Raw genomic sequence first — 55,929 nt, 5'->3', positions numbered from 1 at the left:
GTTCAGGCGGCCATAGACGGTGACCGTACTCTGGGCAAACGCTGCCGGGCAGGCCAGCCCGAGCAGGACAAGGAGGCTGGCGTGCCGCAGTCTTGCCGCAATGTCGCGCACGGGAGTTTCCATGGCGGGGGCTAGGCGCGCACGAGCCTGGCCTGCCATGGCTGGCAGCACAGCGTTGCCAGCAAGGCCACCGGCAGCAGCACGCACCAGAAGCTGACGGCGGTGAAGGCCAGCGCGCCCAGCACGGCGCCGGCGGCAAAGCCGGCGAGGGCGGGGACCATCTTGCGCAGGCGGGCCAGGATGGCTTTCTTCTGCTCTGGCGTCGCCGCGGCCAGGTCCACCATGTCGATCACGATCTGCGTGGTGTTGCCGGTCATGATGGTGGTCGGGCCCAGGTCGGCGAGCGCGGTGCGCGACAGTGCGTTCTGTATGCCCATCGCGGTCACGGCAAGCAGCCCCGCCACCGTGCCCAGCGCCGCATCCGCGCCGGCGTGGGGGGCCTCCAGCCCGGCGCCCATGAACAGCAGCAGGAAGGCGCATTCGAGCGCAATCAGCACGGTGACCACCGGCTGCTGACGGCCCTGCAGCCAGCGTTCCAGCAAGCGCGTGGCGCCGACCGCGACCACGAAGGTGGGCAGCGCGAGCAGCTTGGTCATCAGCCCGTTCGAATGGCCTGTCAGTTCCACGCCGATCATGATGAAATTGCCGGTCACGTGCGCGGTGAACAGCCCGAACAGGGCGGTAAAGCCCACCACGTCGACATAGCCCGCCACGAACGAAAGCAGGCAGCCACGCGTGCCTGCGGCGAGGTCCCCGAACCGGGGTGTTGCGCCGGCGCTCATCCTATTTCTCCTGCCCGGCCGCGGGCTGGTTCTCGGCCAGCGTCTTGGGCGGGGTGCCCGTGATCTTGGGCACGCACTCCGAACTGAACCATGCCACCGTGACCGGCTCGCCGGCGATCATGCGCTTGATGGGTGGCACGACCTGTTCGCCGATCAGCATGCCGAGCAGGCCGATCAGGGCCACCACCGGCGGCGCGGGCGAGCGGACCTGCAGCAGCGCGTAGATGATGCCGACGAGGATGCCGACGGCGAGGGAGACGAGATAGAGCTTCATCGATGGCTCCAGGGTAGTAGGAAGAAAAGCAGCGGCCTTACCGCGGCACGGGCCTGCCGTGGCGGATGTCTTCCCAGGCCACCAGCAGGAAGCCGCCGGCCAGGCCGATATGCTCGAAGAAGGCGTTGGCCATCATCAACTGCTCGCTGGGCGGCGCATCCCAGAAGCGGTTCGCGAGGAAGCTCGCCATCAGCGTGAAGCCGGCCAGTGCGAGGGCACCGAGCCAGCGCAAACGGCCGCTGAGGATCAGCACCGACGCGCCCAGCTCCAGCGCGATGGTGGCGGCGGCCAGCGGTGCCGCCGGCGCCAGGCCGAAGTGCTGCATCTCGGCGATGGCGCCGGCGAAGTCGGCCAGCTTGACCAGGCCGCCCTGCAGGTAGGCCGCGCACAGCGCCAGCAGCGCGAGCCAGCGTACCCAGGGCGGGGCAAGTCGCGCGCGCGCGCCGGCGGGGCGCTGCCCGGGCATGGAGGTGGTCTTGGTCATGGCTGGCCTCCGCGATCCGGCAACACGTCAGGTCCCTGCATCAGAATGCCCAGCACGAGCAACCCAGCGCGCCCCAGAACGCGCTTTCGTCCGTGGCTGGCACGCCGGAAGTCCAGGCCCTGGCGTGCGCGTGGCCGTGCACGCCACAGGTGCTGGCGCAGGCGCAGGCGGTGTTCAGCGCCTGCTGGCGTGCCGCCGGGCGGGGCTGGTAGCGGCTGCCGTGGCGCGCCGGCGACCAGTCCGGCATCGCGGGCGGCAGCGCCGGCGCGAGCTTGCCGAAGTCGCCGTCGCCGTACACCACCTTGCCGCCGAGCAGCGTCAGCACCGAGGTAATGTCCTGGATCTCGTCGCCGGGCACGGCGAAGTAGTCCGCGGACAGGACCGCCAGGTCGGCAAGCTGGCCCGCCTTGATCTCGCCCTTCTTGCCTTGCTCGGACGAAAACCAGGTGTTGGCCTCGGTCCACAGCCGCAGCGCGGTGTCGCGGTCGAGCAGGTTGGCCTGCGGGTACAGGGACATGCCGCCCACGGTCTTGCCGGTGGTCAGCCAGTACAGGGAGACCCACGGGTTGTACGAGGCCACGCGCGTGGCGTCGGTGCCGGCGCCCACCTTGACGCCGCGCTCGAGCATGCGCTTGATCGGCGGCGTGGCTTCGGCCGCGCGCGCGCCATAGCGCTCCACGAAATACTCGCCCTGGTAGGCCATGCGGTGCTGCACGGCAATGCCGCCGCCGAGCGCGGCGATGCGGTCGATATTGCGGTCGGTGATGGTCTCGGCATGATCGAAGAACCAGTGCAGGCCATCGAAGGGCACGTCCCGGGCGACCTTTTCGTAGACGTCGAGCGCGCGCGAGATGGTTTCGTCATAGGTGGCATGCAAGCGCCACGGCCAGCGGTTCTCGGCCAGCAGGCGGATCACCGGTTCGAGATCAGCTTCCATCGAGGGCGGCATGTCGGGCCGCTCGACGCGGAAGTCCTCGAAATCGGCCGCCGTGTAGACCAGCATCTCGCCGGCGCCGTTGTGGCGGTACAGGTCGTCGCCCTGGCCCGGCCTGACCTGCCTGGACCAGGTGCTGAAATCGCTCAGTTCTTCCTTGGGCTTCTGCGTGAACAGGTTGTAGGCCAGGCGCACCGTCAGCTGCCCGTCCTTGTGCAGTTCCTCGATGATGCTGTAGTCCTCGGGGTAGTTCTGGTAGCCGCCACCGGCATCGATCACGCCGGTCACGCCAAGCCGGTTGACCTCGCGCATGAAGTGGCGCGTGGAGTTTTTCTGGTACTCGGGCGGCAGCTTCGGGCCCTTGGCCAGCGTGGCGTAGAGGATCGTCGCGTTGGGCTTGGCCAGCAGCAGTCCGGTCGGGTTGCCGGCGCTGTCGTGGACGATCTCGCCGCCCGGCGGGTTGGGGGTGTCCCTGGTGTAGCCCACGGTGCGCAGCGCGGCGCCGTTGAGGATGGCGCGGTCGTACAGGTGCAGGATGAAGACCGGCGTGTCCGGCGCGGCCGCGTTGAGTTCTTCGATGGTGGGCAGGCGCTTCTCGGCGAACTGGTGCTCGGTGAAGCCGCCCACCACGCGCACCCATTGCGGCGCGGGCGTGCGCGCGACCTGCTCCTTGAGCATGCGCATGGCGTCGGCCAGCGAGCGCACGCCGTCCCAGCGCAGCTCCATGTTGTAGTTCAGGCCGCCGCGGATGATGTGCATGTGGCTGTCGATCAGCCCGGGGATGGCGCGGCGGCCCTGCAGGTCGACCACCTGCGTGGCGGGCCCGGCCAGCTGCATGATCTCCTGCTTGCTGCCGACCGCGGCGAACCTGCCGTCGCGGATGGCGACGGCTTCGGCCTGCGGGTTGGCGCGGTCGAGCGTGGCGAACTTGCCGTTGATGAGGATCAGTTCCGGGGTGGCCGGTGCGTTCATGGCAAAACTCCTGCGGGATGGCGCCGCGCGTGGCAGCGCAACGACGGCGCAACGACGGCGGTGCAAAGGCAACCTGGCGCGGGTGCGGCGAGGCCCGCTGGCCGTTGTGGCCGCGCGGGCGCTCTCACGCTGGCTTCTACTTCGCGGGCACGGGGGCCAGTACTTCGTGCTTGCCGGCCGCGCGTTGCGCTGCCTTGTGGACCATCGTGTAGGCGTAGTCGACGCCCATGCCGTAGGCGCCCGAGTGTTCCTTCACCAGYKYCATKACRGCGTCATASGTGTCGCGGYGSGCCCAGTCGCGCTGCCATTCGAGCAGCACCTGCTGCCAKGTCAYSGGYACCACGCCGGCCTGGRYCATGCGCTGCATGGCGTAGTCGTGCGCTTCCTTGGAAGTCCCGCCCGAGGCATCGGCCACCATGTAGATTTCATAGTCGCCCTCGGCCATCGCGCACAGGGCAAAGGTGTTGTTGCAGACTTCCGTCCAGAGGCCGGCCACGACCACCTTCTTGCGTGCGTTGGCCTTGAGCGCATCGCGCACCTTCTGGTCGTCCCAGGAGTTCATCGAGGTGCGCTCGAGCAGCTTCTGCCCGGGGAAGACATCGAGCAGTTCCGGATAGGTATAGCCGGAGAACGATGCCGACTCGACCGTGGTGATGGTGGTGGGGATATTGAAGATCTTGGCGGCCTTGGCGAGGCCGACCACGTTGTTCTTCAAGGCCTGGCGGTCCATGGACTGCACGCCGAAGGCCATCTGGGGCTGATGGTCGATGATGATCAGCTGGCTGTTCTGCGGGGTCAGGACTTCAAGCTTCGGATTGGTCATGGCGATTTCCGGTTAGGCTGCATGGCTGGGCGGGTTCTGGCAGGCACGGACGACGACATCGAGGTCAATCACGGGGGCGATATCGGCGTGCGGCATAAATATGCTTGACATGACGGCAAGCATTTCATTCTCCACAGGGCGGCGTGGCGAATCTGGCGGCAACGATGCCTCAACGAATCTAGTGCAAGTCGCGCGAATTTTCAAAAAAGAAAAAAGGAAGGTGAAAATATTCGATGCCCTGCCGAAGCCATTGCGAGGAATTGCCATGTATGCAAGGGCAAGGAAATAACGAGACCGATATTATCGGATTGCGCCGGTCTCGTCTTGTAGGATAGGACGGAAAATTAGCGAAAAGTACGCCCGCTCCATGTTGATGAATCAAGCACTGCGCCGCCGCGCCAGGACGGCAAACGGCCGCTGGCCTTCGCTCTGCGGATGCCGAGCGCCATCGCCGCCGGCGCTCGTGCCGGCAGCCCGTGCAATCCGATTGCGGCCTTGCGGGTGCCGCGAATGATCATGAATGAACTATAAGTCGTTCCGGTTGCGCCATTTTGCCGGGGGAACACCGACAACCCCGCTGAATACCCGCGTGAAATGGCTTTGATCGGAAAATCCATAGCGCACCGCGATTTCCGCGATGGATATTCCCTGGCGCAGCAGTATCTTGGCTTGATCGATGCGATATTCCAATAGCCAGCGATAGGGCGTAATTCCCGTATTCTGCTTGAATGCCTTGATGAAATAACTGCGCGACAGATTGCAATGCGCGGCCACCATCTCGATCGATACGTCTTCGCCCATGTGGGCGACCAGATATTCCTTGGCCAGCGCTTCCTGGCGGCGCGACAGCGCCGCTGTCTTCAGCAGATGCACCGAGGCGCTGCCGTAGTGGGCGATCAGATGCGCAAGCACGGCACCCGTCAACTGATCCAGGAAGAGCTGCGAGGCCTGTCCTGGCGCCTCCAGCGATGGCAGGAACGCGCGCGCGAGCGACTCGATCACGGCATCGTGCTCGCCCGCGGGGTTGCGCAGGGACAGCGATGCGCGCGCGCCGTGTTCGCGTGCAAAGGCCTGCAGTTCGTCGCAGCTGAACTGGATCCTCACATTGTCGAAAGACGCGCGATGGTGGCATCGCCAGCCTTGCCGCAGATCCGTGATGGCCAGCGCGCCAGCGGCATGGCCGCCGGCAAATACCTGCCTGCCGTCGCGCCACAGCGTATGCGCGGCGAACGGGCGCAGTTGCACGATGGCGGAAAACGCATCCTGAGACGCAATGGCGGGAGCCGGCGGCAGGCCGCCGGGCAGGTCGCAGCGCATGCGCATGATGCTCGCATGCGCCGTGCCGAGCCGGTCGATGACCGGCACCGCAGACGATGGCGGCGGTGAGGCTGGCCGTGCTGCGCTTTGCGTCATATGTCTGGAATGTCTTCGGCGAGCGAACTCGGGCGGGCGACGGTGACGAGGCCCGGAAGACGCCAGTGTGCTATTGCAGTGCGGCAAGCGCAATGGGGTGCGGAGGATTGCCTGGCGCCGTGCCGCCGCCGGCACGCGCCGGATTCCCGCGCTAGCCGGCCACGGGACTGAGCAGCCGGTCGAACTCGTTGCGCACGATGCGGTAGGACTCGCCGGAGAAACCCTCCAGGCCGGCACGGTCGATCACCGTGATCTGGCCGCGGCTGTGACGGATCATGCGTAGCGCCTCGAGTCGTCCCACGGCTTCGGTCACACCTTCGCGGCGCACGCCGAGCATGTCCGCGATGGTCTGCTGGGTAAAGTTGAGCGCGTTGCAGGGCGAGCGGTCCAGGGCCAGCAGGAGCCAGCGGCACAATTGCGTGGTCAGCGAGTGATGCCGGATGCAGACGGCGGTTTGCGCTACCTGCGTCAGCAGCACCTGCATATACAGCAGCGCCTTGCCCTGCAGTGCCGGCAGTTGCGGGTAGATCTCGCGCAGGTCGGCCGCGCCTATGCGCAGCGCACCGCCGCCGCGGCGTACCTCGATGCGGTTGGGCATGGTTTCGGCGCCGGTGAGGGCCGGCAGGCCGACCAGGCCTTCGCGGCCAACCGAGGCCAGTTCCACGCTGGCGCCGCTTTCCTGCAGCGACATCATCGAGATGACGGCCGTGCACGGAAAATACAGGTGCAGGATGCGCTGTCCGGAATCGCTGAGCAACTGCCCTTCGCTCAGTCTTACCCTGTCGAGGCGCGGCACCAGCAGCCGCCGCTCGGGCGCAGGCAGCGCCGCCAGCAAATGATTGCCGGCCAGGTCCAGTTCTCTATCGATTTCCGTTTCGGTCATGCATTTCTCCCCAAGGCGAATGGTCTGCGTGCCGTGTGTCCGGCTATCCCGGTTCTGTGCGCGATGCAGGCAGGGCTCGATCCCTTGATGTATTAAGGACGGAAAGTGCGCTTCCCGACAGTGGCCGGAGGTTTGAGATCGCCCCGGGATTCGGGCGGATAGGGCGGGTTCATGTCTTCGACCGGATTCATCCTTTCGGCGGGGGGCGGATCAGGCGCACGGCGTGCGCCAAAGCGGTGCGTCGGCTGGCATGCCTTCGCGCAGGCGGGACGACGAAAAAAAGCTGTAAGGTCGGCCAATGACGGGCGACGAATGGGCTCATTCCCCCCAAGTTGGAGACAGCCATGCACCCGAATCTCACCAAGTCGCTCTTCGCCGCTGCCGTACTTGCCGCCGCCGCATTCGCCGCGGGCAGCGCCCAGGCAGCCGGAAACCCGGGTGTCTCCGGGGGGTCCGGGGCCGCCGGCACGCCCCAGGTTCAGGCGCAGCGCCAGGCCGGCGCGCGCGACATGTTCAGCGATGGCGCGCGTAGTGGCAGGCTCGATGCGTTCACCGATGGCGCCCGCATCGCCGGCCTGGACCGCAGCGGTCCGTCCGCCGATCCGGCGCGCCGCATCGACCCGTTCAGCGATGGCGCGCGCATGGCCGATCCCTATACCGATGGCGCCCGTATCGCCGGCCTGGACCGCAGCGGGGTTTCCGCCGAGCCGGGCCGCGCTATCGATGCCTTTGCCGACGGCGCCCGCACGCGCGGTGCGGATCCTTTCTCCGAGCGCGTGCAGAGGCTGGCCGGGATGGACACGCGTGGCGTGTCGGCGCCGCCGGCCCGCGCGCTCGACCCGTACCTGGACGGCGCCCGCGCCTGAGGCAGGGGGGATACAGCGGATACAGCGGATACAGCAGCCACGGTGAATGCGCGCGCGCGGCGCTTATTCGTCCAGCCAGGAACCGCGCAGATCGCTCTTTTGCAGCAGTTGCAGCAGCGTCTCGGCAGGGCGGCTCAGGCGCCCAGCGCGCAGCGAGATGAACTCCACCTCCGGCAGCGCGGGCAGGGCCTCGCTGTTGACCAGCGGTACCAGGCCGCGGCCGGAGAGGTATTGCGCGCGGACGGTGATGCCGAGGCCGCCGCGCGCCGCGGCGATGCACCCCGAGTGACTGCTGCTGGTGCAGACGATCTGCCAGCGCATGCCCGCCTTGGCCAGCGTGTCGAGCACGATGGCGCGGGTGACACTGGGCTCGGGCACGAGGATCAGCGGCAGGGGCTGTCTCAGGTCGGCCACCGTGCCCGGTCGCGCCAGCCACTCCAGCTTGCCGCGGAACAGCGGGGTGCCGCGGCGGTCGCCTTCGCGGCGCTTGCCGATCATCAGGTCCAGCGCCCCGGCATCCATCAGCTCGTAGAGCTTGCCGGTCATGCCGATGGTGATTTCGAGTTCCACGTCCGGATGCGAATTGCGAAACGCAGCCAGCACATTGGGCATGGGGCCGAGCACCAGGTCGTCGGAAGTGCCCAGCCGCACGCGCCCCTGCAGGCGCGGCGCGTTGAACTGGGATTCGGCGCGTGCGATGGCCTCCAGGATCAGCCGGGCGTGTGCGAGCAGCGCCTCGCCGTCGGCGGTCATGGTCAGGGTATGGGTGTCGCGCACAAAGAGCCGGCGCCCCACGTGCTGCTCCAGGCGTCGGATATGGTCGCTGACGCTGGACTGCGACAGGCCGAGCTGGCGCCCCGCGTCGGTGAAGCTGTGCGCGGCCGCCACGGTGGCGAAGGTCTTGACCCAGACAGGATTGAGCATGCGCGCATTGTCATCGGATTCTCCGATCACAGTCAATATGTCCAGCGGGGTTCCCGATTGGCACCATAGTCATTAACATCGACAGCATTCGTGGCACCGCCGCTTTGCACGGGTCCCTGCCGGGTGATCCGTCCGGATGCCACGCCGGCCCAGGCCGGTTCTTGCCGTGAGATGTACCAGAATGAACAATCAATCCTCGCAGAAATCGCATACGGCCATGCTGTGGATCGTCGCCGCGGGCTTTTTCATGCAGACGCTCGATACCACCATCGTCAACACCGCGCTGCCCGCGATGGCGCGCAGCCTCAACGAATCGCCCCTCGACATGAGGCCGGTGGTGGTGGCCTACACGCTGACCATGGCCATGCTGACGCCGGCCTCGGGCTGGCTGGCGGACCGCTTCGGCACGCGCCGCGTGTATTTCGCGGCGATCCTGATCTTCGTGCTGGGCTCGCTGTTCTGTGCCGGCGCGCAAAGCCTGGACCAGCTGGTGATCGCCCGCGTGGTCCAGGGCATCGGCGGCTCGATGCTGCTGCCGATCGGACGCCTGGCGGTATTGCGCAGCGTGTCCGGCGAGCAGTACATCGCGGCGCTGGCCTTCGTCTCGGTCGCGGGGCAGGTGGGGCCGATCTTCGGCCCGGTGCTGGGCGGCTGGATCGTGCAGACCGTGGCATGGCACTGGATCTTCCTGATCAACGTACCGGTGGGCGCGATCGGCCTGCTGGCCGTGCTGCGCTATCTGCCCGACAACGCGCTTGAGCGCCCGCCCGCGTTCGACTTCATCGGCTGCGGCTTGCTGTCGTTGTGCATGGTGGCGTTCTCGCTGGCGCTGGACGCGCCGCACGAAGCCAGCCACGCCGCCTGGAGCGGCAGCCTGTTCGCGCTCAGCCTGCTGTCGGCGCTGCTCTATATCCCATATGCCCGGCGCAGGCGCGATCCGCTGTTCCGGCTCGCGCTGTTCCGCGAGCCCAATTTCAGCGTGGGCCTGGCGGGCAACCTGGTATGCCGCATCGGCTCGGGGGCGGTGCCGTTCCTGATGCCGCTGCTGCTGCAACTGCAGCTCGGCTACTCGCCGCTGCATTCGGGCATGATGCTGTTGCCGGCCGCGCTGGCCGGCGTGGTGGCCAAGCGCGCGATCGTCCCGCTGGTCAAGCGCTACGGTTACGACAACTTCCTGCTCATCAACACCATCCTGGTGGGCGGCTCGATTGCCTCGTTCGCAGCGATCTCGCCAGGCTGGCCGCTGGTCTTTTCGATCGCGCAGCTGGCCCTGTTCGGCGCCACCAACTCCATGCAGTTCGCCGCCATGAACAGCGTCACGCTCAAGGGCTTGAGCGTGGAAGACGCGGGCAGCGGCAACAGTCTGTTCTCGATGGTGCAGATGCTGGCCATCGGCCTTGGCGTGACCATCGGCGGCGGTCTCGTGAGCCTGTTCTCCGCGCAGCTGGGCATGTCCGGCACGGCCTACCGGCTGGCGTTCTTCAGCGTTGGCATGATCACGCTGATGTCCGCGCTGGTATTCCGCAGGCTCGACGTGGAGCAGTTCGACAAGGGCCGCCGGACGGCCGGCGTGGCCAGCCGCTGAGCCGGCGGCTCAGTCGGTGACGCCGTTGTCGTGGAGCAGGCGTGCGCATTCGTCGAGCATGTCGTGGGCGAAGGCGGACTGGTAGTTGGGATCGAGCGCTTCCATCATCTCGTGCGCTGCGTACAGGCCGGCCTCGCGCGACAGCGTGGCGGCAAGCTGGCGCGCGAATTCGTCGCTCAGCTGGGACAGCAGGCGGCGCTCGGCCAGCGCGAGCTGCAGCTTGGAGCGCGACAGCCACAGCCCGGCCAGGGTCGCGCCCTGGGCATCGGTCATCCACTGGCGGTGTTCGTAGAAGGCCGACAAGCGTTCGGCGGCGAGGGCGAACAGCAGCGCCTTGCGCGTATCGAAGTCGATCCTGGGGAGCGGCGCGGCGCCGGGCGGCGTGGTTTTCATCGGGCAGGCAAAAAATGCAATGGGCGCGAGACTACCACGTTGTGGGTTCGCCCCCGGACTTCGGGGCCGGGCGCAAGACCGGCGCACCGGGCCGATGCGCCAGGCGGATGCGCCAGGCGGATGGGTCAGGCGGATGCGGCAGCGAAACGTGCCTTGAGCCAGGCGCCGATCGCCACGATTTCTTCCATGCAGACCGAATGCGGCATGCGGTAGGTGTGCCATTCCACCTGGCAGCCGAGTTGCTGCGCCGTGTCGCGCGCCAGCATGCCGAGCTGCACGGGTACCACGTCGTCCTCGCTGCCATGCGCGGCGAACACCGGCGCGGCGCGGTTGGCCTCGCTCAGTTCCGCGGCCAGCAGTGCCGGCGAGGGGATATAGGTGGACAGCGCGATGATGCCGCCCAGCGGCTCGGGATGCGTGAGCCCCGTGGTGTAGGCGATGGCGCCGCCTTGCGAGAAGCCCGCCAGCACCACGCGATGGCTGGGCACGCCGCGCTGGTTCTCGCGCGCGATCAGCGCGCGGATGGCCGTGCGCGAGACGCGGATGCCGGCCTCGTCGCAGTGGCTGCGCGCGTCGTCGAGCGAGGCGATGTCGTACCACGCGGGCATGACATAGCCGCCGTTGCAGGTGACGGGAATGGCCGGCGCGTTGGGAAAGACGAAGCGCACGGCAGGGGCGGCCGCGAGGCCAAGTTCCGGCACTACCGGCACGAAATCGTTGCCGTCGGCACCCAGGCCGTGCATCCAGATCACGGACCACGTTGGCGCCGGGGCGCTTTCGATTTCAATGCAGGGCAGCAGTTCGCTCATGTCGCTCATGGGGGGATTCCTGTCGGGGCCGTGCCGGCATGCGCGCGCGCCGGCGATGGCGCGGGCTTGCCGCGCGAGGCGGACAGTATCTCATGGCGGCACGCGACACAGCCGCGCGCCGGACGGCGCGCGCCTGTACCACGGCAAGACACGGCGCGCCTTGCGTGTCAGGCGGCGGAGGGCACCGCGGGTATGGTGACGAGACCCGGCGCGCTGCGCGGGCCTTGCGCGTGCTCCGCGCTGGGGGGAGCACGCCGCTTGTCCACCACGTTTTCGACGCCGGTGGCGGACACATCTTCGAGGAACGCGACGAGGTCGCGGTAGTAGTCGACCTGCATCTGCGCTTCCAGCAGTCGACGCTCGGCCTGGAACAACGTTAGCCGCATTTGCTGCAATTCCCTTGCTGCGATTTTCTCCGGGGTGGGCGGACTAAACATATCTGCAAGTGAACGCATGGCATACCTCCCAAAAAACGGYCTCGAATTGAAGCGCCTGCCATTGCTTCCAATATAGTCAAGAAATGCGCACTTTAGGTTTTGTCGCATGCCGTCCACACGGTCGATTGCGGACGACTTGCGGCTGGGGTAGATTTGTTGGCCGGCGATGGGCTCACCGGCGCGGCCCCGGCCGCTGCGGCCTACATCGCCAGCGTGCCCGGCTCCGGCTGCTCCAGCTTTGCAAGGTAGGCGTGGATCTGCGCCACCACGGCCGCGCCTTCGCCCACCGCGGCGGCCACGCGCTTGGTGGAGTTAGAGCGTACATCACCGATCGCGAACACTCCCGGCACGCTGGTCTCCAGCGCCGAGGCAGGGCCCATCCCTTCATGCGGCGTGTCGGTGCCGGTCAGGACGAATCCCTTCCCGTCCACGCGCACATTGCACGTGCGCAGCCATGCCGTGTTCGGATCGGCGCCGGTGAACAGGAACAGGTTGCGGATCGGCACTTCGGTGATGCGGTCCGAATCGCGCTTGCGGTAGCTGACGCTGGCCAGGTGCTCCTCTCCGGCCAGGGCCGTAATCTCGGTGCCCGTATGCAGCTCGATATTGGGCTGGGCCGCGATGCGCTCGATCAGGTAGCGCGACATGCTGGCCTCCAGGCCTTGCCCGCGGATCAGGATATGCACCCACTTTGCATGCGCGGCGAGGAAGACCGCTGCCTGCCCGGCGGAATTGCCGCCACCGACCAGCATCACCTCTTCGCCACTGCACAGGCGTGCTTCCACCGGCGAGGCCCAATAGTAGACGCCGCGGCCTTCGAAGCGTTCGAGCGATGCGATGGGCGGGTGGCGATAGGCCGCGCCGCTGGCGATGACCACCGTGCGCGTCGGGATCTTGCGTCCGTCGCACAGTTCGATGCGCTGCGGATGTTCTCCGCAATGCAGCGCCGCTACCTGTAGCGGGATCGCAACGTGCGCACCGAATTTCTGCGCCTGCACGAACGCGCGTCCGGCCAGCGCCTGTCCGGAAATGCCGGTGGGAAAGCCGAGATAGTTCTCGATGCGCGAACTGGCGCCGGCCTGGCCGCCCGGGAAGAGGGCGTCGAACACCGCCACGGACAGCCCTTCCGATGCGGCATACACCGCGGTCGCCAGCCCGGCTGGGCCGGCGCCGACGACGATCACGTCGTAGATATGGTCTGGATCGAATTCGGGCAGCAGTCCGAGGCAGCTGGCAAGCTGGCCGGTATCCGGAGCGCGCAGCACCCGGCCGCCCGGACAGATCACCAGCGGAAAGTCGCCGGGCACGGCGGCGCTGAATTCGAGCAGGGCGCTGGCATCGGGATCGGTATCGGCGTCGACCACCGTATGTGGATAGCCGTTGCGGCGCAGGAAGGCTTGCAGGTGCAGGACCTTCGGCTCGCTGCCGCGGCCCAGCAGGGTCAGGCCCTTGCCGCGTTCGATCAGGCCCACGCGCCGCAGGATCAGCGCACGCATGATGCGCTCGCCCAGCTCGGCCTCGGCCACCAGCAGGGCACGCAGCCGCTCGGGAGGAATCGCGATGGCTTCGACATCATCGATCGCCTCGGCGTCGACCAGCGCGGGTTCGCCGGCCAGCTGCCCGACCTCCGCGAGGAAATGGCCGGCACCGTGTTCGCCGATCAGGGAGGTGCGCTCCAGCGCGTCGCGCTGGGACACGCGCACGCACCCGCACAGCAGCACCAGCATGCCGTGGCCCGCGTCGCCCTGGCGGAACAGGAATTCGCCGGCACGCCATTTCCGCACCGTGCCGAAACGATGGAGCCGCGCGATCTCGGCTGCGGCCAGTTGCGGATACATCTGGTGGCGGCGCGTTTCCAGCGGAGAGAACGCCGCGGGCGCGGTTTCCGCTTCGGCGGGAGGATCAGACGGGGACATCAGCTGCGGCCCGCTCGCGGCGATATTGCCGCCGGCATTCTCTGCGCTCATCTTTGGCTCCCCGAGTGCACCGCGCCGAAAGGCAGGTGCGGATGGATGCGAGTGCTGCAGCTACTACGCGCGCGGGTGGCACCGCCGCGCGGCCTCGGGGAGTTTGCACGCGATCCCGCGCTGCGGCAATCCCCGTCCTTTCGATGTCTGTCGGCGCGCACCTGCCGGGCGCCGCGCGGCGATGCAGCTTGTGCCAGCCAAGCCTGCTGCAAGCCGCTGGCCGTGGCCGCGCCGTTGCTACGCTGACCGGGCAACGGTGTCACGCGGGCCGGCTCCGGGCTGCGTGGCGTATCCGGGTCGGGCTTGCGGGGTGGTGCTTGCACTACCTTATAAGAATCTTGTAGAACGATAGGTAAAAACCCTTGACTATCTATCTACAGGTAGATATTATTGGGTCCATGGATGCAGCGATGCGGCAAGGGCAGGAAAGCAAAGCCCACACCGCACCGGTTCCAGTGCAGCAAACAGCAACAAAGACGGAAGTCATTTTTTTTGCCCCGTTTCTCTACCTAGTGGTAGGTAAAGCAAAAAAGAGGACATCCTTAACAAATCCAGGTCCCCGCGGCCAGTGCAGACCCCCGGACCCACGCTTCGATTGGAGAACATCATGAACGCCAAGCTTCTTGCCAAGTCCCTGCTCACCGCCGCCACCCTGGCCGCAGCTTTCGCCGCGGGCGCCGCGCAAGCCGGTACCGTCCCCGCCGACAAGTACGGTTACAACTACCGCGCGCGGGATGCCTACACCGACGGCGCCCGTACCGGCAAGTTCGATTCCTTCAGCGAAGGCGCGCGTGCCGGCAAGGCTGATCCGTTCACCGACGGTGCCCGCATCGGCAAGTTCGACGTCTTCACCGATGGTGCCCGCATCGCCGGCCTGGACCGCAGCGGCGTCTCGTCGACCCCGGCCCGCAGCGTTGACCCGTACACGGATGGCGCCCGCGTCGGCAAGACCGACCCGTACACCGATGGCTATCGCACGGTAGCCGGCCTGGATCACAGCGGCGTTTCGTCCGCCCCGGCCCGCAGCTTCGACCCGTACACGGACGGCGCGCGCGGCAATGACAAGCGCAATCCGTTCTACGACGGCGCCCGCAGCGGCCGTGCCGATCCCTACACCGACGGCGCCCTCGCCTGAGGCAGTTGATGGCGAGCCCCGCAAGCGTGCCCGGCGTGGCTTGCCATCATCATCGATTCACCCCGTCGCGCCGCATTGGCGGCGCGCGGATACCAGGAGCGCATCATGAGCCGTTGGCAGAGTTTCCGTCTGCTGGCAGGCTGGGTCCTGGTCTGCGTTGCCAGTGGCTCGATGGCCACCCTGGCGGCACAGACGCTCCCCGCCTGACAGAATTGACGACAGTTGTAGTCGTACCATCGCAGCGCTGGCGCGTTGCAGCCCGACGGCGTGCCCCTACCGGCACGCCGAATTTTTTTGCGGCTTGTTTTTCGCGCCGCGAACCGATTGCGCATCCATTGCGTATCCGGCCGCCTCCTAGCCTCCGAGGGTCTTCCTCGTTATCCGAAAAGGCGTGGCCCGGCCAAGGGTAAATTTCAGCGCCCCGTTGCCGTTATAGCGGTAGACGTTCCAGCGCAAAGTAGCGCTGGCGCGTCTGCACGCCTGCGCGCGCAAGGGGCTCTCCCGACAGGGATGAGCGCGTGGCCGGGCGGCATATAAAACAAGGCCGACACCATCCATGCCGCATATCCAAGGTCCGCCAGCCGAGACCGAACTCTTTCGCTTGCTGATCCTGGGCGTGACCGACTACGCGATCTACGCGCTCGATCCGTCGGGAAGCGTGAGCAGCTGGAATGCGGGTGCGCAGCGGGCCAAGGGATATACGCGCGACGAGATCCTGGGCAAGCATTTCTCGTGTTTCTACACGCCCGAAGACCGTGCCGCCGGGCACCCCGAGCAGGCGCTGCGGCAGGCGCGCGAGCTGGGCCGCTTCGAGGCCGCCGGCGGYTGGCGCGTGCGCAAGGACGGTACCCGTTTCTGGGCGCACGTGCTGGTCACCCCCATCCACGACCGCACCGGCAGGCTGCTCGGCTACGCCAAGATCACGCGCGACATCACGCAGCAGAAGGCCGATGCCGAGCGCACCGCCGCGGTCGCGCGCAAGCTGGACCTGGCGCTCGAGAACATGTCGCAAGGCCTTTGCATGTTCGATCCGGACGGCAGGCTGGTCCTGGCCAACGGGCGCATGGAGGAGATCTTCGGCGCTGCCGCCAAGGGGCTGGAGCCGGGCACGGATTTTCTCGAAGTCTGCCGCGCCATGGCCGGCGCGCGCGCGCGGGAGGCCGCGGCGCCCGGCGCCCTGGCGGGCCGGACCGGCCGCGACCACGCCGCCGAAGCGGGGCAGCCCGAAGCCCGTGCCGAGCAGTATGCGCAGTCGTTGTCGGAACGCCACCGCGATATCCTGCGCCGCCACAAGAACTGGCGCAGCGTGGAAGCGCTGCCTGACGGGCGCGCCATCGCGCTGTCGCACAGCGCCATGCCCGACGGGGCGTGGGTGACCACCTGCGAGGATGTCACCGAGCAACGCCGTATCGAGGCCAAGATCCACCACCTGGCGCGTCACGACGGCTTGACCGGGCTGCCAAACCGCAGCTTCCTCGATGCCTACCTGGACGATGAGCTACAGCGCGCGCACCTGCAGGGCTGCCAGGTGGCCACGCTGGGCATCGACCTGGACCGCTTCAAGGAGGTCAACGACCTGCACGGCCGCGCCGCGGGTGATACCGTGCTGCGCACGCTTGCCGCGCGTATTGCCGCCCAGATGCAGCCGGGCGAGTTCATCGCCCGCATCGACGGCGACGAGTTCATGGCCGTCAAGCGTTTCACGCGGCAAACCGAACTGAGCGATTTCACCGCGCGCCTGGTGACCTGCCTGAGCGAGCCGGTGCGGCTCGATGGCTACGACCTCACCACCAGCGCCAGCATCGGCATCGCGATCTATCCCGGCGACGGCACGCACCGCGACCAGCTGGTCGGCAATGCCGGCCTGGCCATGCGCCGCGCCAAGGGCAGCCTGTCGGAATCGATCTGCTTCTACGAACGCCGCATGGATGAGACGGAGCGCGAACGCCGCGCGCTGGCCGGCGAGCTGTGGATGGCCATCGCCGCCAACCAGTTCGTGCTCGACTACCAGGTGCAGACCGCGATTGCCAGCGGCGAGGCGATCGGCTGCGAGGTRCTGCTGCGCTGGSASCATCCSGAGCGSGGCCTGATCCCGCCCGACAGTTTCATGCCGCTGGCCGAGGCGTGCGGCGCCATCCTGCCGATCGGCGAGTGGGTGCTGCGCACCGCCTGCAGCGAGGCCGCGCGATGGACCTTGCCGCGCAAGATCTCGGTCAACCTGTCGCCGGTGCAGATCACCCACGGCAACCTGGTGACGCTGGTGGCGCGCCTCCTGGAGGAAACCGGACTGCAAGCCGGCCGGCTCGAACTCGAGATCACCGAATCCACCATCACCGGCGACAGGGAGCGCGCGCTGGACATCCTGCGCGGCATCAAGGCGCTGGGCGTCAGCATCGCCATCGACGATTTCGGCACCGGCAATTCCTCGCTGGATACCCTGCGTTCTTTCCCGTTCGACAAGATCAAGCTGGACCGCAGGTTTATCGCCGAGATCGCCGGGAACCAGCAGGCCAAGGCCATCATCCGCGCCATCCTGGCGCTTGGCCAGAGCCTGGCCATCCCGGTGCTGGCCGAAGGCGTGGAGACCGCCGAGCAGCTCAAGCTGCTGCAAGCCGAAGGCTGCGACGAAGCGCAGGGCTATCTGCTCGGCCGCCCGCAACCGCTCGCGCTGTTCCGCCGCGACCATGCCGTGCTCGTGGCGCCGCAGGCGCAGGCAGACCCCCGCTCCCGATCGCCAGGGTGACGCACGAGGCGCGCGGGCGCGCGGCGAACCCCATCTCGCCCGGGAAGCGCGCGGAACTCGCCTGCCGGGCCGCACTCTGATCCCTTATCGGCGGCCGCCCTGGCCGCCGCCCGGACCAGAACAGGGAGCGGCAGTGCCAGCACGGATCACCCGCATCCAGGCGGGCATCGGCGGCGTCATCGAAGCCGATGGCGACGATGGCGGCGATGGCGGCCATGGCGGCTCAAGCCCGTCATGAAGGACCTGCCCCGCGTCGCCGCATGCCAGCCACCGGGCCCCGAGGCAGGGTCCCCGCACCCGGGACCGGTGCGCGAGGTGGGCGATCGCAGCGGCGGCCACCATGTCTCTCCCCATCGGCTGCCCGGATGCGCGCACGCTGATCCGCTCACGCCCGCCGACCGCTACCAGGAACTGTTCGTCGCGGTGCAGATGGCCCGCGTCTTCAGCGACAGCAAGACCTTCACCGATGCCATCCCGCGCCAGGACCCGGAATCGATCCTGACCGCATACCGGGCCAGCGCGGGCGCTGCCGGATTCGACCTCGCGGGCTTCGTGCAGGCGCATTTCACGCTGCAGGAAGTGCCGCGCAGCCGTTATGTCTCCGATCCCCACCAGACCCTGGGCGACCATATCGACGCTCTGTGGCCGGTGCTCACGCGCCATCCGGCGGAGCACCCGCCGCAATGCTCGCTGCTGCCGCTGCCCAATGCCTACGTGGTGCCGGGAGGGCGCTTTACCGAACTCTATTACTGGGACTCCTACTTCACCATGCTGGGCCTGACCGTCAGCGGCGACGCCAGCCTGCTGCATGGCATGGCAGACAATTTCTCCTACCTGCTCGATACCTATGGCGTGATTCCCAACGGCACGCGGACCTACTACCTCAGCCGCTCGCAGCCGCCCGTGTTCGCGTTGATGGTGGAGCTGTTCGATGACCACGGCGTGAAGCCCGAGCTGGCCTACCTGCCGCAGCTTCGCAAGGAGTATGCGTTCTGGATGCGCGGCGCCGAGCACCTGGCGCCGGGACAGGCTTGCCGGCGCGTGGTCAGGCTCGCGGACGGCAGCCTGCTCAACCGCTACTGGGACGAGCGCGATACGCCGCGCGAAGAAGCCTTTATCGAGGATATCGGCACGGCCGCCGCCTCGTCGCGCCCCGCGCCCGAGGTCTACCGCGACCTGCGCGCCGCGGCGGAATCGGGCTGGGACTTCAGCTCGCGCTGGCAGGAGCCCGGCGGCGGCCTGGAAACGATACGGACCACGGCCATCCTGCCGGTCGATCTCAACAGCCTGCTGTACAAGCTGGAGACGAAGCTGGCCGAGCTGGCGGCAGCCGCGGGCGAGGCGGACGCGCCGGACTTCCTGGCACGCGTGCAGGCGCGGCGGCATGCCATCGACCACCTGATGTGGAACGAGGCCGAAGGTGCCTGGTTCGATTTCGACTGGCAGCGCCACCAGCCCCGCGCCAACCTCACGGCGGCCACCGTGATGCCGCTCTACGTGGATGCCGCCAGCCCCGCGCAGGCGGCGCGGCTCGCACGCACCGTGACCGCGCGCCTGCTGCAACCCGGCGGCATGGCCACCACCGAGCGCATCAGCGGCGAGCAGTGGGACCAGCCGAATGGCTGGGCGCCGCTGCAATGGCTGGCCATCGGYGGGTTTGCGCGCCACGGCCAGCGTGCGCTCGCGCGCGAGATCGCGCACCGCTGGCTGCATACCGTGGCCAGCCTCTATCGCCGCGAGTACAAGCTGGTGKAGAAATACGCATTGCGGCATGCGCCGCATGGGGCCGTGGGCGGTGGCGGCGGCGAGTATCTCCTGCAGGACGGCTTCGGCTGGACCAACGGCGTGGTGCGCCGCCTGCTGCAGCAGCATCCCAGCCACGCGGCCTGCGCCTCGCGCGCGGGAGAGCCGGGCTAGCTTGCCCCGGGCTCGCGCATCCAGTGCGCCACGGTGGCGGCCAGCCAGGCCGGGTCGTCGTGCGGCAGGTCGTGGCCGGCCCACGCGTGCCTGCGGTGTGCCACGGCCCATGCCGCCGCCAGGCGGGCCGAGCACTCCGGATCGACCAGGCGGTCGGCCGCCGAGGACACCACCAGCGTGGGGCAGCGCGGCGCCGCCGCCGCGGCGCGGTAGCGCGCCGCGGCCCATAGCTGGCGCAGCGCATTGCCTCGGCTCACCGGCGCGCTCGCGCGGATCGCGCTCCATGCCGCCACGTCGGCAGCCAGGGCGGCCCTGGTATTGCAGGTGAGGCGATGGATGGTGCGCTCGCAATAGGGGCCGTCCTGCCAGCGCAGCGCCATGCCGGCCAGCGCCGCCCAGTTGCGCGGGCGCAGGCGCTGCGCCACGCTGCCAAACGGCCGCATGCTGGTGTTGACCAGCACCAGCGCGCCGATCTCCTGCGGGTAGCGCCGCGCCCATTCCGCCGCCACCATGGCGCCCAGCGACATCGCCAGCACGCGGTAGGGCGGCGCCAGGGCCTGCCGGCGCGCGCTGGCGCGCATGTGCTCGACCATCGCCGCCACGCTCGGTGGTGCGCGCCGTGCCGCCTCCGTGCCGTTGCCGGGCAGGTCCAGCAGGGTCAGGCGCGTGATGCCGCAACGCGCCCGCAGCGCGGCGGGCAGCGCCCCCCAGTGGCGCGCTTCGCGCGTGAGCCCGCGCAGCAGGATCCATTCGTTGAGCCGGGCGTTCATCGGAGCCGGCCGCCCTGCCATTGCGCCGTGGCCTGCGCCAGCAATTGCGCGCGCCGCTCGCCGCGCGGCAGCCAGCGCTCGGGCGCGTAGGCCACGCGCCCGAGGAAGTCGAGCAGGTTGGCGTGACGGCGCAGCACGCGCTCGGTGCGGTGCGCCTTGACCGGATTGAAGAAGCCATGGCGCGAGAACAGCTGCCGCGGATTCTTCTTGATCCACAGCCAGGAACCCAGCTCGAGCGTCATCGGCAGGAAGATGTTGGCCGGCGGCGTATGGTCGTAGGCCCAGTCCCACAGGTCGCCATGCAGCAGGTACTGGTTGCTCTGCGGCTCGAACGCATAGCCGTGGTGCGGATGCGCCTGCTCGAACATCGTCTTGAGCGCGAACATTTCGGGCAGGTGCGCCATCGGCGCGGCCGTGCGCGCGTACGGAAACCAGATACTGTCGCCCCAGCCGTAGCCGGAGTGGCAGTCCAGCGCGAAGCTCAGGGGGCGTTGCTGCAATTGCTCGGAGACCACGCGCAGCATGGCCGTGCTTTCCAGCTCCATCGGTGCTCCCAGCCTGCCGCGATACCACGGCAGCCACGGGCCCAGCCGCTGTCCGCCGGCCAGCGGCGGCACGCGGCCAACGGCGTCCTGCGGCGCGTTGCGCATCAGGTCGACGCCGTTGGGGTTGGCGCGCGTGGACGCCCACATGCCGCCCGGGTTGACGATGGGCATGAAAAGCAGCCGCACCGATTGCAGTTGCCGCTCGAGCAACTCGTCCCACTCCAGCCGCCACAGCAGCATGCGCATGTAGTCGAGCAGCAGGTGGGTGCCGATACGCTCCAGGCCGTGGATGCCGGCAAAGAACCCGATGGCGGGTGCGCGCGGGTCGTCCGAGCCGATGCTGGCGGTGTAGAGGGGGAAGCGCTGTGCGCCTGCGCTGACCTCGCCGACGCAGCGGGCGTCCAGGCGATGCGCGCCGGTTTCGAGCAGGGCTTCCAGTTGCCGCATTTCAGCGAAACCGTCGGCGGCGGGCAGGGGCATGGGCGAGGGCAGATCCGGGGGCGCGGTCCAGGCAGACGGGGTTGCGCCCATCATCGGCCGCCAATGTGAAATCCCCGTGACGGCGGATGAGGTTGTCCGTGCACCGGCTTCGAATCCGGCTTCGAATCTGACTCCGAGGCACGGACCGTGCCGGTGCGCGGGCGCCTACCCGGCCATCCCGGGTGCGAACAGTTCTAGTATCGTCCACCCCCGCGCCGTCGCCAAGGCGCCAAGCGCGGCATCCGGATTGGTCGCCACGGGATGGCTCACCGCCTCGAGCAGCGGAATGTCGTTGCGGGAATCGCTATAGAACGCGGTGCGCTCGAACCGGTCCCACCGCAAGCCCAGCGAAGCCAGCCACTGCGCAACCCGCTCGATCTTGCCCGCGCCGAAGCTCGGCACGCCGGCGACGGCGCCGGTGAACCCGCCGCGCGCGTCGCACGCGGCCTCCACGGCCACCAGGTGCTCCACCCCCAGCGCCGCCGCAATCGGCTCGGTGACGAACCGGCACGTCGCCGTGACGATGCAGCACAGGTCGCCGGCATCGCGGTGACGGGCCAGCAGCGCGCGGGCTGGCGGGCGGATGGCAGGCACGATCACCTCGCGCATGAAGCTCGCGCGCAGCGCCTCCAGGCGCGCGCGCGGATGGCGTGCCAGCAGGCCGAGGGCAAAGGCGGCATGGCGCCGGAAGTCGAGTCGCCCCGCGCTGTACTCGGCCAGCCACAGCGCGTTGTTGGCTTCGACTTCGCGCGCGTCGGCGGCGCCGGCCGCCACCAGGTAGCGAGCCCATTCGTATTCGCTGTCCAGCGGTAGCAGGGTGTGGTCGAGGTCAAACAAGGCAAGGCGGGGCATGCGCCGTCTCCGGTCGGAAAACCGCACAGGATGGGCAGGCGCGGTGACCCGCGCGTGATGCGCGGCGCAAGAATTCCGATACCGTTATCGGCGAATTTCCGCCGCCGCGGGAAAGCGCTCGCCTAGGCGGCTGCGCGGGGGGCGAGGCATTCGAGGAAGGCGCCGATCAGGCGGGTATGCGTGCGGCCCTGGAGACAGTACAGGTACTCGTGCAGTACCGGCGGGTGGCTGGCGAACGGTACCACGCACAGCCCGGCATCGCGCGGGACTTCGCCGAGCGGCACCACGCTCGTTCCCAGGCCCTGGCGGATGGCTTCGTAGATGGCCTCGCGGCTGCCGATCACGGTGCTCGACGGCAGCTTCAGCCCGGCATCTTCCAGCGCCGTCTCGACCGCCTTGCGGGTCATCGAGCCATGTTCGCGGATCAGCAGGTGGCAGCCGGAGATCTGGGCGAGGGTGACGCTGGGCGCGCGCGCCAGCGGGTGGCCGGGGTCGACCACCAGCACCATGGGATCGGACGCCAGGGTGATGCGGGCCAGGCGATCRTCGTCGACGGCGTGCGACGAGACCGCGACGTCGATGCGGTACTCGAACAGCGCGTCCAGCATCTGTTGCGAGTTGCCGATGTCGAGGCTGATCCCGATGGCCGGGTAGCGTTCCCGGAACGCGGCCACGCTGGGCAGGATGTAGTAGGGGCCGGTAGCGCCCACGCGCAGCTTGCCCAGGTGCAGGTTGCCGGCGTTGCGCAGCAGGAAATCCGCGCTGCCCTCGTGCTGCATCAGCTGTTCCACCACGGGCATGAGGGCCACGCCGACATCGCTGAGGTCGACCCGGCCGCCGCGGCGGTAGAACAGCTCCACGCCGTAGCTTTCTTCCAGCTGCCGGATGCGGCCGGTGACGGTGGGCTGGCTCACGCGCAGCTGCTTGGCGGCGGTGGTGATGCTGCCCTGGCGCGCCACTTCATAAAACGTCGTCAGCAGGTCGCCGAGCATGGGAATCCGGGGGAAGGAAGCAAGCGCGCCAGTCTAGCGGCGCTTTGTGACAGTTCCGCGCAGCGCCGCCACGGGGGCGGCGGCGCTGCACGCGGGGCCGGGCGGCCAGGCCCGGGGCCACTCCCCGCGCCTACTTGCCCAGGGCGGGATCGGACTTGCCGTCCGCGCCGGTTTCCACGCGCCCGGCGAAGCGGCGCTGGAAACCGCCCTGCGGCACCGTGACGGCGAAGTCGTACCAGTTGTCCTGCAGGCCCAGCGGCCAGTGCTGGTCGAGCTGCTTGCCGGCGGGGATGTCGAAGCTCCAGGGCCCGTCGGTGCGGTAGGCCTTGGGTGTGACGGTGAAGGTGCAGGGCGCGGGGCCGGTATTGATCATGGTCAGGTAGACCGCGGCATTGGCGACGTCGTAGCACACGCGGATTTCCGGCGCGGTGCCGCCGGCCGCCGCCACGGCGCTGACGTCGCCCTGGAAGCTGCGGTGGAAGCCGTTCGGGCCGAGCACCCACAGATCGTACTTGCCATTGTCGGCGGCGTAGGCGTCCCAGCTATCGTGCAGTTCCTTGCTGGGCTCCACCACGTAGCGGCGGGGCACGCGGTCCAGGTGCAGGCGGTCGTACACATGGAACACGGCGGCGGCGTTGCCGGTGTTGCTGAACAGCAGCCACATGACGCGCGAGCCCGGATCCTCGCGCCCGCTCACGTGCAGCTCGTACGGCAGCGCGCGGGACGGGCGCTSGCCGGCTTGCTGGGTGGCGGGCGCAGCGGCCTGCGCGCTCTCGGTGGGCAGCGGCACCTGCGCCTTGGCCTCCTGTGCGGTGCGCACGGCATCGGCGGCGGTCTTGGTGCGGCTGGGCATGCCCGGCAGGGCCGCGCTGTTGGGGCTGACGAAGTTGAAGGCGGAGCTCAGGTCGCCACAGATGGCGCGGCGGTAGGCGCTGATATTGGTTTCGGCGACGCCGAAGCGCGCCTCCATGAAGCGCAGCACCGAGGTGTGGTCGAACACCTGCGAGTTGACCCAGCCGCCGCGGCTCCAGGGCGACACCACGTACATCGGCACGCGCGGGCCGGGGCCGTAGGGATGCTTGTCGGTGTGGTACTCGCCGTCGGTGGAAACGGTGGACTTGCCGGCCAGCACGCCGCTGGCGTCGTAGGCCGGCGCGCATGGCGGCGGCACGTGGTCGAAGAAGCCGTCGTTCTCGTCGAAGTTGATCAGCAGGACGGTCTTGCTCCAGATGTCCGGATTGGCGGTGAGCGCGTTGAGCACTTCCTGCGTGTACCAGGCGCCCTGCACGGGGCTCGAAGGCCCGGGGTGCTCGGAGTAGTTGGCCGGGGCCACGATCCACGAGACCTGCGGCAGGCCGCCGGCGGCGATGTCGTCCTTGAGCGCCTGCAGGAAGCCGTTGTCCGGCATGGTGTTGCCGATGCCCTTGATGAGCGGGTTGATGGCTTCGTCGGCGACGGTATAGGCCGGGTAGGGACTGCCGCTGGAAGCATTGCCACGCGCTTCGTTGGCCTTGCGGTACTGCACGAAGCCGGCCAGCGGATTGTCGGTGAAGTTGTCCGGCATGTTCTGGTAGACCTTCCAGCTCACGCCGGCGGCCTGCAGGCGTTCCGGATAGGTGGTCCAGCGGTAGCCGCCGGTGGAGGCGCCCATGGAGTCGCCGCTGTTGTCGATCACCGGCCCGCCGTTGGCGCCGGTGGGGTCGTTGGTCCCGGTCCAGTGGAACAGGCGGTTGGTGTTGGTGCCGCCGTGGAATCCGCAGTGATACGCGTCGCACAGCGTGAAGGCGTTCGCCAGGGCAAACTGGAAGTCCAGCTCGGCCTCGGTGTAGTAGCCCATCGACTGGGTCTGCTTGTAGGTGGGCCACTTGTTCATGCGGCCCAGGTCCCAGGCGTTCTGCGCGTCGGGGTAGCTGTGCGGAGTGCCGCTCACGCGCTGGGCGTTGCCCGTGGCGCTGTCCAGGTGATACGGCTGCACGATGCGGTTGGTAAAGGTCTGCTGCCAGACGTTGAGGCCGCCGGCCAGCGGGATCGGGAAACGGTCGCCGAAGCCGCGCACGCCCCTGAGCGTGCCGAAGTAATTGTCGAAGGAGCGGTTTTCCTGCATCAGGATCACCACGTGCTCCACATCGCGGATGCTGCCGGTGGCGTTGTTGGCCGGAATCGCCAGGGCGCGGCGGATCGACGGCGGGAAGGCGGCCAGCGCCGCGGCGGCGGAGGCGCCACCGGCCATCTTGAGGAAGTTGCGTCTGCTGTGAAGGCTCATCTTGATTGGTTCTGGCTAGGCTGTTCGGCTGGTCGGTTGGTGCGGACGTTGCCCGGCGCGGTGCCGGGCCTGCCCATCCATCAGGGCGCGCAGCGCAGTTGCGGCGTCACCGCCGGTTGTGCGCCGGGCTCGGCCGGCTTGGCGGGAGGCTGGGCTGCGTTGTTGTCGCCGGCGTCGCCGCCGCAGGCGCTCAGCACGGCGCACAGCGCCAGCGCCGCCAGCCATGCGGGCAGTGCGTGAATCGAGATCGAAGGCTTCATGGTCACGTTTGCTCTCGTGGGGAATCAGGGGTTGAGCGTGGACAGGGGCTGGCGCGAGCCGGTGATGGTCTGCAGCTCGGCCAGGCTGAGCTGGCGCGTCCACATGGCGAGGTCGTTGAACTCCATCACGCCCTTGAGCGAGCCGGCGTTGTTGGGCACGTAGGCGTGGGTGGCGTCGTCATTGATGCCCCACTGCCTGGTGTTGAGGCCGCCGAGCCTGGTCACGTCGGTGTTGACGATGGCCTGGTTTTCTTTCTTCTGCACCCCCATCACCGGGTCGATGATGTAGGCGCTGAAGGTCTTGGCCGTGGCGTTGACCGACAGGGCCAGGTAGGCCCACTGGCTGGCGCTGAACTTCATGCCCTGGATGTCGTCGCGCTTGCCGCCGCTGCCGATGTTGAAGCGCACCTCGCAGCTGCCGAACAGGCCGATGGCGATGCCGGCGTTCGACCCAGAGACGTAGTTCTTGTTCGACAGGATCGGCTCGCCGGTGCCGTTGCCCTGGGTGCAGTCGGACTTGAACCAGAAGCCGATGGTGAACTGCGGGGACAGCGCGATATCGGCGCCGCTCTGGTTCAGCACGTAGGCGTCGACGTTGGAGTTGACCTTCAGCGACCTGGTGCCGAAGTTGTCGGTGCCGGGCGAGCCGCCGTCGGTGCCGGCCACCCACGGGCCGATGGTGGTGGTGCCCTTTGCGTCGACCGCGGGCAGCGTCTCGAAGCTGTAGTACGCGGCGAGGTTGTTGCGCAGCGTGTCGGCCAGCACGACCGGCTTGACGTAGTTGATCTGCGCCAGCAGGGAGGCGGGCACACCATTGCGCACCAGCGTGTAGTTGTAGCGGTAGACACCGCTGGCTGGCGCGTTGAGGGTCTTGTCCTCGTAGCTGGTGGTGCCGGCGGGCAGGGTGGCGATCTGCACGCCGTCGCGCAGCAGCGTCATGTCGCCGGTGGCGGCGGCAGGATTCTGCCAGGACAGCACCAGCGAATCGCTGAAGGTGCCGACGGTGGATTTCAGTGCGCGCGCGCCGGCGCTGCCGGTCAGCGCGGAGCCGTCGAGCTTGTACGACGCGGCGGGGATGGCCACGCCGCCATGGGCCAGCAGCGTGGGCAGCAGGTCCGTCTCGCCCGGCAGCGCCGAGAGCGCGGCGGCGGTGGCCGGTGCGGCGGGCAGGTTGCTGGCCAGCGCTGCGTTGAACGGCTTGTTCAGCGCGATGAAGGCGGTGCGGTTTTCCACGGTGGGCAGCGTGGTGGTGGCGCCGGTGGCGTCGAGGCCGTGGCTGGTGGTCACGGCCACCAGCCAGTCTTCGCCGGCGTTGGCCTGGCGGCGCGCCTGCACGGCGGCCAGCAGCTTGCCGAGCGCCTGGTCGAAGGCGGCCAGCGCGCTCGCGTAGCCGCCGCCCTGGAAGCCTTGCGTCGCGGCGGCCAGGTCGGGGGCGGCGTATTGGGCAAGGACCACGTCGTAGCCCGACTGCACCAGCTTCAGGCCTTCCTGCGTGACGCAGCCGTCGTCGTAGGCGCAGTCGCGTAGCGAATCGATATTGCCGGTGGCCGCGTCGGCCTTGAGCAGTGCCGGCAGGGTTGCCGAACTGCTGGCCACGCCCAGGCGCTGCCTGGCGGCCCCGGCGCTGCTGGCGTTGGCGGTGCGCAGGTACTGGAACAGGGTCGGGGCCTTCAGGCCGCCGAGGGTCGCCACGTCGTCGTTCACGCCGTGGCGGTCCTGCCAGGTGCCGGTCAGCACGGTGGCCCAGCCCGGGCCGTCCAGCGGTGCCTGCTCGGTGGTGGTGCCGAGCCTGCCGCCGGTGGACGAAGGCGTGATCGCCAGCGTGGCCAGGTTGGGCATGCCGCGCTGGATCATCGCGCTCTGCAGCTGGCTGTAGGTGGCGCCGTCCACGCCGACCAGCAGGATCTTCTTGCTGGTGGCGCCCGCGTTGCCGTTGCCGGCATTGCCCTGGTCCGGGGCAACGGTCGCCGGCGCATCGCTGCCGCCGCCGCATGCTGCTACCGCGCCCGCCAGGGCCAGGCTGCACGCCACGCGTGCCTGCTGTTTCCATGCCATGTCTGCTTCCCTCTTTTCTGTTGTCTCGCTAGCCGCGCGCCGCAACGGCGGCGCTGCCAATCACGCTGCCCGTGACGCGTTGGCAGAGTAAGAAAAGGGGTTGTCAGCCGGGTGACAGGCGGGCAAAGAATGCTGATGCGCCTATTCGCATTCCTGATGGAACAGGCATGCGCGAAGCGCAGCCAGGGCCGGGCGGCGTGGCTGCGGAGCGGAAAATGCGGGGGGATGGGTGAGGCGGGTGAGGCGGGTGAGGCCGGTGCGGTGGGGCAGGAGAGGGACAGGACAGCGCCCGCGCGAGCGGCGGGCGCTGCGGGCGATCAGGCGTTGGCTGCCTGCGCGGGCTTGCCGCCGGCACGGGCGGTCTTGCGTCCGGCCGCCAGCGCCATCAGCGCGGCCACCAGGCAGGCCGCGCCGGCGGCGTACAGGGCCGGCGTATAGGTCAGCAGCAGGGTGCGCGTGAGGCCGGCGCCGAAGGCGGCCGTGGCGGCACCGACCTGGTGGGCGGCGAAGATCCAGCCGAACACCATCGGCGCGCGCTCCTTGCCGAACGCCGAGCCTGCCAGCTTGACCGTGGGCGGCACCGTGGCGATCCAGTCCAGGCCGTAGAACATGGCGAAGATCGACAGGCCGTACAGCGTGAAGGTGGAGTGCGGCAGCCAGAACAGCGACAGCCCGCGCAGGCCGTAGTACCAGAAGAGCAGCTTGCGGCAGTCATAGCGGTCCGACAGCCAGCCCGACAGGATGGTGCCGACGAAATCGAAGGCGCCCATCATGGCCAGCGCGCCGGCGGCGGGCACCGCGCTCATGCCGAAGTCCGCGCACAGCGAGATGAAGTGCGTCTGGATCAGGCCGTTGGTGCTGAGGCCGCAGATGAAGAAGGTGCCGGCGAGGACCCAGAAGGTCTGGCTGCGGGCCGCATCGCGCAGCACCACGAACGGGCCGCGCAGCGTCAGCGGCGCGGGAGCCGCCGGCGGCTGGGCCGCCGTGGCCGGCACCTTCTGCGGCACTTCGCCGAAGGCCGCCAGGCCTACGTCCGCCGGGCGGTTGCGCATGAAGCAGAACACCAGCACGGCCAGCACCGCGCAGGCCAGCAGCACGGGCAGCACGGCGGTGCGCCAGCCCATATGCTCGATCAGCCAGGCCGCCACCGGCAGGAACGCCAGTTGCCCGGTGGCGGAACTCGCGGTCAGGACGCCGATCACCAGCCCGCGCCGCGCGCTGAACCAGCGGCTCGCCACCACCGCCGCCAGCACCAGCGCGGTCAGTCCGGAGCCGACGCCCAGCATCAGGCCCCAGGCGACAAAGAGTTGCCACAGCTCGGTGGCCACCGTGGCCAGCGCCATGCCGCCGGCGATCAGCCCCAGCGCGGCCCACACCACGTTGCGCACCCCGAAGCGTTCCATCAGGATGGCCGAGAACGGCGCCATCAGGCCGAACAGCGCAAAGCGGAAGGCTAGGATCGACGAGATCTGGTCSGTATYCCARCCCATCTCGCKGGTSAGCGGYTTGAGGAAGGCGCCSGGCARGCCGAGSGCGGCSGAKGTGGTCAGCATCACGCAGAAGGTGATGGCGGCGATCARCCAGGCGTAGTGGATGCCGCGCCGGTCGAGCCGGCTGGAAAGCGCTTGAGCAAACATGAAGTATCCAGGAGCAGGGTTTCGGTTTCGGTTTCGGTTCGGTTTTGTGAGCGAGGGGTGGGCGTTGCTTGTCCTTACGGTGCGAGTGGGCCCAGCAGCATGTCGTGCGCGGCGGCGAGGATGTCGTCGGACAATGCGTCGCCGGCCGTCGCCCGCGCCAGCGTCATCGCGCCCACCAGCGTGGACAGTTGCGCCAGCGCCAGCTTGCGGCGCTCGGCCGGGTCATCGTGCGCCACCGTCTTCATCCAGTCTTCGACCATGACCTTGAGGCCGTCGATATAGGCCTGCCGCACCGGCTTGTCCGCGGGTTCGCGCGCCACGTCGCTGGCCAGCGCTACCGCAGAGCAGCCCTCGCCGGGGTGCGCGCAGTGATCCTGCGTCAGATAGGGTTCAACCAGGTTGGCGCGCATGGCGCGCTTGTCGTCGCCRCCGCGGCCGATGCGGCCCGCCCAGCGCCGCGCCGATTCTTCGAAGCCGCGCTTGCACGCCAGCTCCGCCAGCGCGTCCTTGGACGAGAAGTGTCCATAGAAGCCGCCATGGGTCAGGCCGGCCCCGGCCATCAGCTCGGCCACGCTGACGCCGTTCAGTCCGCGCTCGCGGAACAGCCTTGTAGATGCTGCCTCGATCGCTTCGCGGTTCTTTTCTGCCTGTTCTCGTGATGCGCGCGCCATGTCCGCTCTCCTGGCAAGTTTTTTCTTGACCGGATTTTATATGACACCCATAATTTATTCAATAAATGTTGCTCATCATTTAAAAAGCTGCTGGCCGCCCTGGCTCGCAGCATCCTTCCGCCCTCAAGGAGGCATTTCATGCAGAATCTGTTCGATCTCACTGGCCGCGTGGCCGTCATCACCGGCTCCACCAAAGGCATGGGCCTCGAAATGGCCCGCGCGCTCGGTGCCTCCGGCGCCGCCCTGGTGGTGTCGGGCCGCGACCAGGCTGGCGCGGCGGCAGTCGCCGCCACGCTCGAAGCCGAAGGCTTCAAGGCCAGGGGAATCGCTTGCGACATCGCCGATGTCGGCAGCGTGCGCGCCTTCGCCGAGCAGGCACTGGCCGCCTTCGGCCGCGTCGATGTGCTGGTGCTGAACGCGGCGGCCAGCGCGGAGGTGGGTTCGCTTCTGACGCAGGGACCGGACCTGTTCGACCAGGCCATGGCCGGCAATGTGCGCGGCAACCTGGTGCTGGTCAACGCCCTGGCGCCGCAGATGATCGCGCGCGGCGACGGCTCCATCACGTTCATGTCGAGCATCGCGGCCAAGCGCGGCTCGGCCATGCTGGGTCTCTACAGCATCACCAAGGGGGCGACCGACCAGGCCGTGCGCAGCCTGGCGCAGGAACTTGGCCCGCATGGCATCAATGTGAATGCCATCAATCCGGGCCCGGTGCGCACCGAGTTCTCGCGCGAGGCGCTGTGGGGAAATCCGGAGCAGGAAGCGCGGCTGGCGGCCGGCATTCCCATGCGCCGCATCGGCGAGGCCAGGGATGTGGCCGGGCTGGCAGTGCTGCTGGCCTCGCCGGCCGGGCGCTTCATCCACGGGCAGAGCATCGGCGTGGATGGCGGCCTGTCGGCGTAAGCGCTTTCGCGTGCGCTGAGCACCGCCGTCGTCGCGCAGGCCGGCGCGAGCGTGCCGTCGGGATTGGCGCTATTCTCGGTGTCTTTCTTTCGGGCAAGACGCAAGACATGACGGCAATCGACCTATCCCGTTTCCCTCGCTACACCCTGCGCGAAGGCGTGGCGCCGATCCAGCATCTGCCACGGCTGAGCCAGTACCTTGGCGGCGCCGATATTTTCGTCAAGCGGGACGATATCGGCGGCCTGGGCGGAGGCGGAAACAAGCTCAGGAAGCTCGAATACCTGGTCGGGGAGGCACTGGCGGACGGTGCCGATACCATCATCACGGTGGGCGGAAGGCAATCGAACCACGCACGGCTGACCGCCGCGGCCGCGGCAAAGGCGGGGCTGGCATGCGAGCTGATCCTTGCACGCCTGGTCCCGCGTGAGGACGCCGACTACGTGAATAGCGGGAACGTGCTGCTCGACGACCTGTTCGGGGCGCGCGTGCATGACCTGCCGGCGGGCTCCGACGCGCTGGGGTATGCCAACCAGCGCGCCGAGGCGCTGCGCGCGCAAGGGCGTCGCGTCTACGTCTGCCCGCTGGGCGGCTCCAGCCCGACCGGCTGCCTGGGCTACGCGGCATGCGCCGTGGAAATCGACGACGAAGCCAGTACGCGCGGCCTGTCCTTCGATCGCATCCTGGTGGCCAACGGCAGCGGCGGCATGCAGGCCGGGCTGATAGCGGGGGAGATCGCCTGCGGCCGTCCGGCAGCGCGCGTTGCCGGCTACTCGGTGCTGGCACCGCTCGAGAAGGCGCGCGAGGACACGCTTGCCAAGGCAAGGCAGACCCTGGCGCTGCTCGATCCGGCGCTCGGCGTTGCGTCGCTGTTTGCCTACCGGAGCATCTTCTAGCGCAAGCGCCGCCGCTGGCGGCCGCAGCCGGCCGGATCGCGGCAGGCGCGGACAACCATTGCCATGGCATCGCCCGCGGCGGCAATAGCGAACGCTCGGCCGACGCGTCGCCGCGCCGCGCGGGGCGCACTCATCCGTGCATCCCCGCCAGCCGCATCAGCGCGCGGATCGCCAGGGCCACCAGTCCCAGCCCCGCCACGCTGATCCCCCAGATCGCCAGCATCCAGCCGATCCGCGCCAGCCAGCCGCGCGGCGCCCGCGGGTGCCCGCGCCGTCGCGCCGCCATCAGTGATACCCCTCTCCGTGCTTGACCTTGCCACGGAACACGTAGTACGCCCACACCGTGTACATCAGGATGAAAGGAATGATGAACAACGCCCCCACCAGCGTAAAGCCCTGGCTCTGCGGCGGCGCGGCGGCATCCCAGATCGTGATGCCGGGCGGCACGATATTCGGCCACACGCTGATGGCCAGCCCGCTGTAGCCCAGGAAGACCAGGGCCAGCGTGTACATGAAGGGCGCGAGGTGGGCATCCGCGGCCAGCGACCGCACCAGCCGGTACATGCACAGCAACACCAGCAGCGGTACCGGCGCGAACCAGATCAGGTTGGGCAGGCTGAACCAGCGCTGGGCGATGCGCGCATGGGCAAGCGGGGTCCAGATGCTGATGATGGCGATCACGCCCAGCAAGGCCCAGGCCAGTCTGCCGGTGAGGTGCAGCATGCGCTGGTGCAGTTCGCCCTCGGTCTTCATGATCAGCCAGGTGCTGCCCAGCACCGTGTAGGCCACCGCCACGCCAAGCCCGCAGAACAGCGGAAAGGGATGCAGCCAGTCCAGCGGGCCGCCGGCGAAGGCGCGGCCGCTGACGCGGATGCCGTCGATATAGGCCCCCAGCGCAACGCCCTGGAAAAAGGCCGCGGCCAGCGAGCCGCAGATGAACGCCTTGTCCCAGACATGGCGCTCGCGGTCGTTGGCCTTGAAGCGGAACTCGAACGCCACGCCGCGGAAGATCAGGCCCAGCAGCATCAGGACCAGCGGCAGGTAGAGCGCGCTGAGCACCACCGAGTAGGCCAGCGGGAAGGCGGCCAGCAGGCCCGCGCCACCCAGCACCAGCCAGGTCTCGTTGCCGTCCCACACGGGCGCCACTGTATTCATCATCACATCGCGGTCATGGCGGTCCGGCACGAAGGCATAGAGCATGCCGATGCCGAGGTCGAAGCCATCCATCACCACGTACATCATCACCCCGAAGAAAATGATGACGGCCCAGATCAGGGAGAGGTCGATGCCCATGGTCAGCTCCGGGAATGCGTGGATGCGGCGGCCGTGCCGGGCACGTCCCCGGGGTCGTCGACGGCGGACAGCGGGCGGGCCGGCGTGTGGGCCGACGTACGCGCCGGGTGGGGACTCTCTTCGGCGTCGTCGTCGCCTTCATGCATGACCGGCCCCTTGCGCACCAGCCGCATCATGTAGGCGATGCCCACGCCGAACACGAAGAAGTAGGCCACGACGAACAAGGCCAGCGTCAGCGCCAGCTCCGGCGCGCCGTGCGGCGAGACGGCATCGGCGGTGCGCATCACGCCGTAGACCACCCAGGGCTGGCGCCCGATCTCGGTGGTGAACCAGCCTGCCAGGAGGGCCACCAGCCCGGCCGGTCCCATCCACAGCGCCATGCGCAGGAAGGCGCGCGCGCGGTAGAGAGCTTCGCCACGGCGCAGCAGCAGGCTCCACAGCCCGAGCAGGATCATCAGCATGCCCAGCCCCACCATCACGCGGAAGCTCCAGAACAAAATGGTGGCATTGGGCCGGTCCTGCGGCGGGAATTCCTTCAGGCCGGCGATCTGGCCGTCCAGGCTGTGCGTCAGGATCAGGCTGCCCAGGCGCGGGACCTCCACCGCGAAGCGGGTCTCCTCGCGCGCCATGTCGGGCCAGCCGAACACGATCAACGGCAGCGGTTCGTCGCCACGGTTCTCCCAGTGGCCTTCCAGCGCGGCGATCTTGGCAGGCTGATGCGCCAGCGTGTTGATGCCGTGCATGTCGCCGATCACGGCCTGCACGGGTGCCACCACCAGCAGCATCCACATCGCCATCGACATCATCTTGCGTATCGCCGGGTTATCGCGGCCGCGCAGCAGGTGCCAGGCCGCGGAGGCGCCGACGAACAGCGCCGTGGCGAGGAATGCCGCCACGCTCATATGCGCCAGCCGGTAGGGGAAGGACGGGTTGAAGATCACGCGCAGCCAGTCCACCGGCACCACGCGGCCGTCGATGATCTCGTAGCCCTGCGGCGTCTGCATCCAGCTGTTCGAGGCCAGGATCCAGGTCGCCGAGATCAGCGTGCCGAGCGCCACCATCAGGGTGGCGAAGAAGTGCAGGCCGGGGCCGACCTTCTTCCAGCCGAACAGCATCACGCCGAGGAAGCCGGCTTCGAGGAAGAACGCGGTCAGCACCTCGTAGGTGAGCAGCGGGCCGGTCACGCTGCCGGCGAAGTCCGAGAAGAAGCTCCAGTTGGTGCCGAACTGGTACGCCATCACCAGGCCGGACACCACGCCCATGCCGAAATTGACCGCGAAGATCTTGGACCAGAAGTGATAGAGGTCGCGATACACCGGATCCTTCGTGCGCAGCCAGCAGCCCTCCAGCACCGCCAGGTAGCTCGCCATGCCGATGGTGATGGCGGGAAAGATGATGTGGAACGAGATGGTGAACCCGAACTGGATGCGGGCGAGGTCGAGCGCGCTCAGGCCGAACATGGCGTGGTCTCCGTGATGCGGTGGTTGCCCGGGGTGGCTGGTCCATCGCACCCGGTAACGCGTAGGGATAGCGTAGACCACGCCGGGAGCGCGTTGAAGGACGCTTGTGCGTGGCGGCGGCCAGCGCCGGGAGATGGCCCCTGGTACGGCAGGGCGGAAGCGAGCGGGGAGCCTGCCCGGGCGGGCAGGCCTGAAGCGGGGATGTCCATGTGCGAAAGCCATGAGTTGGGCTCGCAACCGGGGCGCGGAGCGCGCCCGGCGCATGCCATGGACAACATGCTACCGGCAGGCCGGCGTGGATAACAGAAGCAACGACTTGAAAAAAGACCGTATCAGTTTGCTGCGCTCAAAGTGGTGCTGGCCGCGCACCGCCGAGCACGGCGTGTTCGGCGGCCCGCGCCTGGCACGCCTCCAGCAGCTGTACGGGAGAGATCTCCTTGCTGCCGATCATGCGGCGCAGCGCCACGGCGGCCTGCGCTGGCAAGCCGTCGTTCCGGGTCATGGTGGATGGGGTTGTGACTGAAGCCCGCGTGGCTAGCGGCTCAGCCCGCGCGCGGCCACCGGCCACAGGCAGGCGACCGTGCCGCCGCGCACGCCGATCATCTCGTCGTACAGGTTGAGGGTGGGATCGCAGTGGCCGGGCACCAGCAGCACCTGGCTGCCCAGTGCCGGCAGCACCGGCGCCGAGCGCGCGCCCGGCGCGGGCAGCGCTTCCACGATGCCGTGCTCGTCGTTGGCCGCCACATAGGCCAGCGCAAAGTCTTGCCCGTCGCTGCCCCATATCAGCGGCAGCCCGGAATCGACCGCCATCGATTTCAGCCCGGCATCCACCACCACGCGGGGGGTAGCCGGCGCGGGCGCCGCGGCGGCCGTCACGCTCATCACGCTGCTGGCGATAAACAGGCTGTGCTCGAAGCGCAGCGGCCCGCAGTAGTTGTTACGGGCATAGTCGCCGTCCATGAAGATGTACGAGCCGGGCTGGATCTCGGTATAGACGCCGCTGTGCAGGTCGAACTCCACGCTGCCGCTGCCGCCGCCGGTGACCGTGGCGCAGGTCACGCCGGCTTCGGCCAGCGCCGCGACCACGGCCGCGGTGCGCCTGGCGGCATCGGCCGCGGCCTGGCGGCGCGCGGCGTAGTCACGCACATGCTGGATGCCGCCGTGATAAGCCTGCAGGCCACGGAATTCCAGCTGCGCGTGCGCGCCGATCGCCTGCGCCAGTTGCAGCGCGGCGGGCGCGCCGGACACGCCGCAGCGGCCCTGGCCCACGTCGATCTCCACGAATACGCCGATGGTGCTGCCGGCCTGTGCCGCGGCGGCGGCCAGCGCCTGCACCTGGCGGGTGTCGTCCACGCACACGCTCATGCGCGCATGCACGGCCAGCTGCGCCAGCAGCGCGGCCTTGGCGGGCCCGGCGATCTGGTTGCTGACATGGATGTCCCTGACTCCCGCCTGCACGAAGGGCAGCGCCTCGCTGACCTTCTGGCAGCAGATGCCGACCGCGCCGCGCGCGATCTGCGCCAGTGCGATCTGCGGGCATTTGTGCGCCTTGGCATGCGGGCGCAGCTGCACGCCCGCCTGGTCGGCGGCCTGCTGCATGTGCGCCACGTTGCGCTCGAATGCGTCCAGGTCGAGCACCAGCGCGGGCGTGTCGATGGCGGTCATCGGCTGCCCGGCCACGGCGGCCGGCGCGAGCTGCAGGGCGGCCAGGGCCGAAGGCATCTGCGGGGATGGCGAAGCGGAAGCGGTAGTTGTCATGGAAGGCCTGTCTGGTGTCGTTCGGTTGGCATGGCGCCGCCGGCGGGCGGCCGTGCCTGCGATGATGTGGCGCGCGGGCGGGCGCTGTCAAACCAGCGTGCCGCCGCGCCGGTCACCGCGCCCGCCTCGACACTTGGCGCCATCAGTCGGCCTGGATATTGGCGCGCTGCGCAATGGCCCGCATGCGCGGCAGCTCCTTCGTGATCAGCGCGGTCACTTCGGCCGCATTGCCGTAGGCAGGCTCGAACCCGTTGTCGAGCAGCTTCTTGCGGGTGTCCGGGTCGGCCATGGTATCGGCCAGCGCCTTTTCCAGGCGTGCCTTGACCTCGGGCGGCAGTCCGCGTGGCGCCACCACCGCCAGCCAGGTGTCCATGTCGGTGGCGGGGAAGCCGCTTTCCGCCACGGTCGGCACTTCGGGCAGCAGGCTGGAGCGCTTCGCGGTGGTGATGGCGATGGCCTTGACCTTGCCCGCGCGGATCTGCGGCACCGCGGCCGCCACGGTGTCCACTGAGAACGGGATCTGCCCGCCGATCAGGTCGGTCATGGCGGGCGAGCTGCCGCGGTACGGCACGTGCAGCATCTTGATGCCCAGGTCGTTGAGCAGCATCTCGCCGGCGAACTGCGCCGTGGTGCCGCTGCCGAAGGAGCCATACGAGAACTTGCCCGGCGCGGCCTTGACCGCTGCCGCCAGTTGCTTGAGGTTGTTGACCGGTACGTCGCGGTTGGCCAGCAGGATCAGCCCGGTGCGCCCTGTCAGCCCGATCGGCTCGAAGCTCTTGAGCGGATCGTAGGGCAGCTTGGGATGGATGGCCGGGTTGACCGTAAACGTGGTGCCGGAACTCACCAGCAGCGTGTAGCCGTCGGGCGCGGCCTTGGCGACGATGCCGGCGCCGACGATGGTGCCGGCGCCCGGCCGGTTGTCGATCACCACGGTCTGGCCCAGCCGGTCGCCCAGCTTCTTGGCCAGCAGGCGGCCGATCACGTCGGTGGCGCCGCCCGGCGGGAAGGGGATCACCATCTGGATCGGACGCGAAGGGTAGGTATCGGCCAGCGCGCTGCCGGCGGGGACCGCCAGGCAGCAGGCGGCCAGCCATGCAAGCTTGATGGGTTGGAAGGATGTCATGCTGGCTCTCCTGCGGGTCGGGGTTGTCGTGGATCGGAACAGAATCAGCGCGCCTGGCGCGCCAGCGCGGCAGCCTTGTCGAGGAAGGCCTGGTATTCGGCCTGCGGCACGAACAGCCCGCCGGTGGTCCACACCAGGTGCATGGCTTGCGGCATGACGGCGTCCAGCTGGTGCCGGGCCAGGTAAGCGCGCCCGGCTTCGCTTTCGCACAGCATGCGCGGCCCGCTGAAGCCGGCCGCGGCGGAGGGCTCGATGCGCACGCCTTCGCTGCGCCATGCCAGCGCGAGGTGCCGGAACAGCGTGTCGTCCGCCACCGTGAAGACGCCGGACAGCAGCGGCCGCATCACGCCGGCCGCGAGTTCGGAGGCGCGCGGCACGGCCAGGCCGTCAGCCTCGGTGAGGTTGGTGAGGCCGGCATCGTAGACCGAGGGGTTACCGTCCTGCGCCGCCATCTGCACCAGGAAGCAGGGCGATTGCGTGGGCTCGGCGAAGAAGCAATGCACATGCGGGCCAAGCAGCTGGCGCAGGCCGAAGGTGATGCCGGCCGGCGCGCCGCCCACGCCGCACGGCAGGTAGACGAAGAGCGGGTGCGCGGCATCCACGAGGATGTCCCGCGCGGCCAGTTGCTCGCGCAGGTGCAGCGCCGCGGCGCCGTAGCCCAGCAGCAGCGACAGCGAACGCTCATCGTCGACGAAGTAGGTGAACGGGTCATGCTGCGCCTGGCGACGGCCGGCGGCCACGGCTTCTTCGTAGTCGCCGGCATGCTCCACCACTTCCACGCCGCGGCTGCGCAGGCGCGCCTTCTTCCATGCCTTGGCGTCGGCCGACATATGCACGGCGGCGCGAAAACCCAGCGCCGAGGCCATCACGCCGATGCTCAGTCCGAGGTTGCCGGTGGAGCCGACCGCGACCTGGTAGCGCCCGAACAGCGCGCGCGCCGCCGGCGCGCCCAGCGCCAGGTAATCCGGGGGTGCGTCGCGGCCGGGGCCGACCAGGCCGTGTTCCAGGGCCAGCGTCTCGGCAAATTCGAGCACTTCGTGAATGCCGCCGCGCGCCTTGATCGAGCCGGCCACCGGCAGGCTGTGATCGGCCTTGATCCAAAGGCGGCCCAGTTCGTGCGGCAATCCCAGGGCTTGCTGCATGCCGGGGGCCGCCAGCAGCGGCGATTCGATGGTGCCGCCGGTCCGCGCCAGCTCTGGGAACAGCGTGGCCAGCAACGGCGCAAAGCGGCGCAAGCGTGCCTGTGCCGCCCTGATATCAGCTAGACTAATGCTGCGCTCGCCTGCGGGCTGCGCCGCCGGTGGCGCGTCGGTGCGGCCGGGATTGCACCACAGCAGGGGTGTGGCGGTGCTCAGGCCGGCGAGGCCCRCATCGGAGAACAGTGGTTGGGGTGCGGCTGCGGATGCATGCATGGAGGTGGGTGCCTGCTGCGTTTCGGAATGGCTTCATTGTTGGTCCCGGCCGGCGCCGTGACAATCCATTTATATTTAGCCAGGCATCAGTATTACTAATGGCGATGCGATCTGTTCCCCATGCGGGTGCATGTCGTCGGTCCGGTGCGCCGGGCGCGCCGCTTTACCGTGAGTCCGTCCCGTGAGCACTCTGCTGTCGTCTTCCGTCTTGAGCTGGCTGCGCTGCTTCGAAGCCTCCGCGCGACATTGCAACTTCACCCATGCCGCCGCCGAGCTCTGCGTCACGCAGGGCGCCGTCAGCCAGCAGGTCAAGCAACTCGAGCAATGGCTGGACCGGCCGCTTTTCCTGCGCACGCCGCGCGCGCTGGTGCTCACGCCCGAGGGCGACCGGCTGCGCTTCGTGCTGCGCGAATCCTTCCAGGCCATCGAGGGCACGCTCACGCAGCTGCGCAAGCCGCGCGAGTCCGGTCCCATCGCGCTGAGCTGCGCGCCGTCGTTCGCGATGCGCTGGCTGACCCCGCGCCTGGGCGATTTCTTCCGCGATCATCCGCAGGTGGGCCTGCGCGTCTATGGCGAGTTCCACGCGCTGGACCGCGGCCGCATGGTGCGCGACGGCATCGACGCCGCGGTGCGCTTCGACCTGGGCGGCTACGACGACCTCAAGGCCCGCCTGTTCCTCGATGAATGGCTGCTGCCGGTGGCCAGCCCCGCCTTCGTGGCCGCGCATCCCGAACTGCGCGCCCCGCGCGACCTCAAGGGCGCGTGGCTGCTGCACGACACCAGCCCCTGGGACGGCGCGCAGCCGTTCGACGAGTGGCTGCACTGGCTGCGCATGGCCGGGGCCGAGGTGACGGGCCTGGACGCGGGGCAGCGCTTCAACCTGTCCCAGCTCGCGGTGGGGGCGGCACTGGCGGGGCAGGGCATCGCCATGGGCCGCTCGGCGCTGGTGCTGGAGGATATCGAGGCCGGGCGGCTGGTCGACCTGTTCGGCATCCATGCCCGCTCGCAGGCGTCCTACTTCTTTGTCAGCGCGCACGGCCAGACGCCACATATCGCCATGGTGGAAGACTGGCTGGCGGCCGAGGGTGCGCGCTTCGATACCGCGCGGGCCAAGGTGCTCGATATCCGGGCGCGCCGCCCGCCCGGCGGCCCCGGGGCACGGCGGCGCGCCTGATGCGCTGCGGCATGCACAGCCACGGATGACAAGCGGGCCGATTATCGGCATAGTTTGCGGCTTTCGCGCGATGCGCGCAGCGCACATGCGGCGACGCGGCAAGCCAGGCCGCCGCCGCTATCCTGGGTTCAGATGGACTTTCCTCTCGTGATCGTGGCGCTGGGCGCCGTCGTGGCCGGCTTCGTGCAGGGCTTGTCCGGTTTTGCCTTCGGCATGGTGGCCATGTCGTTCTGGGTGTGGACGGTCGAGCCGCGCCTGGCGGCGGCCATGGCGGTGTTCGGCTCGCTCACCGGGCAGGTGGTGGCGGCCATCACGGTGCGGCGCAGCTTCTCGCTCCGCCAGCTGCTGCCCTTCGTGGCCGGCGGTATTGTCGGCATTCCCATCGGGGTGGCCATCCTGCCGGTGCTCAATGCCAATGTCTTCAAGGCCTGCCTGGGCGCCTTGCTGGCGGTGTGGTGCCCGCTCATGCTGATGTCCGCGCAGTTGCCGCGCATCCGCTTCGGCGGACGGCTGGCCGATGGCCTGATCGGCGCCGCCGGCGGCATCATGGGCGGCATCGGCGGTTTCACCGGCGTGATTCCCACCCTGTGGTGCACGCTGCGCGGACTGCCCAAGGACGAGCAGCGCGCCATCATCCAGAATTTCAACCTGGCCACGCTGGCGGTGACGATGGCGACCTACGTCGGCACCGGCATCGTCACGCGCGACATGCTGCCGATGTTCCTGGTGGTGGGGCCGGCCATGCTGGTGCCCAGCATCCTGGGCGCGCGCCTGTATATCGGCATCAGCGAGATCGCTTTCCGTCGCATCGTGCTGAGCCTGCTGACGGCCTCGGGCGTGGCGCTGCTGGCGGCCTCGTTGCCCAGGCTGCTCGGAGCCATGCACTAAGCCGTAGCCGCTCAGGTCGCTCAGGTGTGGAAGGGCTCATCGTTGCCGCTGCGCTCGAATTCCGCGATCACCTGCGCGCCAAGCAATAGCAGCGTGGCGGCGATCTCCAGGCTGAGCAGCACCACGATGGCCGTGGCCAGCGAGCCGTACACCACGCTGACCTGCGACAGCGTGGTGAAGTACCACACCAGCACGTGGCGCGAGATCTCCCACAGCGCCGCCGCGGTCACGGCGCCGAGCAGCGCATGCCGCAATGACAGGCGGCCCACCGGCATCACCAGGTAGATCGAGGTCAGCATCAGGATCTCGCCCGCCAGGCCGAGCAGGTACAGCAGGCTGCCCGAGAGGCGGTCCAGCGACCAGTCGTGCCCCAGTACCTCCACATGCCGCTGGCCGAAGGCCTGCAGGGAGCCCGACACCACCGTCACCAGCAGCAGGCCGAGGCTGAGCACGACGATATAGCAGTAGGGCAGCACCGCGGACACCATGAAGTGGCGGCGGCGGATTGCCACGCGGTGCTCGAAGATCACCGACATGGCGTTCTCCAGCACCGTGAACGCCAGCGAACTGAAGAAGATCATGCTCGCCAGCAGCACCCAGCCGATCACGCCGCGGTTGTCCAGGAAGTTCGCCAGCTCGGCGATCAGCGCGCGCGATTGCCCGGGCACCAGCCATTCCAGGTAGCGCGACAAGGTGCGCAGCAATGCCTGCGGCTCGATCACGTGGGACAGCGCGATCACCATCAGGATCAGCAGCGGCACGATCGACAGGAGGGCGTAGTAAGCCACCGCGCCGGCCAGCAGCAAGCCCTGGTTGGCGCGGAAATGCCGCAGCGTGCGCAGCATGAAGGCGCCCGGGTGCTTCAGTACCAGCCGGGCGCGCGCATCGAGGATGGGCATGGCGAAGGGGCTGTGATTGTTCGGGCCGCAAAAAGTGCGGAAGCGGCGCGGCGCAGGCATGCGGCGGCGGGCGCGCCTGGCCCGGCGCAAAGCGCCGCCTTGCCCTTGAAGTTCCAGTCAATGTTCAATGTGGTGCATGACGCGTACAAGGGCAAGACGAGCTTGTCCTACATGGGCGGGCGGCATTCTCCGACAGCAATGGGGACCGGCGGGGCTATGCTGGGAAGAAGGCTCCAGCCATCAGCCCAAGCCCAGCCCCAGTCATCAGCCCCTCCCATCGCCACCACGCCTGTCGCCATGCCCTTTTCCCTGCCTTCGCTCAGCCATCTCCGCCTCAGGCAGCGGCAATCGGCGGCCCAATCGGCGGCCCAATCGGCGGCCGATGCCAATGCCGCGGCCGCCGCCGCCGCTGCGCCTGGCGAGGCCACCGCCACCGCGCCAGCGGCGCAGGCAGCCGGGGCGGCGCAAGCCGTCGGCCTGCCTGACAGCGGCAATGCACCGCCCGAGGCGCCGGCAGCCACACCCGCAGAGACGCTCGCCGGGCCGGCCGCCGCTCCCGTGGCTGCAGGTGGCCGCGGCGAACAGGCCCTCGTCATCCTGGCCGTGCTTGCATCGCTCTATACGCTTCATCTTGCCAGCGCTTTCGTGATCCCGGTGGTGCTGGCGATCGTGATCGCCTATATGCTCGATCCGCTGGTTACCTTCCTGTTCCGCCGCCGCATCCCGCGGGTGATCGGCGCATCGCTTGTGCTGCTGGCCATGCTTTCCGGCGTGGTGTGCTGCGCCTACCTGCTGCAGGACCAGGCAGCAGGGCTGGTGGACCGCCTGCCGGAGGTGGCCACCAAGCTTTCGCGTTCGCTAGGCGCGCTGCTCAGCGGCGACGACTCCATGGTGCAGAAGGTCCGCCGCGCGGCCACGGTGCTGGCGGGCACCGGGCAGCCGCCGCCGGCCCGCACGCCGCAGGTCGTCGTGGAGCGCTCGGGCGACGCCATGACGAATATGCTGGTGGCCGGATCGATGGGCATCCTCGCCTTGTTGGCACAGGCTGCGGTGGTGCTGTTCCTGGCCTTCTTCATGCTGGTCTCGGGCGATATGTTCAAGCGCAAGTTCGTCAAGATGGCCGGTACCACGCTCTCGCAGAAGAAGATCAGCGTGCATATGCTCGACGAGATCAACCGCCAGATCCAGGGCTATATGGTGATGCTGCTGGTCGCCAATGCCATGGTGGGCATGCTGACGTGGCTGTTGCTGAAGTGGCTGCACCTCGATAACGCCGGCACCTGGGCATTGACCGCGGCGGCGCTGCACCTGGTGCCGTATTTCGGCGCGGCGCTGATCGCGGTGTGCATCGGGCTGGCCGCCTTCATGCAGACCGGCGGTGCCTTCGGCCTGGCCGCGCTGGCGGCCGGCGGCTCGCTGCTGATCGCCACGCTGATCGGCTCGGTGGTCACTACCTGGATGACGGGCCGCATGGCGAAGATGAATGCAGTGGCGGTGTTCGTGGCGCTGCTGCTCTTTACCTGGCTATGGGGTGCCTGGGGCGTGCTGCTGGCCATTCCCATCGCGGTGATCGCCAAGGTGGTGGCCGATCATGTGGAAGGCATGGAGGTGCTGGCCGAATTCCTGGGCGAGTGAGCGCGGCCGGGGCTGTCTCAAGCGGGGGCCGCGAACTGCGTCACCAGCGCCGCCGCCGCCGGCGAAAGCGCCTGCGGCTCGCACGCTAGCAAGCGCAGCGTGCCTTCTCCTGCCAGGATCAGTTCAGCCGCTTGCGCGCCGAAGCGCAACACGCCTTCGGCGAAGACGCGCTCGTGAGGCAGCGCCGCGCCTTCGTCTTCGCGCATCGATACGAACCGCAGCGGCCGCACGCACATGGGCTGGCTTTCGCCGTCCAGCCACAGCCATTGGTATTTGCGCGCGCGCGGCGCCTCGGCGGGCAGGCCAAGGCGCTTGATCTCGAGCACGGTGCCCGCGGCGGCGCTGAACGCGAACAGGATCCGGTAGTCAGGTGCGGCAGGCGATGCCGGTGGGGTTTGCGTCATGGCTTGCCGTACAGGGTGCCGCGAAGGGAGCGCAATTCTACCGGACCTGGCCGCCACGCACGGTGCATGCCGCGCATATCGTTAGGCGAACAYGCGCTGCCGGAAGGCGCCAAGGTCGGCATCCAGAACGATCCCTCCAATGGCAACCGCGCTGCTGCGCCATGGGTGAAGCCGCTGGTGACGGCGTACCAGTCGCAGGAGGTGCGCGACTTCCTGGCCAGGCAGTTCAAGGGTGCCATCCTGCCCGCGTTCTGACGCGCGGCCGGCGCTGGCGTGCCTTCACGCGCCCAGCGCTTCCTCCACGAACAGCAGTCGGTCGTTGCCCCAGAACAGTTCGTCGCCGACGACAAAGCTCGGCACACCGAACAGGCCGCGCGCCACTGCCGCCTCGGTGGCCTGCTTGAGGGCGTCCTTGACGACGGGGTCCTCGATCATCTTCAAGGCCTCGCGCGGGTCGAGGCCGGCCGCCGCCAGCGCCGCGCCGATCTCGGCGGGATCGTTGAGGTTGCGCTGCTGCTCCCACATGGCGGCGAACATGGCCTCCACATAGCGGTGGAAGGCGGCTTCGTCGCGCAGCTGGTAGCCCTTCGCGGCGCGCATCAGCGCCAGCGTGTTGATCGGGAAATGCGGATTCTGCTGCAGGTTGGCGCCGTAGCGCTTCGACCAGCGCGCGGTATCGGTGTTTGACCAGCGGCCCTTGGCGGGAATCTCCGCGGGACTGTGGTTGCCGGTGGCCTTGAACACACCGCCGAGCAGGATGGGCTGCCAGTCGATCCGCGCGCCGGTGCGCTGCGCCACGCGCGGCAGCTCCTTGTAGGCCAGGTAAGAGTAGGGGCTGCCGAAATCGAAATAGAAGGTGACCTGCTTGCTCATCTGTTGTCTCCGTTCATGGTTTTCCTGGCGGACATTCTCTTGCGCCGATGCTCACCAGGTCTCCATCCACGGGCGGATGTCCAGTTCGTGGGTCCAGGCGTCGCGCGGCTGCTGGTGCAGCATCCAGTAGGTATCGGCGATGTGCTCGGGATTGACGATGCCGTCGTTGTCCTTGGCCGCATAGCGGTCGGGGAAGTTCGAGCGGATAAAGTCGGTGTCGATGGCGGCGTCCACCACCAGGTGCGCCACGTGGATATTCTTCGGGCCAAGTTCGCGCGCCATGCTCTGCGCCAGTGCGCGCAGCGCATGCTTGGCGCCGGCGAAGGCGCTCATGCCGTCGCGCCCGCGCAGGCTGGCCGTGGCGCCGGTGAAGAAGATCGAGYCGTGGCCGCGCGGCAGCATCACGCGGGCGGCCTCGCGTCCCATCAGGAAGCCGCCGAAGCAGGCCATCTCCCAGACCTTGAAGTACACGCGCGAGGTGGTCTCCAGGATGGAGAAGCGCACGTTGGCGCCGATATTGAAGATCGCCACCTCCAGCGGCGCGATCTCGCGCTCGATGCGCTCGATCAGCGCCACGGTGTCTTCTTCCTTGCGCGCGTCGCAGGCAAAGCCGTGCGCCTCGCCGCCCTCGGCGCGGATCTGCTCCACCAGCGGCGCAAGCTTGTCGGCATTGCGGCGCGTGACGCAGGCGATATAGCCTTCGCGCGCAAAGCGGCGCGCAATGGCGCCGCCCGTAGCGTCGCCCGCACCCACCACCAGAACGGCTTTCTTGTTGGTCATTGCATTGTCTCCAGTCTGCGATATTGCGCCCGGGCAGGACCCCGGGCGGTTTTTTTCGTCGCTGCGCGGTGCGCCGCCTTGCTGTGGCGGCGAATCTGCCCTAAGCTGAACGATCGTTTAGTAAGCGAACTTTATGGTACGAATGCGGCCGGCGTCAAGCCTTGGCACCATACCCCGCCCCCCCAGGAACAGCACTGCGTGATTCCGCAATCCACAAAGCCGCCACGCGCGAGCGTGTGATAGCAGCCAGCGGCGCGCTAGCCAGGCGCGGGGGCTTCGCCACCACGGGCGTGGATCCGCTCATGGGAGCCGCCGGGCTGACCGGCGGCGTCCGGCTGGCTGGATGCGCTATTGCGGCGCAGCCGCACGACGGCCAGCGGCTCGTCCGACAGGAGCAGCCGCAGGCCGGCGGCAGCCACGTCCACGCGCAGTGTTTCTCCCCCATGCCAGCGGCACGGCGATACTGCCGCGCTCGCCCGTGCGCAGCGTCTGCCCGTGCCCTGGCGGCAAGGCTGTCGCGGATCGTCTGCGACGGGTGCCAGAGCCTGCCGTGCCCGGTGGAGAACCCGTCGCGGACCGCGATCAAGGCCGTTGCAAGTGCCGACGCGCGCACCACGAAGCCGGAAGCCGCCACTGGGCACGTCCGGGACCAGCCGGGCAGCGCGCGGCACGACAGCAGCATTGATGCCACGTCGGCCTCCCATGCGCGTTTTTCCGTGCATTTGCCGGTATTTGCATGCCATTGGCAGCGGCGCCGGCCGCGGTCCCGAGGATCGCATGGGCCCGCGCGGGGACCATGTTCGGCGTCGCACCGACGCATCGTCCGGGCGGGGGACGCGCTGGCCGCTTCGCCTGCCGGGATGGCGCGGGTTGCCCTCCGGGCGGGAAGCGGGCCTGGGGATCCCGGCGCGGTCCGCGACACCACATTCCAGCGCGGGGTCGATGCCTATCGCACCGATAAACAACATCAAAGGAAAACCTGCGTGCGATATCCCATACTGGTAGCAAAGAGGTTCGCGATACCGTGACAACCTGCCGTTTCCAAGGCGGGTTCTAGCGCCACAGCGAGCCAGGGTGCCGCAGGCGACACAGGCGACCCGGTCGATCCGGCCACGCCAGCGTCAGGCATGCGCACTCATCGACGAACTCCATACCAACAGAGCCACATCATGTCCTTCACCCTCAAGGTCAACCTGGCACACGACATCTTTCCCAACGAACTCGACGCGCGCGTGGCCGACATGCGCCAGCTTGCCCAGGACGTCAGCAAGGAGCTTGCCCGCAGCCAGCAGCGGCGCGAGCGCGRGCGCCGCGAACCCGACCCGAGCGACCCGCATACGCGCCACTAGCTGGGTACCCGCGCGCTGCGTGCCCGTTCCTGCACCGCGCGGCGCAGGGCCGGCAGCACCTCGCCTTCGAGCCCGGACACAGCGGGGCCCTGCGCCCACACTTCGTGGTCCACGACGGCGGCGAAGAACGGCGTGCCATAGGCGTTCTGGATGATCGCGTGGCCGTCGCGCGTCTCGGTGGCAACCCACTTGAGGTGGTCAGGCAGCAGGCCGGCGGTGACGACGGCCTTGCCGCTGCCCAGGCTCAGCTTCACATAGTCGATTTCCCGGAACTCCGGAAACGACTTCGCCATCTTGTCCATGCGCCCGAAGTATTCCGCTTCATAGCCTCGGCATGGCGGGCAACTGGCCTGCCCGAGGTAGAGCAGGGTGATGCGGGATTCGGCGGTGGCGTGGAAGGGCGCTGCCTCGCCTGGTTGCGCGCTGGCACCGGCCATCCGGCCGGCGATCAGGACCGCGGGGGCGGCAATCAGCAGGGTTCGGCGGTCCATGGCTGGCTCCTCCGGGGCACTCGACAAGCAGAGTATCGGCCGCCATGCGCCGCCGCGCATCCCCGGAATGGGGGATGCAGGGATGCGCGCAAGCTGCCGCGCTAGCGGTGGAAGCCGTGGAAGCCGTGGAAGCCGCCCATGCGCCGCCCGCCGCCGCGCGCGCCGAAGCTGGCGCCGGGGTTGCCCGCGCCGCCGCCCCACTGGCGAGCAGTCTGGCCAAAGCGCTGCTGTCCCAGGTCGCGCGCCTGGCGTTGTTGCTCCAGCTGGCCGCCGACGTTGGCATTGGCATCGGGCTGCACCGGCTCCCAGCCGCCCGAGGTGTGCTTTTGCCAGCCGCCGTCCTGGGTGTGCTGGTAGATGTTGCCGTCATGTCCGGCGTAGACGTCGCCGTTGTTCCAGGCCACGCCGTTGCCCTGGCCGCGGTTGACCACGAAGCCCTTGCTGCCGGCTTCGCGCTGGCCGGTCTGGGTATTGCCGGCCACGCCGAACTCGGCCGCGCCGGCGCGCCCGGTCTGCGCGTTGTAGCCGGCCACCTGGCGCCCGCCCGCGTAGTTGCCGGTGTATTCATTGCCGGCGATGCCGCCGCGCCCGGCGCCGGCGCTGCCCGTGGACGGGTTGTAGAACGAGCCCTGGCGCCCGGCCGCGGCATTGCCGCTGTACGGGTTGAAGGCGGCGCCCGCGCTGCCCTGGAAGCGGGCGCCGGTGGCCGGGTTGTAGCCGGCGCCTGCGGTGCCGCGCCATTGCGTGCCGGTCCAGGCGTCCCAGCCCGAGGCATGGGTCACCGTGCCTTGTCCCCAGCGTCCGTAGAAGTTGGCCTGGTTCACGTTGACGTAGTTCCAGTTGTAGCCCCCGCCCCACCAGTACGGTCCCCAGTAGGGTGACGCCGCGCCCCAGAACGCCCCTGCCGCGAAGCCGAAGGCGAAGCCCTCCGCGGCGCCGAGCGCAAAGCCCGCGCCGTAGCCGTAGGTGGGCGGATAGCCGTAGTAGACCGAGCCCACATAGGCCGGATAGACATAGCCCGTGCCGTACACCACGGTGCCGTCGGCGCTGATCACCACACCCATGTAGCCGGGCGTGTAGCCCACTACCACGGTATCGGGCGCGACCGAATAGATGCGGACATAGGTGACGTAATGCAGCGGCGAGCTGGCCGGGATGGTGTAGATCGCGCCGGGCACCTCGGTGGCGACACGCCAGGGGCCGGTCGGGCCGGCGGCGGTGAACCAGACCCCGTTGGCCACTGCGTAGAAGTGCTCTGCGTCGGTCTGGATCACGGGCGTGGCGGCGTTGACGGCGTAGTTCAGCGAGGTGCCCTCGATCGGCGCGAAGCGCGGCGAGCCGTCGAAGCCGACCGTCAGCGTGGCCTTGGCGCGCGCTACCGCCGCTGTCTGCGGAATGGTGGCCGCGATCTGCGCCTCGCGTGCCTGCGGCGTGCCCGGCACGGAAACCAGCACGTTGGCCCTGGGATCCTGGGGCGAGATGCGCGCGAAGTCCGCGGGCAATGCACTGCCCGGCACGAACTGCCACGGCCCGTCGACACCCGGCGCGGCGAACCAGCGCCCCGAGACCAGCACGTAGTAGCGGTTGCTGGCGGGGTCGACGAACACCGCGCGGTCGGTGTTGCTCACGGTCAGCAGGCTGACGCCGGCCACCGGCAACAACTTGGGCGCGCCATCGGTGACGATCAGCTCGGTGGGGCCTGTCGCCACCAGGATGGCGGGCGGGGCGGCGGGACGCCTGCCGTCGGCCGGCAGCATCGGATCGGCCTTGGCGCCGGCCTGGGCCTTGCCAGCGGCGGTGACCAGCGCCTGCGGCGGGCTGGCGATCATCTGCCACGGCCCGCCGAGCGCGGCGGCGCCGTACCAGTAGCCGGCCGCCTGCAGGTAGAGTTGGCCGGCACTGTCGCGCAGCAGCAGGGCGCGGCTGTTGAGGGCATGCTGGTAGCGCGTGCCGCCGGCCTCGCGCCAGGCCGGCTCGCCATCGACCAGCACCAGCAGCGTGGGCACGGGCGCGAAGACGATGCGCGGCGCGTCGTTCTTCACCGCCACGCCGGAGGCCCTGGCGACTTCCTGCGAGGCCGCGTAGCTGGCCTGCAGTTCATCGAGCGGCACCGTGAGCCCGGCCGGCGGCAGGCGCGCCAGCAGCGCCTGCCGCACCTGGCCGGCCGCCTCGGGATTGGTCGGCACGTCGACGCTGTCCACCTGGATCGCGCGCATCTGCACCAGGCCGGATGCCTTGTCGATATCGGCATGCGCGGAGAAGCGCACCACGCCGTAGGTCGGCGTGCCGTTCTTCGCCCCCACCGCCACCGCGGCGCGGCCGGAGAGGCGGTCGCCGTCCCATTGCTCGATCTGCGGCTGGTACATCTCGATATGCTGGCTGGCCGCGTCGAAGTTGCGCGGCCAGGTCAGCGGCGCGGCTGTCCGGGGCGGATTGGCCGCCTGTGCCGGCGGCATGCCCAGCGCCAGGCAGGCGGCAATCAGCAGCAGGCGCAGGCGCGCGGTGGCCGGCGTGGCGGCGGTGGCTGGCATGGTGCGGCTCCTTGTCGGCAAATCCAGCAGGCTGGCCGGCAGCGGGCGATAGTCCCAGCCTGGCCGGGCGCGGCAAGCGCCGCCCGGCCACCCATGGCGCGGGCATTGCCCCTGCCTGGGTCAGACGGCCCGGAGCGCTTCGTCGATCCGGGCGCGCGTGGCGCGCGGTGGCGTGGCGCCTATTCGTTGCTCACCTTGCGCGATTTCCAGCGGCCGTCGCTCTGCTTGCAGAACCAGCCGGTCCAGTTGTCTTCCAGGCCATCGCGCTTGAGCTGGGTGCGCAGCAGGCGGCAGGACTGGCCCTGGTCGGTCTTGGAGCGCAGCGGCGTGAGCGAGCCTTCGATGGCGCGGCGGCCGCTCGTGGCGGGATAGTTCCAGGGCACCACGGCGCCGTCGGCGCCGGTGTTGAGGATCTCGCCCACGCTCTTGGCGAGTGCGGCGGATTCCTTCTGGCTCATCTTGCCGATCACCGTGGCATTGACGAATGTGTCGAAGTAGGCGAGCGCGGGCGCGGCCGGGGCCAGCAGGGCGGCACATGCCAGCGAAGTTCGGAACAACTGGCGCGGTGTCATGGATGCAGTCCTTTTGTCGTGGGTGGTTCGATGGATCGAAGGGCGCGGGACGCGTCCGGATACAGACGGCGCGAAGCCCGCACGCGTGCGGAGTCCCGCGCTCGTCACGTTTTCATCGCGTCCTGCTACCTTATGCCATCCGCATGCCGGTGCGCGCCCGAGTGAAAACTTTCACATCCAGTACAAAAAGCGACATAACCACGCCGAAAGATTTCAGTACCCGGCACGACAGGCGATATGCCATGCTGCTCGCCAGTGCCTGATACGGCGCCGGCCCGATTTGCGTCCGTGCGTCCTGACGAGAGAGCGGCAAATGAGCGCAAGAGAGGCAATGGCGGCGCTGCAGCGCCATGTCGAGGGGGCCATCAAGGGGCAGGGCGAGGTGATCCGCCAGATCGTGATCGGCCTGCTGGCCAACGGCCACCTGCTGCTGGAGAGCGTGCCCGGCCTGGCCAAGACGCGCATGGTCAAGAGCGTGGCGGCCAGCCTGGACGCGCAGATGCGCCGCATCCAGTTCACCCCGGACCTGCTGCCGGCCGATATCACCGGCGCCGACGTGCTCTACCAGGAAGGCGGGCGCAACAGCTTCCGCTTCCAGCCGGGCCCGGTGTTCGGCAACCTCGTGCTGGCCGACGAGATCAACCGCGCCCCGGCCAAGGTGCAGTCCGCCTTGCTCGAAGCCATGGAGGAGCGCCAGGTCTCGGTGGGCGGCACCACGCATCCGATGCCCCCGCTGTTCATGGTGCTGGCCACGCAGAACCCGATCGAGCAGGAGGGCACCTATCCGTTGCCCGAGGCGCAGATGGACCGATTCCTGATGAAGGTGCTGATCACCTATCCTGCCGCCGACGATGAGCGCGAGGTGCTGCGCCTGGTGCGCGCGGAGGAGCGTGGCGAGGGGCCGGCCCCGGCCGATGCGCCCGCGGGCGAGAATCCGCCGCCACGGCGCGTGCCACAGGCCGCGATCTTCGCGGCGCGCGCGGAAATCAGCGCCATTCACGTGGCCGACGCGATCGACCGCTACATCGTCGACCTGGTCAACGCCAGCCGCGCGCCGGCCCGCTATGACGAGGCGCTGGCCAAATGGATCGCGCTGGGCGCCAGCCCGCGCGGCGGCATCGCGCTGGACCGCGCCGCGCGCGCCCATGCCTGGCTCGAAGGACGCGATCATGTCACGCCAGACGATGTGCGCGCGATGGCGCTGCCCACCCTGCGCCACCGGCTGATCCTGTCCTACGACGCCAACGCCGACGGAGTGGATGCCGATGCGGTGGTGCGCAAGCTGGTGCAAAGCGTGGCCGTGCCGGCCTAGCAACGGGGAACCCAGGTGGCCACGGAGGCGGCGCGCACGGCAGCGGAGATCGGCACGGTGTGGGTGGATGTCGCGCACCTGGCGCGGCTCGAGCACGCCGTGTGCGATCTGGGCTTCACCATGCGCCAGCCGCACGCCAGCGTGCTGGCGGGCAAGCACGGCTCGCGCATCCGCGGGCGCGGGCTGAATTTCGAGGAATTGCGCGGCTACCGGCAGGGCGACGATATCCGCCATCTCGACTGGCGCGCCTCGCTGCGCGCCGGGCGCGCGCTGGTGCGCGCCTACACCGAAGAGCGGGACCTGCCGGTGCTGCTGGTGGTGGACCAGCGCATGCCGATGTTCTTCGGCTCGCGGCGCGCCATGAAATCCGTGCTGGCGGCGGAGTTCGCCGCGTTGTGCGCGTGGATGGCACTGCAGGCCGGCGACCGCGTGGGCGCCGTGGTCTTCAACGACAGCGACACCACGCTGGTGCGCCCGCTGCGCAGCCGCGCGCGCGTGCAGGCCGTGCTGGGCGCGGTGGCCGGCATGAACCAGGCGCTGCATGCCGGCAGCACGGCGCGGCCCGTCTATGGCCAGCTCGACCGCGCGCTGGAGCGCGCGCTGCAGGTGGCGGCGCATGACCACCTGGTTTGCGTGGTAAGCGATTTCGCCGGGGCCGGGCAACGCACGCAGGATCTGCTGCGCCAGCTGTCCAGCCACAACAGCGTGATCGCCGCGCTGGTGTTCGACCCGATGTTCCAGGCCGTACCGCACCACACCGGGCGCATGGTGGTGACGGAGGGCGAGTTGCAGGTCGAGCTGGACATGGGCGCCAGGACCGTGCGCGAGCCGATCGAATCCTTCTTCACCGGCCGCCTGCACGAGGTCACCGCGCTGCTCAAGCGCAGTGGCGTGCCRATGATGGCAATCGATACCGAGGGCGAGGCGCTGGCCCAGTTGCGCCACCTGCTGGGACGCCTGGCCCCGCGCGGCAAGGCGCCGCGGCCATGAGCGCACGGCGCGCACGGCCATGGCAGAGCTGATCCGCGCCAGCGTTGCCGGCAGCCCCGGCGCCGCGCCTGCCGATGCCACGCTGTCCGCGCTGCAGGAGATCCCCACGCCCGCGCCGGTCTCATGGTTGCCGCAGACCTGGGGCTGGGCGGTGCTGGCCGCGCTCCTGCTGACGGTGCTGGCGCTGCTGGCGTGGCGCGTGTACCGTCGCCGCCAGGCCAGTCGCTACCGGCGCGAAGCGCTGGCCGAGCTGGCGCGGATCGAAGCCATGCTGGCCGACGAGCACAGCCGCGCCGGCGCGCTGGCGGCGCTGCCGGCGCTGGTCAAGCGCGTGGTGCTGGCGTTCGCGCCGCGCGCGCAGGTGGCCAGCCTGTCGGCACAGGCGTGGCTGGCGTACCTGGACGGCACCTGGCGCGCGGGCAGCTTCACCAGCGGGCCGGGGCGCCTGCTGCCGGAACTGGCCTACGGCAGCCAGCCGCCCGCGGCCGCCGAGGTGACGGCGCTGGTGGCGCTGCTGCGCGACTGGATCGGACAGCATCATGCTCGCCTTTGAACATCCCTGGGCGGCCTTGCTGCTGCCGTTGCCGCTGCTGGTCTGGCTGTTGCTGCCGGCGTACCGGGAGACCATGCCCGCGGTGCGCGTGCCGTTCTTCGAGGAAATGGCCGAGCGCAGCGGCCAGCGTCCCGCCCACGGCGCGGTGGTGATGCGCGGCAACTGGGCCCGGCGGCTGCTGGCGCCGCTGTGCTGGGTGCTGCTGGTGGCCGCGCTGGCCAGGCCGGTGTGGGTGGATCCGCCCATCGAGCGCGACGAGCCCGCGCGCGACCTGATGCTCGCCATCGATCTCTCGCAGTCGATGGAGGCACGCGATTTTACCGGGGCGGACGGCCGCGCCGTGGACCGCCTCACCGCCGTCAAGCAGGTGGTGCGCGGGTTTATCGCGCGCCGCAAGCAGGACCGCATCGGCCTGGTGGTGTTCGGCGTCGCCGCCTTCCCGCAGGCGCCGCTGACGATGGACCATGACAGCGTGCTGGCCTTGCTCGATGAAACGCAGATCGGCATGGCCGGCCCGCAGACCGCCATCGGCGACGCCATCGGCGTGGCGGTGCGCATGACCGAGGCGTCGCCGGCGCAGGAAAAGGTGCTGATCCTGCTGACCGACGGCAACGACACCGCCAGCAAGGTGCCGCCGGCGCAGGCCGCGCAGGTGGCCAGGGACCGTGGCCTGGTGATCCATACCATCGGTATCGGCGACCTCAATGCCAGCGGCGAGAACAAGGTGGACCTGGCTGCGCTGCAGGCCATCTCGGCGCGCACCGGCGGGCAGAGCTTCCGTGGCGAGGACCTGGCCGGCCTGGAGGCGATCTACGCTACGCTGGACCGCATCACGCCGGTCAAGGTCAGGCGCCAGTCGCACCAGCCCAAGCGCGACCTTTTCTGCTACCCGCTGGGCGCGGTCGGCATCTTGCTGCTGCTGTACCACGCGGTCATGCTGCTGCTGACTGCCGCGCGGCGGCCGCGCGGCCAGCCGCCGCCGGAGCCGGGCGCGGCCGCAACACGCGCAGGGGGGCGCTGATGGACCTGTCGGCCTTTCACTTCCTGCGCCCGCCGTGGCTGCTGCTGGTGCCCGCGGCCGCGCTCATCGCCTTCGCCTGGCACCGGCTCTCGGACCCGCGCCGCCGCTGGCAAGGCGTGATCGCCCCGCATCTGCTGGCGCGGCTGATCGTGGACAGCGGCGGCGGCCCGCGCCTGCGGCCGGTGCATGGCGCCTGCGCGGCGCTGGCGCTGATCGGCATTGCCGCGGCCGGGCCGGCCTGGGAGCGCGAGCCACCGCCGTTTGCCGAGGACAAGGCGCCGATGGTGATCGCCATCGACCTCTCGCGCAGCATGGACGCGGTGGACGTGGCGCCCACCCGGCTGGAGCGCGCCAAGCAGAAGGTGCGCGACCTGATGGTGCTGCGCGCCGGCTCGCGCACCGGCCTGGTCGTGTATGCCGGCAGCGCGCACATGGTGGTGCCGCCCACCGACGATCCGGTCTTCATGGCGCTGTTCCTGGACGCGCTCGACACCGGCATGGTGCCCGGCGCGGGCAAGAACGCGGCGGCGGCGCTGACGCTGGCGGATGGCCTGCTCAGGCGCGAGTCGGCCGCCGGTACCGTGCTCCTGATCACCGACGGATTCGAGCGCGCGCAGATTCCAGCCTTCGCCGCGCAGGCGCGGGCGGGCCAGATCCAGGTGCTGGCGCTGGCGGCCGGCACCGAGGGCGGCGGGCCCATCCGCACCCCCGATGGCCGCGTGGCCACCGACCCGCAGGGCAGGCCGCTGCGGGGCACGCTGGACCTTGCCGCACTCAAGGCACTGTCTGCCGATGCGGATATTCCGCTGGCCAGCCTGACGCTGGACGACGACGACATACGCTGGGTGCAGCGCCGCGCCGTGCGCAATATGGAAGCCGCGCAGGAGAAGAACGCGCAAGTGCGCTGGAAGGAAGCCGGCTATCTCATCACCGTGCCCATCGTCGTGCTGGGTGCATTGTGGTTCCGCCGCGGCTGGGTGGTACGCTGGCTGCCGCTGTGGCTTGCGACGCTCGCGGGCCTGCTGGCGCAGGCGCCGCGTCCGGCAATGGCCGCGGATTCCCGCCCGGCCGGCGCCACCACCAGCGCCACCACCAGCGCCACCACCAGCGCCATCGCCAGCGCCTTCTTCACGCCGGACCAGCAGGGCCGCCGGCGCTTCGAGCGCGGCGACTTCGCCGGCGCCGCCGCCCGTTTCCAGGACCCCATGTGGCGCGGCTGGGCCAGCTACCGCGCGGGCGACTATGCGGCAGCGCTGACCGCCTTCGCGAGCCTGGACACGCCGGACGCTTTCTTCATGATGGGCAATTGCTACGCGCGCCTGCGCGACTACCCGCGCGCGCTTGCCGCCTACGACAACGCGCTGGCGGCTCGCCCCGGCTTCGCGCAGGCCGTGGCCAACCGCGCGCTGGTGGCGGCGCTGATCGCCCGGGAGAAGAACGACAAGGATGACCAGGAACAGGCGCCCGACCTGCCGCCGGACAAGGTCGAGTTCGAGAACAAGGAGCAGGGCGGCAAGAAGGGCAAGCTGGACATGAGCCGGCTGCAGCAACAGAACGCGGAGCTGTGGATGCGCAACCTGCAGGTATCGCCGGCGGATTTCCTGCGGCAGAAGTTCCAGATCGAAGCGCGGCAGCCGGCGCCCGTGCCGCCGGCGGCGGCCCCGGCGTCCGGCGCGCGCGGAGCGGCGC

At 69.1% G+C, this 55,929-nt stretch carries 52 protein-coding genes and 1 pseudogene (1 of these 53 only partly in view); 17 read left to right on the top strand and 36 right to left on the bottom strand.

All coding sequences use genetic code 11. The features are described 5' to 3' along the window. From AC1DO7_RS12520 to AC1DO7_RS12485, 8 genes and pseudogenes are all read right to left on the bottom strand, one after another. Positions 1-123: pseudogene (locus AC1DO7_RS12520) on the bottom strand (porin) (its annotated part extends 293 nt beyond the left edge of the window); the annotation flags it as partial. An 8-nt stretch (positions 124-131) separates the two neighbouring features. Continuing rightward, the gene (locus AC1DO7_RS12515; protein ID WP_441619162.1) at positions 132-842 is read right to left on the bottom strand and encodes a YoaK family protein; all 711 of its coding nucleotides are present in this window, start codon (positions 840-842) and stop codon (positions 132-134) included. A 1-nt stretch (position 843) separates the two neighbouring features. Further along, a complete protein-coding gene (locus AC1DO7_RS12510) occupies positions 844-1,116 on the bottom strand; it encodes a XapX domain-containing protein (RefSeq protein WP_441619164.1) in 273 nt (90 codons plus the stop codon). 37 nt (positions 1,117-1,153) lie between these two features. Continuing rightward, the gene (locus tag AC1DO7_RS12505) at positions 1,154-1,600 is read right to left on the bottom strand and encodes a DoxX family protein (RefSeq protein WP_441619165.1); all 447 of its coding nucleotides are present in this window, start codon (positions 1,598-1,600) and stop codon (positions 1,154-1,156) included. Between the two features lie 40 nt (positions 1,601-1,640). Further along, positions 1,641-3,506, bottom strand: coding sequence for an amidohydrolase (locus tag AC1DO7_RS12500; protein ID WP_441619167.1), 1,866 nt, complete (start codon positions 3,504-3,506; stop codon positions 1,641-1,643). Between the two features lie 136 nt (positions 3,507-3,642). Continuing rightward, positions 3,643-4,329, bottom strand: a complete 687-nt coding sequence (locus tag AC1DO7_RS12495; RefSeq protein WP_477116191.1) for a hydrolase — start codon at positions 4,327-4,329, stop codon at positions 3,643-3,645. 525 nt (positions 4,330-4,854) lie between these two features. Beyond that, positions 4,855-5,877, bottom strand: coding sequence for a helix-turn-helix transcriptional regulator (locus AC1DO7_RS12490; protein WP_441619171.1), 1,023 nt, complete (start codon positions 5,875-5,877; stop codon positions 4,855-4,857). A gap of 16 nt (positions 5,878-5,893) precedes the next feature. Further along, complete coding sequence (locus tag AC1DO7_RS12485; protein ID WP_441619173.1) at positions 5,894-6,625, bottom strand: Crp/Fnr family transcriptional regulator; 732 nt, start codon at positions 6,623-6,625, stop codon at positions 5,894-5,896. Between the two features lie 344 nt (positions 6,626-6,969). On the opposite strand from AC1DO7_RS12485, the gene AC1DO7_RS12480 reads away from it, so the two are divergent. Then, positions 6,970-7,491, top strand: coding sequence for a copper resistance protein CopQ (locus tag AC1DO7_RS12480; protein WP_441619174.1), 522 nt, complete (start codon positions 6,970-6,972; stop codon positions 7,489-7,491). Positions 7,492-7,554: 63 nt separating this feature from the next. On the opposite strand, the gene AC1DO7_RS12475 is transcribed toward AC1DO7_RS12480, so the two are convergent. Further along, the gene (locus tag AC1DO7_RS12475; protein ID WP_441619176.1) at positions 7,555-8,415 is read right to left on the bottom strand and encodes a LysR family transcriptional regulator; all 861 of its coding nucleotides are present in this window, start codon (positions 8,413-8,415) and stop codon (positions 7,555-7,557) included. 181 nt (positions 8,416-8,596) lie between these two features. On the opposite strand from AC1DO7_RS12475, the gene mdtD reads away from it, so the two are divergent. Further along, entirely contained in the window at positions 8,597-10,000 is a 1,404-nt protein-coding gene (gene mdtD / locus AC1DO7_RS12470) for a multidrug transporter subunit MdtD (protein WP_441619178.1), read from the top strand. Positions 10,001-10,009: 9 nt separating this feature from the next. Here the strand turns inward: mdtD and AC1DO7_RS12465 are convergent, their stop codons facing one another. The 4 genes from AC1DO7_RS12465 to AC1DO7_RS12450 all read right to left on the bottom strand — a co-directional run bounded on the left by AC1DO7_RS12465 (position 10,010) and on the right by AC1DO7_RS12450 (position 13,606). Beyond that, positions 10,010-10,393 carry a hypothetical protein gene (locus AC1DO7_RS12465; protein WP_441619180.1) on the bottom strand — a complete coding sequence of 128 codons (384 nt, stop codon included), beginning with the start codon at positions 10,391-10,393 and terminating at the stop codon, positions 10,010-10,012. A 125-nt stretch (positions 10,394-10,518) separates the two neighbouring features. Further along, positions 10,519-11,202, bottom strand: coding sequence for an alpha/beta hydrolase (locus AC1DO7_RS12460; protein WP_441619282.1), 684 nt, complete (start codon positions 11,200-11,202; stop codon positions 10,519-10,521). A gap of 167 nt (positions 11,203-11,369) precedes the next feature. Next, positions 11,370-11,657, bottom strand: a complete 288-nt coding sequence (locus AC1DO7_RS12455) for a hypothetical protein (protein WP_441619182.1) — start codon at positions 11,655-11,657, stop codon at positions 11,370-11,372. 182 nt (positions 11,658-11,839) lie between these two features. Beyond that, positions 11,840-13,606: an FAD-dependent oxidoreductase gene (locus tag AC1DO7_RS12450; protein ID WP_441619184.1), complete on the bottom strand. Its 1,767-nt coding sequence runs from the start codon at positions 13,604-13,606 to the stop codon at positions 11,840-11,842. Between the two features lie 607 nt (positions 13,607-14,213). Here AC1DO7_RS12450 and AC1DO7_RS12445 point away from each other — a divergent pair. The 3 genes from AC1DO7_RS12445 to treF all read left to right on the top strand — a co-directional run bounded on the left by AC1DO7_RS12445 (position 14,214) and on the right by treF (position 19,401). Beyond that, a complete protein-coding gene (locus tag AC1DO7_RS12445; RefSeq protein ID WP_441619186.1) occupies positions 14,214-14,741 on the top strand; it encodes a hypothetical protein in 528 nt (175 codons plus the stop codon). Positions 14,742-15,297: 556 nt separating this feature from the next. Continuing rightward, positions 15,298-17,484 carry a putative bifunctional diguanylate cyclase/phosphodiesterase gene (locus AC1DO7_RS12440; RefSeq protein ID WP_477116190.1) on the top strand — a complete coding sequence of 729 codons (2,187 nt, stop codon included), beginning with the start codon at positions 15,298-15,300 and terminating at the stop codon, positions 17,482-17,484. Positions 17,485-17,718: 234 nt separating this feature from the next. Next, a complete protein-coding gene (gene treF, locus AC1DO7_RS12435; RefSeq protein WP_477116189.1) occupies positions 17,719-19,401 on the top strand; it encodes an alpha,alpha-trehalase TreF in 1,683 nt (560 codons plus the stop codon). Here treF and AC1DO7_RS12430 read toward each other — a convergent pair. From AC1DO7_RS12430 to AC1DO7_RS12390, 9 genes are all read right to left on the bottom strand, one after another. Next, a complete protein-coding gene (locus AC1DO7_RS12430) occupies positions 19,398-20,171 on the bottom strand; it encodes an alpha/beta fold hydrolase (protein WP_441619191.1) in 774 nt (257 codons plus the stop codon). The genes treF and AC1DO7_RS12430 overlap by 4 nt on opposite strands. Continuing rightward, entirely contained in the window at positions 20,168-21,196 is a 1,029-nt protein-coding gene (locus AC1DO7_RS12425; protein WP_441619193.1) for a M14 family zinc carboxypeptidase, read from the bottom strand. The genes AC1DO7_RS12430 and AC1DO7_RS12425 overlap by 4 nt, the downstream gene beginning before the upstream one ends. A gap of 165 nt (positions 21,197-21,361) precedes the next feature. Next, complete coding sequence (locus tag AC1DO7_RS12420) at positions 21,362-22,048, bottom strand: HAD family hydrolase (RefSeq protein WP_441619195.1); 687 nt, start codon at positions 22,046-22,048, stop codon at positions 21,362-21,364. A 122-nt stretch (positions 22,049-22,170) separates the two neighbouring features. Beyond that, complete coding sequence (locus AC1DO7_RS12415) at positions 22,171-23,040, bottom strand: LysR substrate-binding domain-containing protein (protein WP_441619197.1); 870 nt, start codon at positions 23,038-23,040, stop codon at positions 22,171-22,173. A 130-nt stretch (positions 23,041-23,170) separates the two neighbouring features. Beyond that, positions 23,171-25,303 carry a phosphocholine-specific phospholipase C gene (locus AC1DO7_RS12410; protein WP_477116188.1) on the bottom strand — a complete coding sequence of 711 codons (2,133 nt, stop codon included), beginning with the start codon at positions 25,301-25,303 and terminating at the stop codon, positions 23,171-23,173. A gap of 80 nt (positions 25,304-25,383) precedes the next feature. Next, positions 25,384-25,563, bottom strand: a complete 180-nt coding sequence (locus tag AC1DO7_RS12405; protein ID WP_441619284.1) for a hypothetical protein — start codon at positions 25,561-25,563, stop codon at positions 25,384-25,386. Positions 25,564-25,587: 24 nt separating this feature from the next. After that, positions 25,588-27,618 (bottom strand): hypothetical protein, encoded by a 2,031-nt coding sequence (locus AC1DO7_RS12400; protein WP_441619201.1) that lies wholly within the window; start codon positions 27,616-27,618, stop codon positions 25,588-25,590. Between the two features lie 317 nt (positions 27,619-27,935). Next, the gene (locus tag AC1DO7_RS12395) at positions 27,936-29,255 is read right to left on the bottom strand and encodes an MFS transporter (RefSeq protein WP_477116187.1); all 1,320 of its coding nucleotides are present in this window, start codon (positions 29,253-29,255) and stop codon (positions 27,936-27,938) included. 74 nt (positions 29,256-29,329) lie between these two features. Next, on the bottom strand, positions 29,330-29,926 hold the full coding sequence (locus tag AC1DO7_RS12390; protein ID WP_441619205.1) for a TetR/AcrR family transcriptional regulator: 597 nt from the start codon (positions 29,924-29,926) through the stop codon (positions 29,330-29,332). 138 nt (positions 29,927-30,064) lie between these two features. Between AC1DO7_RS12390 and AC1DO7_RS12385 the strand changes: the two genes are divergently transcribed. After that, positions 30,065-30,829, top strand: coding sequence for an SDR family NAD(P)-dependent oxidoreductase (locus tag AC1DO7_RS12385; protein ID WP_441619207.1), 765 nt, complete (start codon positions 30,065-30,067; stop codon positions 30,827-30,829). Between the two features lie 107 nt (positions 30,830-30,936). Then, positions 30,937-31,722, top strand: a complete 786-nt coding sequence (locus AC1DO7_RS12380; protein WP_477116186.1) for a pyridoxal-phosphate dependent enzyme — start codon at positions 30,937-30,939, stop codon at positions 31,720-31,722. Between the two features lie 130 nt (positions 31,723-31,852). Here AC1DO7_RS12380 and AC1DO7_RS12375 read toward each other — a convergent pair whose 3' ends face one another. The 7 genes from AC1DO7_RS12375 to AC1DO7_RS12345 form a co-directional block, all read right to left on the bottom strand. Next, complete coding sequence (locus tag AC1DO7_RS12375) at positions 31,853-32,008, bottom strand: DUF2474 domain-containing protein (protein ID WP_441619211.1); 156 nt, start codon at positions 32,006-32,008, stop codon at positions 31,853-31,855. Beyond that, complete coding sequence (cydB, locus tag AC1DO7_RS12370) at positions 32,008-33,015, bottom strand: cytochrome d ubiquinol oxidase subunit II (protein WP_441619213.1); 1,008 nt, start codon at positions 33,013-33,015, stop codon at positions 32,008-32,010. The genes AC1DO7_RS12375 and cydB overlap by 1 nt, the downstream gene beginning before the upstream one ends. 2 nt (positions 33,016-33,017) lie before the next feature. Then, the gene (locus AC1DO7_RS12365; RefSeq protein ID WP_441619215.1) at positions 33,018-34,475 is read right to left on the bottom strand and encodes a cytochrome ubiquinol oxidase subunit I; all 1,458 of its coding nucleotides are present in this window, start codon (positions 34,473-34,475) and stop codon (positions 33,018-33,020) included. A gap of 346 nt (positions 34,476-34,821) precedes the next feature. After that, positions 34,822-34,977 (bottom strand): hypothetical protein, encoded by a 156-nt coding sequence (locus tag AC1DO7_RS12360; protein WP_441619288.1) that lies wholly within the window; start codon positions 34,975-34,977, stop codon positions 34,822-34,824. Positions 34,978-35,009: 32 nt separating this feature from the next. After that, positions 35,010-36,233, bottom strand: coding sequence for a DSD1 family PLP-dependent enzyme (locus tag AC1DO7_RS12355; protein ID WP_477116185.1), 1,224 nt, complete (start codon positions 36,231-36,233; stop codon positions 35,010-35,012). Between the two features lie 142 nt (positions 36,234-36,375). Then, positions 36,376-37,356 (bottom strand): Bug family tripartite tricarboxylate transporter substrate binding protein, encoded by a 981-nt coding sequence (locus tag AC1DO7_RS12350; protein WP_441619219.1) that lies wholly within the window; start codon positions 37,354-37,356, stop codon positions 36,376-36,378. Positions 37,357-37,400: 44 nt separating this feature from the next. Further along, positions 37,401-38,768: a D-serine ammonia-lyase gene (locus AC1DO7_RS12345; RefSeq protein WP_477116184.1), complete on the bottom strand. Its 1,368-nt coding sequence runs from the start codon at positions 38,766-38,768 to the stop codon at positions 37,401-37,403. Positions 38,769-38,949: 181 nt separating this feature from the next. On the opposite strand from AC1DO7_RS12345, the gene AC1DO7_RS12340 reads away from it, so the two are divergent. Together AC1DO7_RS12340 and AC1DO7_RS12335 are read left to right on the top strand one after the other, a co-directional pair. After that, positions 38,950-39,942 (top strand): LysR substrate-binding domain-containing protein, encoded by a 993-nt coding sequence (locus tag AC1DO7_RS12340; RefSeq protein WP_441619223.1) that lies wholly within the window; start codon positions 38,950-38,952, stop codon positions 39,940-39,942. Between the two features lie 132 nt (positions 39,943-40,074). Next, positions 40,075-40,830 (top strand): sulfite exporter TauE/SafE family protein, encoded by a 756-nt coding sequence (locus AC1DO7_RS12335; protein WP_441619225.1) that lies wholly within the window; start codon positions 40,075-40,077, stop codon positions 40,828-40,830. Positions 40,831-40,850: 20 nt separating this feature from the next. On the opposite strand, the gene AC1DO7_RS12330 is transcribed toward AC1DO7_RS12335, so the two are convergent. Beyond that, positions 40,851-41,729, bottom strand: coding sequence for a YihY/virulence factor BrkB family protein (locus AC1DO7_RS12330; protein WP_441619227.1), 879 nt, complete (start codon positions 41,727-41,729; stop codon positions 40,851-40,853). Positions 41,730-42,026: 297 nt separating this feature from the next. Between AC1DO7_RS12330 and AC1DO7_RS12325 the strand changes: the two genes are divergently transcribed. After that, entirely contained in the window at positions 42,027-43,364 is a 1,338-nt protein-coding gene (locus AC1DO7_RS12325; protein ID WP_441619229.1) for an AI-2E family transporter, read from the top strand. 17 nt (positions 43,365-43,381) lie between these two features. On the opposite strand, the gene AC1DO7_RS12320 is transcribed toward AC1DO7_RS12325, so the two are convergent. Next, complete coding sequence (locus tag AC1DO7_RS12320; protein ID WP_441619231.1) at positions 43,382-43,768, bottom strand: hypothetical protein; 387 nt, start codon at positions 43,766-43,768, stop codon at positions 43,382-43,384. A 66-nt stretch (positions 43,769-43,834) separates the two neighbouring features. Between AC1DO7_RS12320 and AC1DO7_RS12315 the strand changes: the two genes are divergently transcribed. Continuing rightward, the gene (locus AC1DO7_RS12315; RefSeq protein WP_441619233.1) at positions 43,835-44,023 is read left to right on the top strand and encodes a hypothetical protein; all 189 of its coding nucleotides are present in this window, start codon (positions 43,835-43,837) and stop codon (positions 44,021-44,023) included. Positions 44,024-44,047: 24 nt separating this feature from the next. Here AC1DO7_RS12315 and AC1DO7_RS12310 read toward each other — a convergent pair whose 3' ends face one another. Then, positions 44,048-44,641: a 2-hydroxychromene-2-carboxylate isomerase gene (locus AC1DO7_RS12310; RefSeq protein ID WP_441619235.1), complete on the bottom strand. Its 594-nt coding sequence runs from the start codon at positions 44,639-44,641 to the stop codon at positions 44,048-44,050. Between the two features lie 51 nt (positions 44,642-44,692). Further along, positions 44,693-45,421, bottom strand: coding sequence for an SDR family oxidoreductase (locus AC1DO7_RS12305; RefSeq protein WP_477116183.1), 729 nt, complete (start codon positions 45,419-45,421; stop codon positions 44,693-44,695). A gap of 1,169 nt (positions 45,422-46,590) precedes the next feature. Here AC1DO7_RS12305 and AC1DO7_RS12300 point away from each other — a divergent pair. Then, positions 46,591-46,770, top strand: a complete 180-nt coding sequence (locus AC1DO7_RS12300) for a hypothetical protein (protein WP_477116182.1) — start codon at positions 46,591-46,593, stop codon at positions 46,768-46,770. On the opposite strand, the gene AC1DO7_RS12295 is transcribed toward AC1DO7_RS12300, so the two are convergent. The 3 genes from AC1DO7_RS12295 to AC1DO7_RS12285 form a co-directional block, all read right to left on the bottom strand. Then, complete coding sequence (locus AC1DO7_RS12295) at positions 46,767-47,261, bottom strand: hypothetical protein (RefSeq protein ID WP_441619241.1); 495 nt, start codon at positions 47,259-47,261, stop codon at positions 46,767-46,769. The two genes, AC1DO7_RS12300 and AC1DO7_RS12295, sit on opposite strands and share 4 nt — an antisense overlap. 101 nt (positions 47,262-47,362) lie before the next feature. Next, a complete protein-coding gene (locus tag AC1DO7_RS12290) occupies positions 47,363-49,792 on the bottom strand; it encodes a carbohydrate-binding family V/XII (protein ID WP_441619243.1) in 2,430 nt (809 codons plus the stop codon). 179 nt (positions 49,793-49,971) lie between these two features. After that, positions 49,972-50,364 (bottom strand): RT0821/Lpp0805 family surface protein, encoded by a 393-nt coding sequence (locus tag AC1DO7_RS12285; RefSeq protein ID WP_441619245.1) that lies wholly within the window; start codon positions 50,362-50,364, stop codon positions 49,972-49,974. Between the two features lie 313 nt (positions 50,365-50,677). Here AC1DO7_RS12285 and AC1DO7_RS12280 point away from each other — a divergent pair, with 313 nt between their 5' ends. The 5 genes from AC1DO7_RS12280 to AC1DO7_RS12260 form a co-directional block, all read left to right on the top strand. Next, the gene (locus tag AC1DO7_RS12280; RefSeq protein ID WP_441619247.1) at positions 50,678-51,676 is read left to right on the top strand and encodes an AAA family ATPase; all 999 of its coding nucleotides are present in this window, start codon (positions 50,678-50,680) and stop codon (positions 51,674-51,676) included. Between the two features lie 48 nt (positions 51,677-51,724). Beyond that, positions 51,725-52,666 (top strand): DUF58 domain-containing protein, encoded by a 942-nt coding sequence (locus tag AC1DO7_RS12275; protein WP_477116197.1) that lies wholly within the window; start codon positions 51,725-51,727, stop codon positions 52,664-52,666. Between the two features lie 19 nt (positions 52,667-52,685). Beyond that, the gene (locus AC1DO7_RS12270; protein ID WP_441619249.1) at positions 52,686-53,219 is read left to right on the top strand and encodes a DUF4381 domain-containing protein; all 534 of its coding nucleotides are present in this window, start codon (positions 52,686-52,688) and stop codon (positions 53,217-53,219) included. After that, positions 53,206-54,240, top strand: a complete 1,035-nt coding sequence (locus tag AC1DO7_RS12265; RefSeq protein WP_441619251.1) for a vWA domain-containing protein — start codon at positions 53,206-53,208, stop codon at positions 54,238-54,240. Before AC1DO7_RS12270 ends, AC1DO7_RS12265 begins: the two co-directional genes overlap by 14 nt. Further along, a partial coding sequence (locus tag AC1DO7_RS12260; RefSeq protein ID WP_477116181.1) for a vWA domain-containing protein occupies positions 54,240-55,929 on the top strand: 1,690 nt, incomplete at its 3' end. The genes AC1DO7_RS12265 and AC1DO7_RS12260, both read left to right, overlap by 1 nt.

The organism is Cupriavidus sp. 05N40, assembly GCF_056397305.1.
The sequence above is the reverse complement of the archived record's forward strand: the minus strand, read 5'-3'. Positions and strand labels throughout refer to the sequence as shown.

What these genes read in the sequence shown, in the direction of transcription:
- AC1DO7_RS12515 (WP_441619162.1), bottom strand. Translation starts at nt 842, where the DNA reads ATGAGCGCCGGCGCAACACCCCGGTTCGGGGACCTCGCCGCAGGCACG.
- AC1DO7_RS12510 (WP_441619164.1), bottom strand. Translation starts at nt 1,116, where the DNA reads ATGAAGCTCTATCTCGTCTCCCTCGCCGTCGGCATCCTCGTCGGCATC.
- AC1DO7_RS12505 (WP_441619165.1), bottom strand. Translation starts at nt 1,600, where the DNA reads ATGACCAAGACCACCTCCATGCCCGGGCAGCGCCCCGCCGGCGCGCGC.
- AC1DO7_RS12500 (WP_441619167.1), bottom strand. Translation starts at nt 3,506, where the DNA reads ATGAACGCACCGGCCACCCCGGAACTGATCCTCATCAACGGCAAGTTC.
- AC1DO7_RS12485 (WP_441619173.1), bottom strand. Translation starts at nt 6,625, where the DNA reads ATGACCGAAACGGAAATCGATAGAGAACTGGACCTGGCCGGCAATCAT.
- AC1DO7_RS12480 (WP_441619174.1), top strand. Translation starts at nt 6,970, where the DNA reads ATGCACCCGAATCTCACCAAGTCGCTCTTCGCCGCTGCCGTACTTGCC.
- AC1DO7_RS12475 (WP_441619176.1), bottom strand. Translation starts at nt 8,415, where the DNA reads ATGCTCAATCCTGTCTGGGTCAAGACCTTCGCCACCGTGGCGGCCGCG.
- mdtD (WP_441619178.1), top strand. Translation starts at nt 8,597, where the DNA reads ATGAACAATCAATCCTCGCAGAAATCGCATACGGCCATGCTGTGGATC.
- AC1DO7_RS12465 (WP_441619180.1), bottom strand. Translation starts at nt 10,393, where the DNA reads ATGAAAACCACGCCGCCCGGCGCCGCGCCGCTCCCCAGGATCGACTTC.
- AC1DO7_RS12460 (WP_441619282.1), bottom strand. Translation starts at nt 11,202, where the DNA reads ATGAGCGAACTGCTGCCCTGCATTGAAATCGAAAGCGCCCCGGCGCCA.
- AC1DO7_RS12455 (WP_441619182.1), bottom strand. Translation starts at nt 11,657, where the DNA reads ATGCGTTCACTTGCAGATATGTTTAGTCCGCCCACCCCGGAGAAAATC.
- AC1DO7_RS12450 (WP_441619184.1), bottom strand. Translation starts at nt 13,606, where the DNA reads ATGAGCGCAGAGAATGCCGGCGGCAATATCGCCGCGAGCGGGCCGCAG.
- AC1DO7_RS12445 (WP_441619186.1), top strand. Translation starts at nt 14,214, where the DNA reads ATGAACGCCAAGCTTCTTGCCAAGTCCCTGCTCACCGCCGCCACCCTG.
- AC1DO7_RS12430 (WP_441619191.1), bottom strand. Translation starts at nt 20,171, where the DNA reads ATGAACGCCCGGCTCAACGAATGGATCCTGCTGCGCGGGCTCACGCGC.
- AC1DO7_RS12425 (WP_441619193.1), bottom strand. Translation starts at nt 21,196, where the DNA reads ATGCCCCTGCCCGCCGCCGACGGTTTCGCTGAAATGCGGCAACTGGAA.
- AC1DO7_RS12420 (WP_441619195.1), bottom strand. Translation starts at nt 22,048, where the DNA reads ATGCCCCGCCTTGCCTTGTTTGACCTCGACCACACCCTGCTACCGCTG.
- AC1DO7_RS12405 (WP_441619284.1), bottom strand. Translation starts at nt 25,563, where the DNA reads ATGAAGCCTTCGATCTCGATTCACGCACTGCCCGCATGGCTGGCGGCG.
- AC1DO7_RS12400 (WP_441619201.1), bottom strand. Translation starts at nt 27,618, where the DNA reads ATGGCATGGAAACAGCAGGCACGCGTGGCGTGCAGCCTGGCCCTGGCG.
- AC1DO7_RS12385 (WP_441619207.1), top strand. Translation starts at nt 30,065, where the DNA reads ATGCAGAATCTGTTCGATCTCACTGGCCGCGTGGCCGTCATCACCGGC.
- AC1DO7_RS12380 (WP_477116186.1), top strand. Translation starts at nt 30,937, where the DNA reads ATGACGGCAATCGACCTATCCCGTTTCCCTCGCTACACCCTGCGCGAA.
- AC1DO7_RS12375 (WP_441619211.1), bottom strand. Translation starts at nt 32,008, where the DNA reads ATGGCGGCGCGACGGCGCGGGCACCCGCGGGCGCCGCGCGGCTGGCTG.
- cydB (WP_441619213.1), bottom strand. Translation starts at nt 33,015, where the DNA reads ATGGGCATCGACCTCTCCCTGATCTGGGCCGTCATCATTTTCTTCGGG.
- AC1DO7_RS12365 (WP_441619215.1), bottom strand. Translation starts at nt 34,475, where the DNA reads ATGTTCGGCCTGAGCGCGCTCGACCTCGCCCGCATCCAGTTCGGGTTC.
- AC1DO7_RS12360 (WP_441619288.1), bottom strand. Translation starts at nt 34,977, where the DNA reads ATGACCCGGAACGACGGCTTGCCAGCGCAGGCCGCCGTGGCGCTGCGC.
- AC1DO7_RS12355 (WP_477116185.1), bottom strand. Translation starts at nt 36,233, where the DNA reads ATGACAACTACCGCTTCCGCTTCGCCATCCCCGCAGATGCCTTCGGCC.
- AC1DO7_RS12350 (WP_441619219.1), bottom strand. Translation starts at nt 37,356, where the DNA reads ATGACATCCTTCCAACCCATCAAGCTTGCATGGCTGGCCGCCTGCTGC.
- AC1DO7_RS12335 (WP_441619225.1), top strand. Translation starts at nt 40,075, where the DNA reads ATGGACTTTCCTCTCGTGATCGTGGCGCTGGGCGCCGTCGTGGCCGGC.
- AC1DO7_RS12330 (WP_441619227.1), bottom strand. Translation starts at nt 41,729, where the DNA reads ATGCCCATCCTCGATGCGCGCGCCCGGCTGGTACTGAAGCACCCGGGC.
- AC1DO7_RS12325 (WP_441619229.1), top strand. Translation starts at nt 42,027, where the DNA reads ATGCCCTTTTCCCTGCCTTCGCTCAGCCATCTCCGCCTCAGGCAGCGG.
- AC1DO7_RS12320 (WP_441619231.1), bottom strand. Translation starts at nt 43,768, where the DNA reads ATGACGCAAACCCCACCGGCATCGCCTGCCGCACCTGACTACCGGATC.
- AC1DO7_RS12310 (WP_441619235.1), bottom strand. Translation starts at nt 44,641, where the DNA reads ATGAGCAAGCAGGTCACCTTCTATTTCGATTTCGGCAGCCCCTACTCT.
- AC1DO7_RS12295 (WP_441619241.1), bottom strand. Translation starts at nt 47,261, where the DNA reads ATGGACCGCCGAACCCTGCTGATTGCCGCCCCCGCGGTCCTGATCGCC.
- AC1DO7_RS12290 (WP_441619243.1), bottom strand. Translation starts at nt 49,792, where the DNA reads ATGCCAGCCACCGCCGCCACGCCGGCCACCGCGCGCCTGCGCCTGCTG.
- AC1DO7_RS12285 (WP_441619245.1), bottom strand. Translation starts at nt 50,364, where the DNA reads ATGACACCGCGCCAGTTGTTCCGAACTTCGCTGGCATGTGCCGCCCTG.
- AC1DO7_RS12280 (WP_441619247.1), top strand. Translation starts at nt 50,678, where the DNA reads ATGAGCGCAAGAGAGGCAATGGCGGCGCTGCAGCGCCATGTCGAGGGG.
- AC1DO7_RS12270 (WP_441619249.1), top strand. Translation starts at nt 52,686, where the DNA reads ATGGCAGAGCTGATCCGCGCCAGCGTTGCCGGCAGCCCCGGCGCCGCG.
- AC1DO7_RS12265 (WP_441619251.1), top strand. Translation starts at nt 53,206, where the DNA reads ATGCTCGCCTTTGAACATCCCTGGGCGGCCTTGCTGCTGCCGTTGCCG.